General features: G+C 51.5%; 53 protein-coding genes and 1 riboswitch (1 of these 54 running past the window's edge). Of the genes, 19 read left to right on the plus strand and 34 right to left on the minus strand.

The window, feature by feature from the left end; translation table 11 throughout:
• The first annotated feature begins 491 nt into the window (after positions 1-491).
• Complete coding sequence (locus L4D19_RS24370; protein WP_160655855.1) at positions 492-947, plus strand: RNA recognition motif domain-containing protein; 456 nt, start codon at positions 492-494, stop codon at positions 945-947.
• Here L4D19_RS24370 and murI read toward each other — a convergent pair.
• Positions 916-1,710, minus strand: coding sequence for a glutamate racemase (gene murI / locus L4D19_RS24375; protein WP_428454673.1), 795 nt, complete (start codon positions 1,708-1,710; stop codon positions 916-918). The two genes, L4D19_RS24370 and murI, sit on opposite strands and share 32 nt — an antisense overlap.
• A 150-nt stretch (positions 1,711-1,860) precedes the next feature.
• Positions 1,861-3,798, minus strand: coding sequence for a TonB-dependent receptor (locus L4D19_RS24380; protein ID WP_428454610.1), 1,938 nt, complete (start codon positions 3,796-3,798; stop codon positions 1,861-1,863).
• Positions 3,799-3,838: 40 nt separating this feature from the next.
• Positions 3,839-4,062: riboswitch (cobalamin riboswitch) on the minus strand.
• A 148-nt stretch (positions 4,063-4,210) separates the two neighbouring features.
• On the opposite strand from L4D19_RS24380, the gene trmA reads away from it, so the two are divergent.
• Positions 4,211-5,317 (plus strand): tRNA (uridine(54)-C5)-methyltransferase TrmA, encoded by a 1,107-nt coding sequence (gene trmA / locus L4D19_RS24385; RefSeq protein WP_160655849.1) that lies wholly within the window; start codon positions 4,211-4,213, stop codon positions 5,315-5,317.
• 88 nt (positions 5,318-5,405) lie between these two features.
• On the opposite strand, the gene L4D19_RS24390 is transcribed toward trmA, so the two are convergent.
• Entirely contained in the window at positions 5,406-5,774 is a 369-nt protein-coding gene (locus L4D19_RS24390) for a YijD family membrane protein (protein ID WP_160655846.1), read from the minus strand.
• A 23-nt stretch (positions 5,775-5,797) separates the two neighbouring features.
• On the minus strand, positions 5,798-6,430 hold the full coding sequence (gene fabR / locus L4D19_RS24395) for an HTH-type transcriptional repressor FabR (protein WP_160655843.1): 633 nt from the start codon (positions 6,428-6,430) through the stop codon (positions 5,798-5,800).
• A 324-nt stretch (positions 6,431-6,754) separates the two neighbouring features.
• Here fabR and sthA point away from each other — a divergent pair, with 324 nt between their 5' ends.
• Positions 6,755-8,170 (plus strand): Si-specific NAD(P)(+) transhydrogenase, encoded by a 1,416-nt coding sequence (gene sthA, locus L4D19_RS24400; RefSeq protein ID WP_428454611.1) that lies wholly within the window; start codon positions 6,755-6,757, stop codon positions 8,168-8,170.
• Between the two features lie 53 nt (positions 8,171-8,223).
• Here sthA and cysQ read toward each other — a convergent pair whose 3' ends face one another.
• The 14 genes from cysQ to gspC form a co-directional block, all read right to left on the minus strand.
• Positions 8,224-9,057 (minus strand): 3'(2'),5'-bisphosphate nucleotidase CysQ, encoded by an 834-nt coding sequence (cysQ, locus tag L4D19_RS24405; RefSeq protein ID WP_428454612.1) that lies wholly within the window; start codon positions 9,055-9,057, stop codon positions 8,224-8,226.
• A gap of 9 nt (positions 9,058-9,066) precedes the next feature.
• Positions 9,067-9,618 (minus strand): ADP compounds hydrolase NudE, encoded by a 552-nt coding sequence (nudE, locus tag L4D19_RS24410; protein WP_160655873.1) that lies wholly within the window; start codon positions 9,616-9,618, stop codon positions 9,067-9,069.
• Positions 9,619-9,774: 156 nt separating this feature from the next.
• Positions 9,775-10,533: a type II secretion system protein N gene (locus L4D19_RS24415; RefSeq protein WP_428454613.1), complete on the minus strand. Its 759-nt coding sequence runs from the start codon at positions 10,531-10,533 to the stop codon at positions 9,775-9,777.
• A gap of 2 nt (positions 10,534-10,535) precedes the next feature.
• Positions 10,536-11,012 carry a type II secretion system protein M gene (locus tag L4D19_RS24420; protein WP_075762196.1) on the minus strand — a complete coding sequence of 159 codons (477 nt, stop codon included), beginning with the start codon at positions 11,010-11,012 and terminating at the stop codon, positions 10,536-10,538.
• A complete protein-coding gene (gene gspL, locus L4D19_RS24425; protein ID WP_428454614.1) occupies positions 11,009-12,292 on the minus strand; it encodes a type II secretion system protein GspL in 1,284 nt (427 codons plus the stop codon). The genes L4D19_RS24420 and gspL overlap by 4 nt, the downstream gene beginning before the upstream one ends.
• Entirely contained in the window at positions 12,261-13,268 is a 1,008-nt protein-coding gene (gene gspK, locus L4D19_RS24430) for a type II secretion system minor pseudopilin GspK (protein ID WP_428454615.1), read from the minus strand. The genes gspL and gspK overlap by 32 nt, the downstream gene beginning before the upstream one ends.
• The gene (gspJ, locus tag L4D19_RS24435; protein ID WP_428454616.1) at positions 13,268-13,939 is read right to left on the minus strand and encodes a type II secretion system minor pseudopilin GspJ; all 672 of its coding nucleotides are present in this window, start codon (positions 13,937-13,939) and stop codon (positions 13,268-13,270) included. Before gspJ ends, gspK begins: the two co-directional genes overlap by 1 nt.
• Positions 13,926-14,288, minus strand: a complete 363-nt coding sequence (gspI, locus tag L4D19_RS24440; protein WP_428454617.1) for a type II secretion system minor pseudopilin GspI — start codon at positions 14,286-14,288, stop codon at positions 13,926-13,928. The genes gspJ and gspI overlap by 14 nt, the downstream gene beginning before the upstream one ends.
• On the minus strand, positions 14,285-14,875 hold the full coding sequence (gene gspH / locus L4D19_RS24445; RefSeq protein WP_428454618.1) for a type II secretion system minor pseudopilin GspH: 591 nt from the start codon (positions 14,873-14,875) through the stop codon (positions 14,285-14,287). The genes gspI and gspH overlap by 4 nt, the downstream gene beginning before the upstream one ends.
• Before the next feature lie 27 nt (positions 14,876-14,902).
• A complete protein-coding gene (gene gspG, locus L4D19_RS24450; RefSeq protein ID WP_075762190.1) occupies positions 14,903-15,337 on the minus strand; it encodes a type II secretion system major pseudopilin GspG in 435 nt (144 codons plus the stop codon).
• A 24-nt stretch (positions 15,338-15,361) separates the two neighbouring features.
• Complete coding sequence (gspF, locus tag L4D19_RS24455) at positions 15,362-16,582, minus strand: type II secretion system inner membrane protein GspF (RefSeq protein ID WP_428454619.1); 1,221 nt, start codon at positions 16,580-16,582, stop codon at positions 15,362-15,364.
• A 3-nt stretch (positions 16,583-16,585) separates the two neighbouring features.
• Positions 16,586-18,088: a type II secretion system ATPase GspE gene (gspE, locus tag L4D19_RS24460; RefSeq protein ID WP_428454620.1), complete on the minus strand. Its 1,503-nt coding sequence runs from the start codon at positions 18,086-18,088 to the stop codon at positions 16,586-16,588.
• Positions 18,088-20,097 (minus strand): type II secretion system secretin GspD, encoded by a 2,010-nt coding sequence (gene gspD / locus L4D19_RS24465; protein WP_428454621.1) that lies wholly within the window; start codon positions 20,095-20,097, stop codon positions 18,088-18,090. Before gspD ends, gspE begins: the two co-directional genes overlap by 1 nt.
• Before the next feature lie 41 nt (positions 20,098-20,138).
• On the minus strand, positions 20,139-21,023 hold the full coding sequence (gene gspC, locus L4D19_RS24470) for a type II secretion system protein GspC (RefSeq protein ID WP_428454622.1): 885 nt from the start codon (positions 21,021-21,023) through the stop codon (positions 20,139-20,141).
• Between the two features lie 285 nt (positions 21,024-21,308).
• Here gspC and hslR point away from each other — a divergent pair, with 285 nt between their 5' ends.
• The 4 genes from hslR to L4D19_RS24490 all read left to right on the plus strand — a co-directional run bounded on the left by hslR (position 21,309) and on the right by L4D19_RS24490 (position 26,692).
• Positions 21,309-21,716 (plus strand): ribosome-associated heat shock protein Hsp15, encoded by a 408-nt coding sequence (hslR, locus tag L4D19_RS24475; protein WP_428454623.1) that lies wholly within the window; start codon positions 21,309-21,311, stop codon positions 21,714-21,716.
• A gap of 26 nt (positions 21,717-21,742) precedes the next feature.
• Positions 21,743-22,621 carry an Hsp33 family molecular chaperone HslO gene (hslO, locus tag L4D19_RS24480; RefSeq protein WP_428454624.1) on the plus strand — a complete coding sequence of 293 codons (879 nt, stop codon included), beginning with the start codon at positions 21,743-21,745 and terminating at the stop codon, positions 22,619-22,621.
• 319 nt (positions 22,622-22,940) lie between these two features.
• The gene (pckA, locus tag L4D19_RS24485) at positions 22,941-24,572 is read left to right on the plus strand and encodes a phosphoenolpyruvate carboxykinase (ATP) (RefSeq protein ID WP_428454625.1); all 1,632 of its coding nucleotides are present in this window, start codon (positions 22,941-22,943) and stop codon (positions 24,570-24,572) included.
• Positions 24,573-24,721: 149 nt separating this feature from the next.
• Positions 24,722-26,692, plus strand: a complete 1,971-nt coding sequence (locus L4D19_RS24490) for an AsmA family protein (RefSeq protein ID WP_428454626.1) — start codon at positions 24,722-24,724, stop codon at positions 26,690-26,692.
• Here L4D19_RS24490 and L4D19_RS24495 read toward each other — a convergent pair.
• From L4D19_RS24495 to L4D19_RS24505, 3 genes are read right to left on the minus strand one after another with little or no spacing between them, the layout of a single operon-like run.
• Positions 26,647-27,567: a bifunctional GNAT family N-acetyltransferase/hotdog fold thioesterase gene (locus L4D19_RS24495; RefSeq protein ID WP_075762182.1), complete on the minus strand. Its 921-nt coding sequence runs from the start codon at positions 27,565-27,567 to the stop codon at positions 26,647-26,649. The genes L4D19_RS24490 and L4D19_RS24495 overlap by 46 nt on opposite strands.
• Before the next feature lie 48 nt (positions 27,568-27,615).
• A complete protein-coding gene (gene dtd, locus L4D19_RS24500) occupies positions 27,616-28,053 on the minus strand; it encodes a D-aminoacyl-tRNA deacylase (RefSeq protein WP_239409774.1) in 438 nt (145 codons plus the stop codon).
• A complete protein-coding gene (locus L4D19_RS24505; protein WP_428454627.1) occupies positions 28,050-28,991 on the minus strand; it encodes a virulence factor BrkB family protein in 942 nt (313 codons plus the stop codon). The genes dtd and L4D19_RS24505 overlap by 4 nt, the downstream gene beginning before the upstream one ends.
• Positions 28,992-29,091: 100 nt before the next feature.
• Here L4D19_RS24505 and L4D19_RS24510 point away from each other — a divergent pair, with 100 nt between their 5' ends.
• Positions 29,092-29,733 carry a DUF2959 domain-containing protein gene (locus tag L4D19_RS24510; RefSeq protein ID WP_428454628.1) on the plus strand — a complete coding sequence of 214 codons (642 nt, stop codon included), beginning with the start codon at positions 29,092-29,094 and terminating at the stop codon, positions 29,731-29,733.
• On the opposite strand, the gene L4D19_RS24515 is transcribed toward L4D19_RS24510, so the two are convergent.
• Together L4D19_RS24515 and typA are read right to left on the minus strand one after the other, a co-directional pair.
• Positions 29,730-30,260, minus strand: coding sequence for an AAA family ATPase (locus L4D19_RS24515; RefSeq protein WP_428454629.1), 531 nt, complete (start codon positions 30,258-30,260; stop codon positions 29,730-29,732). The two genes, L4D19_RS24510 and L4D19_RS24515, sit on opposite strands and share 4 nt — an antisense overlap.
• Positions 30,261-30,352: 92 nt before the next feature.
• Positions 30,353-32,182, minus strand: coding sequence for a translational GTPase TypA (gene typA, locus L4D19_RS24520; RefSeq protein WP_428454630.1), 1,830 nt, complete (start codon positions 32,180-32,182; stop codon positions 30,353-30,355).
• Positions 32,183-32,721: 539 nt separating this feature from the next.
• On the opposite strand from typA, the gene glnA reads away from it, so the two are divergent.
• The 6 genes from glnA to L4D19_RS24550 all read left to right on the plus strand — a co-directional run bounded on the left by glnA (position 32,722) and on the right by L4D19_RS24550 (position 40,651).
• Positions 32,722-34,131, plus strand: a complete 1,410-nt coding sequence (gene glnA / locus L4D19_RS24525; RefSeq protein ID WP_428454631.1) for a glutamate--ammonia ligase — start codon at positions 32,722-32,724, stop codon at positions 34,129-34,131.
• Between the two features lie 132 nt (positions 34,132-34,263).
• Positions 34,264-34,821: a DUF4124 domain-containing protein gene (locus L4D19_RS24530; RefSeq protein ID WP_428454632.1), complete on the plus strand. Its 558-nt coding sequence runs from the start codon at positions 34,264-34,266 to the stop codon at positions 34,819-34,821.
• 113 nt (positions 34,822-34,934) lie between these two features.
• Entirely contained in the window at positions 34,935-35,993 is a 1,059-nt protein-coding gene (glnL, locus tag L4D19_RS24535; RefSeq protein ID WP_160655775.1) for a nitrogen regulation protein NR(II), read from the plus strand.
• Between the two features lie 48 nt (positions 35,994-36,041).
• On the plus strand, positions 36,042-37,457 hold the full coding sequence (glnG, locus tag L4D19_RS24540; RefSeq protein ID WP_428454633.1) for a nitrogen regulation protein NR(I): 1,416 nt from the start codon (positions 36,042-36,044) through the stop codon (positions 37,455-37,457).
• Between the two features lie 181 nt (positions 37,458-37,638).
• On the plus strand, positions 37,639-40,197 hold the full coding sequence (locus L4D19_RS24545) for a bifunctional diguanylate cyclase/phosphodiesterase (protein ID WP_428454634.1): 2,559 nt from the start codon (positions 37,639-37,641) through the stop codon (positions 40,195-40,197).
• A 325-nt stretch (positions 40,198-40,522) separates the two neighbouring features.
• The gene (locus tag L4D19_RS24550) at positions 40,523-40,651 is read left to right on the plus strand and encodes a hypothetical protein (protein ID WP_255724937.1); all 129 of its coding nucleotides are present in this window, start codon (positions 40,523-40,525) and stop codon (positions 40,649-40,651) included.
• Between the two features lie 104 nt (positions 40,652-40,755).
• Here the strand turns inward: L4D19_RS24550 and hemN are convergent, their stop codons facing one another.
• The 5 genes from hemN to L4D19_RS24575 all read right to left on the minus strand — a co-directional run bounded on the left by hemN (position 40,756) and on the right by L4D19_RS24575 (position 45,588).
• Positions 40,756-42,129 (minus strand): oxygen-independent coproporphyrinogen III oxidase, encoded by a 1,374-nt coding sequence (gene hemN, locus L4D19_RS24555; RefSeq protein WP_428454635.1) that lies wholly within the window; start codon positions 42,127-42,129, stop codon positions 40,756-40,758.
• Between the two features lie 204 nt (positions 42,130-42,333).
• The gene (locus L4D19_RS24560) at positions 42,334-42,804 is read right to left on the minus strand and encodes a DUF2489 domain-containing protein (protein ID WP_428454674.1); all 471 of its coding nucleotides are present in this window, start codon (positions 42,802-42,804) and stop codon (positions 42,334-42,336) included.
• Positions 42,805-42,856: 52 nt separating this feature from the next.
• Positions 42,857-43,423: a Der GTPase-activating protein YihI gene (gene yihI / locus L4D19_RS24565; protein WP_428454636.1), complete on the minus strand. Its 567-nt coding sequence runs from the start codon at positions 43,421-43,423 to the stop codon at positions 42,857-42,859.
• Positions 43,423-44,064, minus strand: a complete 642-nt coding sequence (locus L4D19_RS24570; protein WP_428454637.1) for a class I SAM-dependent methyltransferase — start codon at positions 44,062-44,064, stop codon at positions 43,423-43,425. The genes yihI and L4D19_RS24570 overlap by 1 nt, the downstream gene beginning before the upstream one ends.
• Positions 44,065-44,970: 906 nt before the next feature.
• Positions 44,971-45,588: a c-type cytochrome gene (locus tag L4D19_RS24575; RefSeq protein WP_075762168.1), complete on the minus strand. Its 618-nt coding sequence runs from the start codon at positions 45,586-45,588 to the stop codon at positions 44,971-44,973.
• Between the two features lie 158 nt (positions 45,589-45,746).
• Between L4D19_RS24575 and yihA the strand changes: the two genes are divergently transcribed.
• The gene (gene yihA, locus L4D19_RS24580; RefSeq protein ID WP_428454638.1) at positions 45,747-46,412 is read left to right on the plus strand and encodes a ribosome biogenesis GTP-binding protein YihA/YsxC; all 666 of its coding nucleotides are present in this window, start codon (positions 45,747-45,749) and stop codon (positions 46,410-46,412) included.
• 704 nt (positions 46,413-47,116) lie between these two features.
• On the opposite strand, the gene spfP is transcribed toward yihA, so the two are convergent.
• Together spfP and polA are read right to left on the minus strand one after the other, a co-directional pair.
• Entirely contained in the window at positions 47,117-47,164 is a 48-nt protein-coding gene (gene spfP, locus L4D19_RS30450) for a small protein SpfP (protein ID WP_438616993.1), read from the minus strand.
• Between the two features lie 195 nt (positions 47,165-47,359).
• Positions 47,360-50,131, minus strand: coding sequence for a DNA polymerase I (polA, locus tag L4D19_RS24585; protein WP_428454639.1), 2,772 nt, complete (start codon positions 50,129-50,131; stop codon positions 47,360-47,362).
• Between the two features lie 324 nt (positions 50,132-50,455).
• Here polA and elbB point away from each other — a divergent pair, with 324 nt between their 5' ends.
• The gene (elbB, locus tag L4D19_RS24590) at positions 50,456-51,106 is read left to right on the plus strand and encodes an isoprenoid biosynthesis glyoxalase ElbB (RefSeq protein WP_428454640.1); all 651 of its coding nucleotides are present in this window, start codon (positions 50,456-50,458) and stop codon (positions 51,104-51,106) included.
• 244 nt (positions 51,107-51,350) lie between these two features.
• Here elbB and L4D19_RS24595 read toward each other — a convergent pair whose 3' ends face one another.
• The 4 genes from L4D19_RS24595 to recQ form a co-directional block, all read right to left on the minus strand.
• A complete protein-coding gene (locus tag L4D19_RS24595; protein ID WP_428454675.1) occupies positions 51,351-51,788 on the minus strand; it encodes a GNAT family N-acetyltransferase in 438 nt (145 codons plus the stop codon).
• A gap of 74 nt (positions 51,789-51,862) precedes the next feature.
• Complete coding sequence (locus L4D19_RS24600; protein WP_160655746.1) at positions 51,863-52,540, minus strand: 7-cyano-7-deazaguanine/7-aminomethyl-7-deazaguanine transporter; 678 nt, start codon at positions 52,538-52,540, stop codon at positions 51,863-51,865.
• Positions 52,541-52,713: 173 nt separating this feature from the next.
• Positions 52,714-53,019 carry a DUF3630 family protein gene (locus L4D19_RS24605; RefSeq protein ID WP_428454641.1) on the minus strand — a complete coding sequence of 102 codons (306 nt, stop codon included), beginning with the start codon at positions 53,017-53,019 and terminating at the stop codon, positions 52,714-52,716.
• Between the two features lie 305 nt (positions 53,020-53,324).
• Positions 53,325-55,169: an ATP-dependent DNA helicase RecQ gene (recQ, locus tag L4D19_RS24610; RefSeq protein ID WP_428454642.1), complete on the minus strand. Its 1,845-nt coding sequence runs from the start codon at positions 55,167-55,169 to the stop codon at positions 53,325-53,327.
• Positions 55,170-55,462: 293 nt separating this feature from the next.
• Here recQ and rarD point away from each other — a divergent pair, with 293 nt between their 5' ends.
• The 3 genes from rarD to L4D19_RS24625 form a co-directional block, all read left to right on the plus strand.
• Positions 55,463-56,374, plus strand: coding sequence for an EamA family transporter RarD (gene rarD, locus L4D19_RS24615; RefSeq protein WP_428454643.1), 912 nt, complete (start codon positions 55,463-55,465; stop codon positions 56,372-56,374).
• A gap of 137 nt (positions 56,375-56,511) precedes the next feature.
• Entirely contained in the window at positions 56,512-57,300 is a 789-nt protein-coding gene (locus L4D19_RS24620) for a helix-turn-helix domain-containing protein (protein ID WP_428454644.1), read from the plus strand.
• 83 nt (positions 57,301-57,383) lie between these two features.
• Positions 57,384-57,671, plus strand: the beginning of a protein-coding gene (locus tag L4D19_RS24625) for a LysE family translocator (protein WP_428454645.1). It continues 369 nt past the right edge of the window; 288 of the gene's 657 nt are visible here — the first part of the coding sequence; it begins with the start codon at positions 57,384-57,386; its stop codon lies beyond the right edge, outside the window.

A 57,671-nucleotide genomic window follows, 5' to 3' on the forward strand; every position in this document is an offset into this window, starting at 1 on the left:
ATGATCAAACTCTTCAATTAAAGTTTTGTTGTTACCGAAGTAACGGCTCAATGAATACTGATTGTTCTAACTAAGTTAGAACGAATTGACTGTGCCAAATAATAAGTAAACTTAGTATTTGTATTGGTCACCCAGTTCATTGATATAATCTTTTTTGACTATTCATTTCACGAGTGCCCACACAGATTGCATGGTCAAATTGTTAAAGAACAAATCCGATACGTTGCTGGCTTAAGTCGCCGTGCTCCGTGTCGGTGAGGCGGCATTATAGAGACTTCGATCGCTCTGACAAGTGTTTTTTGCAAAAAAATCACCGCCTGACGAATATTTCAACTAATGTGATGTAAAAGCCTCTAATTTCAACATTAGAGGATCGTCACATTCACTAACTAGCAATTCCAAGTCAATGAAAGTAATATCGATGTGACTCTGTTGTTAAAATAACCAATAACGCCTTCTCTTATAATATTTATGACGATGTAGCTTTGAATATGAAATTTTCCAAACAAACCATGATAGCAATAGGCGCTATCGCCATTATCGGGGCTTTAGTTTTTAGCTTTCTTCCTTTTTCTCCCGGTATCTCCTTTGCTTTAGGTGTCATTACGGCTGTTGTAGCCATTAATCATCTAGAAAACACTCAACCATCAATCAGTAATTCAGATGCTTCTCAAAGCAGTAAAACCCTCTATGTCGGCAACCTGCCCTATCGTGCCAATGAGAATGAAGTGAAAAAACTATTTGCCGAACATGGTGAAGTATTTGCTGTACGCCTTATGAAAGATAAGCGTACAGGTAAACGTCGCGGATTTGGTTTTGTTGTGATGAACAGTAATGATGCCGATACCGCCATTGATCAACTCAACAACAAAGAGTATGGACAGCGTACTCTGAAAGTACGAGAAGCCAACGAACCTAAATCTTCGGATAGCACAGAGACTGAATAGCCTCCAACTGCATTTCTTGTAAACTACGATTCAGTGCCGCGACATGATTGTTCGCGGCACTGTTGTATGTAAGATTCGAAACTAAAGCCGATGAGGCCTTCACCTGCTCACCTAGCAATGCCTTCACTCGATTTGCAATCGCAAGGCCGGAATCAATGATATGCACTGGCGAACCAAAAGCGACGGCAATTTCTTGCTTGATTAGCGGAAAATGAGTGCAACCAAGTACGATGCTGTCTACTTTATTCTGCCAAGGGTAAAGGATCTCTGCCAACTCCGAGATTGATACAGCCTTACCTCGCAACTTCTCTTCCGCCATTTCGACAAGCCTGGTTGACCCAATACGAAAAACCTCGCAATCACTGGCAAACTGTTCCACCAGCTTATTGGTATAGTCGCGCTTTATGGTAGCTGGTGTTGCGAGCAGACCAATTGCTTTCTGCTTACTGATAAGCGCAGCGGGTTTAATAGCAGGAACAACCCCGACAACCGGAATCGTTAAGTTCTTGCGGAGTGATGGCAGTACAACTGTACTGGCGGTATTGCAGGCAATGACGACTAAATCAATCGAATGACGCTCAACCAAAAGGGACACTATATGCTGAGTGCGCTCGATTAATACATTCTCAAGTAGCTCACCATATGGAAACGCGGCGTCATCGAAAGCATAAATATACTGAAAGCCGGGTAGCTGGGCATAAATCTCCTGGTAAACCGACAATCCACCCACACCAGAATCAAAAATAAGCACCCGTTTCACTATTCACCGCTTTCGATATATCAACCAGAGGCTAATCATACTGCCAACTTGCAAAAATCGAAATACTAATGCCTTGTAATGATACAAACAGTACTCATAACTAAAACGCTAGGCATATAGCCTAGCGTTTATTTTCCGTTATAACTCTTCAAGTTAAAAACTATAACTCGCAGTCAGGCGCACCGCTCGTCCTGTTCCGGAGTAATAACCATTCCCGAAATCACTGTAGAACCCTGAGCTAACATACTGTTCATCAAACAAGTTATCGACACGTAAACTTGCCAACCAAGCATCACGGGTATAATTCAAAGCCAAGTTACCTAATGTGTAATCGTCTAACTTTGGATCTGCGTTTGCATTATCCCCTTCAAGGAATCGCTCACCAGTATAAACCGCCTCTGTAAACAGCTGCCAATTATGGGTTATGTCCACACTTAGATAACTGCGTCCTGAGTGTTCAGCAACCCAAGATAGTGATTTCCCGCTATTTGTACCCTCAGTAAACTCAGCATCGACATAGCTGTATTCCACTCCAAACTGGAACATATCGTTTAAAATCCAGTCCCAAACTAAATTAGCCCCATATCGACGTGATGCATCGGCATTAACATTCGCGCCATTAAATGCACCACCTACCGGCTTTTCAGCACTTGGATCAAACACAATTTCATCTTCAAGGTCTAAACGATATAAACTCAAACGCACAGTATGAGAATCTGGATTCCAATCCCAGCCGGCTTCATAGGAACGTCCAGTTTGCGGCTTCAAGCCTACAACACCCGGAGAGGTATAAGCTTGCTCGTCGACTTTCGCAAAACGGAAGTTATCGTCAGCACGAAGATAGATTCTATGCTCGAGCGATGGACGGTAATTTAGGCCAAGTTCAAGTGCATGTGCATCCTGATCTAACTTAACACCATTTGGATACACAGATTTATCGGTAAGGTCATCTTTCGCGCTGGCATAACGGCCACCAATCACATAACTCAATTGGTGATTTTGAGGGATATTTGCCTGCACATAGACACTGCTAACATTCTGTTCGTTACTACGGCCTGAACTAAACTCTGATTCACCACGGCTCAAGTCAACGCCAGTAACAATATCCAGATCGCCCTGTTCAGTCGTGATATTAGCAACAGCCTTTGGAGTAAACTCCAGTAAAGAACGCTCATTCTTACCCGGTGATCCCCATGAGAACGTCTCAACATCAGTATCTGAATAGTTAAGATCTGCTCCCAAAGACCAGTCTTCGGTCAGTTGGTGCTGATAACCGACGCGGGCTGCTGTAGTCTTCTCGTGGTTGAAATCTTTAATGTTTGATGGATTAGCCTGACGTGGGTCTTCGTTAATTTGCTCCAAAGTCAACGAACCAGCAAGCTCTCGACGGTTATCGTAGTAACTCGTTTCAACAAAGAACAGATCCTTCTCTGTCTGGTACTGAATTCGCCCTAAAATAGACCCAGTTTCATTTGCATTATGGTCTCGATAATTATCACCTTGGTTATAACTACCGACCAAATAGTAACGCCAGTCATCAGCTAGAGAGCCAGAAATATCACCTTGACCTTCATAAGTATTGAAGCTGCCTCCGGATACTCTAATGTTACCACCAGCACTATCCGGTGCCTTAGTAACAATATTAATCACACCACCGACAGCTTGATCGCCATAAAGCACGCCAGCACTTCCAGAAAGAACCTCTATACGCTCAATTTGATTTAATGGAATAGCGCTAATGCTCGGAGCTGCAATATCAATGTTATTAAGACGGCGTCCATCAACTAAAATCAGGGTATTGTTTGCTGCTTGGCTGCCACTAAACCCACGCATAGCAAACACAGAACCGGAATTACTGTCTGAGACCTGAATACCACTGCGCCCACGCAACAGTTCAGTCAAATTAGTTGCCCCACTTTTTTCAATATCATAGCTATCAATGACATTGACGTTTGCAGCAATATGTAACGGCTCTTTGACACTTCGACTAATCACTACAATCTCATCTTCCTGATAAGTTGTATCAGAAGCAAAAGCCTGACTTTGAAGACACAGCGGGGCCAACGCCACTGCTAAAAGCGTTTTTTTCATTTTTATGGATACCTTAAGTCGCGTTTATTACGAAGCAGATAGTCTGCTTGGTACACTGGTTGGTCTTCGGACTTAAGAGCTTGGTTGGACAACCACCTAGGGCAACAACTTCCCACTTCATTAACTGTATTGCACAGCATGCAGAAGCAGTGTTCGGAACTTACGTCCATGTGCTTTCGTTCTCTATCACCGCTGCGCGTCAGTCACGGATTCCCACCGTGTTCCCGGCCTGTGTTCAGGCTAACCAGCGCAAAACGAATGCTAGTTATCATTTTGAAGAATGTCTAGTTTTGTTTGTTATGGCATATGACGAATCGTTTCCCACGACACTTTTATCAGCAACAACACTGGACATCGGTCAGCAATGCAATAAAATCTGCGCTCTTAATTTGAGCAGTTTGAGGCACACAAGATGGCATCCACCGCAATCAATCCAGCTGAGTATCAACCTCAGCTAGATGAAAAAGCAGAGCGTATTCAAAATATCTTTGCAGATTTTGAAACCCCTGAGCTTGAGGTGTTCGCCTCTCCTGCAGAACATTACCGCATGCGTGCCGAGTTCCGTGTTTGGCACGAAGGCGAAGACCTGTTCTACATCATGTTCAATCAGGAAACTCGTGAAAAATACCGCGTCGATCAGTTTCCTGCTGCCAGCCGCCTGATCAATGATTTAATGCCATTGCTAGTTGATGCCCTTAAGCCAGTCAAGGCGCTGCGCCATAAACTATTCCAGGTTGACTTCCTCTCTACCCTTAGCGGCGAAGTACTGGTTTCTATGCTATATCACCGTCAGCTAGACGATCAGTGGGAAACCGAAGCCAAGGCATTAAAGCAGCGCCTGAATGACGAAGGCTTCAACCTCAACTTCATTGGCCGGGCCCGCAAGCAAAAAATCGTACTGGATCAGGACTTCGTGATTGAAAAGCTGAAGGTTAACGAGCGTACTCTGACCTACAAGCAAGTCGAAAACAGCTTTACCCAGCCGAACGGTGAAGTGGCGCAAAAGATGCTGGAATGGGCCGTTGACTGTACCCAGGACAGTGAGGGTGATCTGTTGGAGCTGTATTGCGGAAACGGTAACTTCTCGCTAGCACTGGCGCAGAACTTCGAGCGCGTGTTGGCCACGGAGCTCGCCAAGCCATCGGTAGACTCTGCCCAATACAATATTGCGGTTAACAACATCGATAACGTACAGATCATCCGCATGTCTGCCGAAGACTTTACCGATGCAATGGAAGGCAAGCGAGAGTTTCGCCGCCTGAAAGATCAGGACATCGATTTGCAGAGCTATAACTGCAACACAATCTTTGTTGATCCACCGCGCTCGGGAATGGATGAAGGCACCTGTCGCATGGTACAAGGCTATGACCGCATCATGTACATTTCCTGCAACCCGGATACGCTGAAAGACAACTTAAACATCCTGTCAGAAACGCACCGAATTACCCGGTTTGCCCTGTTCGACCAATTCCCATATACCCACCATATGGAAGCAGGTGTCTTGCTTGAGCGCAAATAACCTCCCAGCGTCACTTGCTCTATAGGACGGGTTACAGGTATTAAAAAAGGCGCCTTAGCGCCTTTTTTCGTAAGCAAAACCCTTAGGCTTATGCCGCTTTCGGTCTTGGTGACATCACACCCAGCTTGTAAACCACCCAGAACAACAGACCTAGAGTGATAATCAGCGGTAGGTAGCTAGAACCCATATCTGGTACGAATGAACGTAGGAAACCAGAATAACCAAAAGCACCCGCCAGGAAGCAGGCAAAGGCAACCGACGGTGTACCTTCAGACATCGGCTTGCTCAGGTATTCCTGATACAGGCAGTACACTGCCAGACCGAATGCAATAACAGGGAAAACTGAAAACGACACCGCGCCTGACGTAAGTACTGCTAACGTAGCATTACCACACAGGCCTGCTAACAAAGATAGAAGCAATGTTTTACGTTCAGCTTTTACTTGTTCCTTGTTCATATCCTTTCACCAACAAAATAAAGTTAGAGTTTCTGCCTGAGCTCACGACGCTCACGCTCTTTACGATACCAATAGGCACCCTTTGCAATCATTCTTAACTGCATGATCAGTCTTTCAGCATGCTCAGCTCGAGCATGGTTATCCAGATCCAACGCTTCCGCACCGGAGCTGAATACCAGTGTTACTGATGCCTCAGCCTGAGTAAAAGCCTCGTCATGAGTCACACCGGTTTTGGCCTCGAGATACTCGGTCAACTCAGCCACGAAGTGCTGTATCTCCCGAGCAACAGCCGCACGAAACGCGGGGGAAGTTCCTGAACGCTCGCGTAAAAGTAACCTAAATACGTTCGGGCTACTTTCAATAAATTCCATGAAAGTTTCTACAGAGGTCCGGATTACACTGCCTTCTTCGGCAATGCGCTGACGAGCCTGACGCATCAACTGACGAAGGATCAAACCTCCCTCGTCAACCATTGTCAAACCAAGCTCATCCATATCTTTAAAATGGCGATAAAAAGAAGTGGGGGCTATACCTGCCTCTCGCGCCACTTCGCGCAAGCTAAGATTCGAAAAGCTTCGTTCTGCACTTAGCTGATTAAATGCAGCATCAATAAGTGAACGCCGGGTTTTTTCTTTTTGCTGAGCTCTGATACCCATGAACCTGTTGTTTCTCTTTAAGCTTTTTGTGCAACTATACGCTTTTTTGATAGCTACTTCAGCGAGAATCGCTTTTTCGCAGCAATCAGAACATAGTAATTCCTGATAAGAGCTGAATCAAAGCAGTAATTGTTACTTTTCACTACTAGCTCACAAAGTCGCAGGCTTACTTCACCGACCGGCTACGTCTCGTTTTCACCGCGTTTATGCCCCTACAACGTGATCATTACCTATCTATCACCACCCGTTTATTCTACCTACTTCCGGAAAAAGTTAAACTATGGCGACAGCAATGTTGCACGGATGATAAGAAAGGCCTGAACAATGACCCAATCAAAAAAAAAGAATGCCCAGCACTTTGACGCCATTATCATTGGCAGTGGCCCCGGCGGTGAAGGGGCAGCCATGGGGCTCACCAAGGCAGGCTTCAATGTGGCTATCATTGAACGGGAAGATAGCGTTGGTGGCGGCTGTACGCACTGGGGAACCATACCTTCAAAAGCCTTACGTCACGCCGTCAGCCGGATCATCGAATATAATCAGAACCCGCTCTACTGCAAAAACAACTCCACCCTGCACAGCACCTTCAGCCAAATCCTCGGCCATGCCCAAGATGTCGTCAACAAGCAGACCCGAATGCGTCAGGGGTTTTATGACCGTAACCAATGTTCCATTATTTTTGGCGAGGCAAGCTTTACAGATACCCACACAGTAAAAGTCAAAACGGCGGACGGCAGCCATGATTTTTACAGTGCCGACAAATTCGTGATTGCAACAGGCTCTCGCCCCTATCAACCCACAGATGTCGACTTCAGCCATTCCCGGGTATACGACAGCGACTCCATTTTGCAGCTCAAACACGACCCCCGCCATATCATCATCTATGGTGCCGGTGTCATCGGCAGCGAGTATGCCTCAATTTTCAGGGGACTCGGCGTCAAAGTCGACTTGATCAATACCCGTGACCGGTTGCTGGAGTTTCTCGACAATGAAATCTCCGACTCGCTGTCCTATCACTTATGGAACAGCGGGGCGATGATCCGCAACGGCGAAACCTATGAGCGCATCGAGGGCACCGAAGACGGGGTGATCCTTCATCTGCAATCCGGCAAGAAAATGCGGGCTGATTGCCTATTGTATGCCAACGGCCGGACCGGCAATACCGACCGCCTCGCCTTGAGCAAAGTCGGACTCACGCCGGATTCTCGCGGCCAGCTCAAGGTAAACCAGAACTACCGAACCGACGTTGAGCACGTCTATGCCGTCGGTGATGTGATTGGCTACCCGAGTCTGGCTAGTGCGGCCTATGATCAGGGACGCTTCGTCGCACAGGCAATTTCCAACGGAGAAGCGCAAGGTCAGTTGATCGATCATATTCCTACGGGAATTTACACCATCCCTGAAATCAGTTCTGTCGGTAAAACCGAACAAGAGCTAACAGCTGAAAAGGTACCTTATGAAGTCGGGCGCTCGCAGTTCAAGCATCTGGCCCGGGCGCAAATAGCCGGTACCGAGGTTGGCAGCCTGAAGATTCTGTTTCACCGCGAAACCAAAGAGATCCTGGGGATCCACTGCTTCGGTGAGCGTGCGGCAGAGATCATTCATATCGGACAGGCCATCATGGAACAAAAAGGTGAAGGCAACACCATCGACTATTTCGTCAACACGACCTTCAACTATCCGACCATGGCAGAAGCCTACCGTGTGGCGGCTCTCAACGGACTAAACCGGTTATTTTAATCCCTAAACACAAAAACGGAGCCGAGGCTCCGTTTTTTCATCTCAACAAAATATTACTGACTGTCCATCAGCCGATTGTCTGGCGTCAGGATAGTCGACCACGGCAATGTCTCATCACCCAAAGTGATAAAATTCGGGTTCTCCAGCGTATCTCGCTCGTTGTAGGACAGCGCCGTCAAATGGGTATTCAAGATACGCCCACCCGCTTCTTCGACAATACATTGCGTTGCGGCGGTATCCCACTCCCCGGTCGGACCCAGGCGTAAGTAACAATCGACCGCGCCTTCAGCCACCAGGCATGACTTAAGCGCCGCTGAGCCCAATGGGACCAAGTCATAGTTCAGGGAGGGATCGAGACGGTTGGTGATGGCACTGATATCCTGGCGACGGCTGATTGCCACGGCGATAGACTGAGCAGGCCGCTCATGCTTATGGGTAGAAATACGGACAGTTTCACCTTCAGCCGTCACCTTCCATGCTCCCTTGCCGTGATAGGCATAATAGGCCACACCGGATACCGGCGCATAGACAACCCCCATCACCGGGGTGTTATTTTCGACCAGGGCAATGATTGTCGCAAAATCACCACTGCCCGCAATGAACTCCTGGGTACCGTCCAGCGGATCCACCAGCCAATAACGCTGCCATTGGCTTCGCTCGACCAGCGGGATTTCCGCATCTTCCTCAGAAAGGACAGGAATATCCGGCGTCAACTCCGCCAGCTTTTCGACCACCAGCTTATGCGCCGCCAGATCTGCACTGGTTACCGGCGTATTGTCCGTTTTAATCTGCTTTTCAAACTGGCCACGCTGATAAATATCAAGGATCACCAGCCCGGAAGCTCGGGCAATCTCGATCACTGAAGGTAATAGGTTCGATAAATCCATAACTCGTTCCTACTGGGATAAATGGTTTAATGCGAGAAAAAGCGCAGTAATACTGCGGGCTTCCGCAAAATCGAGATGATGCAGCAGCTCTTCAGCCTGGCTTACAGGCCAGCGAACAATTTCCAGCGGCTCCGGCTCGTCACCTTCTAACTGCTCAGGGTAAAGGTCCTGAGCCAGAAACAGCGTCATTCGGCTGGAAAAATAGGACGGAGCCAGTACCACCTCTTTCAGCGGAACCAACTGGCGGGCCCCGAAGCCGATTTCTTCTTTCAGCTCGCGGTTCGCTGCCTCTGCCGCCTCTTCACCCGGGTCAATGAGCCCTTTGGGGAAGCCTAGCTCATATTGCTCTGTCCCTGCTGAATACTCCCTGATCAACAGTAAATCACCTTCGGCGGTCACAGGAACGACCAGGACGGCATGCCGCCCGCTGGGCTTCATTCGCTCATAGGTACGCTCGACGCCATTAGAAAAACGCAAATCAAGCGACTCAACTTTGAAGAGTCGGGATTGGGCAACCACTTTCGTTGCCAGTATTTCAGGTTTGTTCTTGTCCGCAGCCATGCCGTTGTCCTGTATCATCATCTTAGCCCCACCGACTGATACCAAGCTTGAACAAGCGGATCGTCTGCCACAGGGTATTAGCTATTTAAGGGCAATAGCCAGGCGAAATAAAGTAAATTTTGGGGAAAGCGTTAAGTTGAGTGAATTACTCAACTATTAAAGGCGTCCATTATAGCTAATTTTGTAGCGGCCCTTAGGATCCGGGTTACCCAACCATTTAAGCTGCTTACCCAACTGGGCCGGAAATTCTGCCCCGGGCTTAAACCAGCCATTCAACGTATAACGCTGATCGGTTGCCAGCACAGCCTGCCATTCACTTGACACATCGGCCGATGACTGCGCTGCCTCAGCTGCAATCTTGCCTTGCTCGCAATTCAGGTCGGCAATCACCGGGCCGGGATTCACCCCTCCCATCGGTGAGCTGACATTACCCGCCGTCCACGCCAGTGAGCCTTTCAAAACAGAACAGTAAGGTGCCTGATACTGATAATCCCGCAATGTCAGCTCCAGATTGCCTGCAACGGTAACAGGAAGCGATACCCGAGCAAACTTCATGACCTGCTGGGCGGGCATTGAGACCAGCAAGTTCTCAGCAAATGGTCCGTTGGCACTGTAACCGACAATGCCACGGCCATTAATATTCATGTCACTTCCCTGACCAAAGCGAACATTAAATACGGCTTTGCCAGAGAGCAGGGAGAGCGGGGCCATATCCCACTGCAGACGGCCATAATTTTTTCCCTGCCACTGAACCTGTGTTGCCATTCCCTGCCATGGTGTTCCGCTAAGACCTGAAATATTCAGGCCTCTGACTGGCGGAACCTGCTGCCAGACCCAACTGGCAGGTACATGAGCAACCAGGCTCGTCATTAACACGGCGCCAAAGGTGACACCTAACCCTAACTTATACTTCACTACTATCCTCGGCCCAGCTGTAAACGACCCACTTCTACCATACCGGCGCTATCTGCTTTTGATACGTCCAGGAACTGGGCATCAATCCCATGTTCTTCCTTGAGAAAAGCCAGCCAGTTAACCAATGTATTAAACGGCAACGGCTTAACCCACACCTGAACAGCTTCGCTTCGGGGCTGCATGCGAATAAGTTCGACTCGAAATCGACGGGTGGTTTCATTAACCACCTGGTTAAGCCCTTTATTGCTGATCGCCCCCGTAGAGCCCGACTGGCCACGAAGGGTTGTGATTTCATCGGCTTTCGTCGACACCCAGCTCAGTAGCTGACGTTCGGTCTGCAACCGTCGCTCAGCCATCTCGGCACGGTTGGCCAATGGCTGCCACAGGCCCCAGTAGAGCACTGCAATAATTAAGGCCCCACCACCACCGAGCACCAAGCGCTGTTCTCGGGCACTTAAGGCCTTCCACCATGCATTCATGATTTTCTCCTTAGTACCACCGAACCGGTCACCTGATTGCCTTCCTTGTTAAGCTGGCCTTGTTGCACCTCGAACTGTTCAGCCAGTAGCGTACGCAGCTGCTCAAAATGCTGGAATTCAGCAGAGCTTGCCTGAAAGCGCAATTCGGCACGGTTCTGATCATATTTCAAATTTTGCACACTCAGCTGAGGGATTTTGCTGAGTGCCGGTTTGAGCTGAGCCAACCAACGCAGCAGTCCTTCTTCGCTGCCAGCTCCTCCCAGACGAGCCAGTTCACTGTTCATCTGCCGCTTGAGGTAACTCTGAGACGGTATACGTTTGTATTGCGGCAATACCTGGCGAAAGATACGCTCACTCTCGGCTTTGTAAACCGCGGCCTGGGCTTCCATCCGCTGGACCGAAACGATATGTTCACCAACAAGGGCCACCAAGACCAAGCCTGCAGCAATCGCGACTTTACGCCATGGCTTGAGATACTTTCGCCATGCCGGTTGCTGTTTGTATGCGCCTGAAAGCAAATTAACCTTGCTCGCTTCTGCGCCCAATGCCAACAACTGCATCACCAGCTCTGGCGTTTCTGCCTGCCACTTGCCCGACATTCCCGAAGGAGCCGGTGTATAGTGACGAATAAGCAGTGGTTGCTCTGTGTTAGTTTCCCGCTCGGAAACCGCTTCTTTAGCCGCTGAGGGCTCGCTAGCATCTTCTGATGACTCGGTCGACGCTATCGGCATTTTCTGAGCAAGCAGCCAAGCATCGAGCCACGAGGCCTCGGCACATACTCCCAAGGTTTCTGACTGGCGGATCAACCACTGGCCTTCCAGCTCGGCTGCACTGTAGCTGTCACTAAATAGCGGCAAGCACAGGCAATCCGGCAGCAGCTTTTTCACTTCTATGCCAGCGTCATCCAAGGCGCTTAGCCACGCCTGAACCTTACGGTGCTCAACTACCGCAACATGGGCCGTATCACCTTCGCGTTTCAGCAGGTGAACATGCAATGCGTCGACATCCTGGGCCAACTCTTCTTCCAGCAGGTATGGCAGTACAGAGGCTAGCTGCCGCCCACTTCCGGTAGGGATTGCCACTTCGGTCAACAGCACATCTCCAGCCGGGATTAGTGCAAAGACCTGGCGCTGGGCAGCATATTCAGTCAGTTCGTTTAACTGCCCGAGATCAGCCAGCTGACCGGATGCAATCACTTCTTTCTGCTGTGGCGACCAGACCAGCCATTGCACCGGCTGTTCAGGCCGGCTACTTAGCCTTATCGTCAGAAATTCGCTCACTGATTCCTCCATAACGGCGACGTATTACAGTCACCTTTTCTTGACCGTCACGTTTAAGCAAGGCCACTAATCTAACCCTGGATCTATCGACCAGAATTTCTGTATCCAATTGAAAGTAATCGCTACTCACAGCCAAATGCGTTTTGGCCTGTTTTTTCACCTCGCCACCCAGGCGGGCAATCGTGGCCTCGGCCATAAAATCATCGACGTTCTGCCAACCATCATACGGTCGGTCGGCGATCAGTTTCTGGGCATCCGACAAGGAGAGCTCCGGCGCAAACAGGCCAACCAGCAAGGCCGCCTGATGCTCGTAGAGCGTATTGACGTTAAGCAGCATATCAGTCGTCGGGATAGCACACAGCAGCGGCTTCACCTTACGGTATATCTGTGCGCTTACACCGTTAACAGCCCGGAACTCGCTGACGTCGGCCATGAAATCGCTAGGCGGCAAGTAAGGTGGCTGAAAGCCTTCATAGGTACTGTCACCAGCCCCAAACGCTGAGTTAATCGCCTCCGCCGGATCAACAAACTCCCAACTCGAATCTGCGATCACTTCGGCGTCATAGCTTTCAACACCCGCCTCTTCCAATACCGATTGCAGGTAACGAACCAGGAATGGCTTTTTGGTGCGATCCGCCTCCAGCGGCAGACCGGACAAGGCATTAAGATTAAAACAAGCCTGTCTGTCGACGATATCACCAATCGCCTCTCCGCCGTCTAGCGGGTAGCGCTGGCCCTGCGTGGCCCAGGCCTGACTGAGGTTCACCGTATCGCTGTCATCAATACCCTGCTGAATCGCCACCTTGCCAAGCTCTTCCATACCCAGCGCATACCAATAGGCCTGCTGGTTCTGTACCTGGTTTTCAACCCGGTAGAAATTAAGCTGCAACCGCTCACTCATCTGGGCTGCCAGCAGGGTCATCAGGGCCAGCAGCATCAGTACAACAATCAGAGCTACCCCTTTTTGCTGTTTCATCAACTGCTCTCCTTATCGTCGGCACTCAGTGCAGAGATCGGCAGCATATAGACCCGTTCAACCTCACCGAAGTCTTCCAGTGTCATCTGTACCATAATGCCTTCAGGCAGGGCTCCGCCCTCGCTCCATGCCTCCTGCCACTTTTTATTACTGTAGAAGCGAAAAGACAGCTTGGTCACGCCCGCCAGTACCTGACGAGTCAGCGGCTCGCTGCCGACCACGGTATCCGGATAGCGAAACCATACCCGCTCTAGAGTATCTTCGATAATGCGGTATCCAACCCGGACATTCTCTCCCCGGGGAAACATCTGCTGAGGGTTTTGCCAGCCCGTGCGGGTGAACATGATGCCGTGACTCGACGAGTCAAGCAGGTACTCGCCAGTAAGCAGCAGCTTGTCGCTGGCCTTTTCCCCCTGGTTTCGCGTTTTTCTGGCAACAACCTGACGAAAATCATTATCCATCATAACCATGGCACGCTGAATTTCCTGCAACCGGGCATTGTGTTCCCGGGACTGCTGATCACTGGTCTGAACCCCGCTCATGACCTGATAGGCCGATAAACTCAGCATCGCAAAGACGGCAATGGCGACCAGTACCTCCAGCAATGTGAAGCCTTGCTGCTGCACCTTTTTCGGTACCCCGGAGGTGTTCTGTCGGTTAATTTTCAACATAAGTTCTCAGTGTCACGACCGACTGTTTTCTTGCCTTATCGGTGGCAACCGTTACATCCAATGCCCGCAGAAAGCCATCGGCCGTCTTGGTACTTTTAATTGACCAATACCACTCGCGACCGGCCAGCTCGGATTTTCCCTTTTTTTCTGTACTCGGGATCTGGCCGGACAGACGCATTTTCGTCAGCTCGTTATCGGCAACCATGGCGGCAAAGGTTTTCTCTTCCAGGTAGCCCAATGTGTTGAGGTGCTGGCTGACGGCTTTCATCACGCTGAGTGCCGCTGTGGCAAACACGGCCAGTGCGACCAGTACTTCAAGCAAGGTCATGCCGCGACTTCCCTTTTTCATCGCGTCGTCCTTTCTGTCTGGCTTTCGACTGTTTCACCGGGTGCCAGCAAAAACAGCTGCCCCAGCTCGTCAGCCTGAACCCGCCAGAACTGATTTTCCCCGTCAACCTCGAACTCAAGGCTAAAAGGGGTGTATTCGCCGCTGGCCATCACAACCACTTGCGGCGGCTTAATTTTCTTCTTGTCAGTTTGCTCAGCAAACAAGTCTTCGTCGAACAGCGAACCCGGTTTAAACAAGCGATCCTTGTCCTGCCAGGAATAGCCGCCGATTTCGACTATCAGCTTTATGTCCTCGTCCATTTCAACCTCAGTGAAAAAACGAGACTCCTGTATCGGTTGCCAGTCCTGACTGGTTAGCTGAAGAAACTGATAACGATTTCGCTCGATCCGGACGCCATAGTCGATGCCGTTAAGCAGGGCGTCCTCGCCCAATAGCTGAACCAGATGATGAAAACGTGCAGCCTCTTCTTTTACCTTGTCTTCCTGACTCTCCGGCAATGTAACGATCACCGCCACCGCACTGGTTGCAAGCAATACCAGCACCAGTAGAATTTCAATTAAGGTAAAACCTGCTGCACGTTTATTCATTCAATTCGTCTCTGAGTCAATCAGCGCTTAGAAGTCCAGCATGTTCCAGTTACCGATATCGGTATTCACGCCTTCGCCACCGTCCTGACCGTCAGCCCCCAGGCTGAAGATATCCACAGCACCGTTTTCGCCCGGCATCACGTAGTTGTACTCATTGCCCCACGGATCTTTCGGCAGACGTTTGATATAACCACCGTCGCGGTAGTTACGAGGTTCCGGGCTTGACGACGGCTTGGTCACCAGCGCATCCAGACCCTGATCGGTATTCGGGTACACACTGTTGTCCAGCTTGTACATATCCAGCGCCTGCTCCAGCGCACTGATGTCAGTAACCACTTTCTGCTGATCGGCTTTCTCTTTGTTACCTAACAGATTCGGAACAACCAAGCTGGCCAGCACCCCCAAGATAACAATAACTACCATCACTTCCAGCAGCGTAAAGCCGCGTTGTTTGCGTTGCATTGAAAAGACCTCCAAAGGAAAAAACTACATACCAACCATGTTGTTCAAAGCAATAATCGGCATCAGGGTAGCAATCACGATAAACATCACGATGCCGGCCATGGCGACGATTAGTAAGGGTTCAAAAATCCCCAGCGCCATATTCACCAGAGACTCAAAGTCACGGTCCTGGTTGTCGGCAGCCCGGGTTAACATCTGTTCTAGCTCACCACTGCGCTCGCCACTGGCAATCATGTGCAGCATCATTGGCGGAAAGAGCTTGGTTTGTTCGAGGGAAACACGCAGGCTTGCACCTTCGCGGACCTTGTCGGCCGCTTCAAGCACCTGCTTGTTGACCCAGGTATTGGTCATCACATCCGAGGCGACCTTCATGCCGTCAAGCAGCGGGATCGCACTGGATGTACAAATAGACAGGGTACGGGCAAAGCGCGAGGTATTCAGGCCGCGGGCAACCTTGCCAATCACGGGCAGCCCCATTACCCAGCGATCCCAGCGCAAGCGAAAATCCGGTTTCCTCAGTGCCGTCTTGAGCAGCATAATCAGACTGACAATCGCGATCAGGACAACCAGCCCCCAGTTCTGGACGAAATTACTGGCCGCCAGCAATACCTCGGTGATCGTCGGCAGCTGCTGCCCCATCTGGACAAACTGATCCACGATCTTGGGCACCACGGTTGCCAGCAAAAAGGCAACGACGGATACGGCAACCAAGGTGAGCATGGTCGGGTAAATCATTGCCTGCTGCAGCTTGCTCCGCATCTGCTGGCGGTTTTCGGTATAGTCCGCCAGGCGGTTCAATACCGTATCAAGGTGGCCGGATTTCTCACCGGCAGCCACCATGGCGCGAAACAGCTGATCAAAGATATGCGGATATTCAGCCATGCTATCTGACAGGGTATAGCCCTCGACAACCCGCGAACGGACCGCCAGCAGCATGTTCTTCAGCCGCGGCTTTTCACTCTGTTCGGCAACCGCCTTGAGACACTCTTCCAGCGGCATCGAGGCCTGCACCAAGGTCGCCAACTGGCGGGTGATCAGTGACAGCTCAGTAGTACTGATCCCACGACGTAGCTGGAAGCCACCACTGGCTTTCTTTTTTTCCCGCTCATGGGCCTGGGCGACATCAATCGGGATCAGCCCCTGCTCCCGTAGTTGCTGGCGTATCTGCCGGGCTGTATCGCCCTCCAATACACCTTTTTTTTGCCGTCCCTTACTATCGAGCGCCTTATATTCAAACGCAGCCATCTGTTACCCCTCCCTGGTGACTCGCATCACTTCTTCAAGGGTGGTGACACCTGCCTTCACTTTTTCCAGACCGTCATCACGAATACTTGGCGTATGTGCCCGAATGGCTTTTTCAATCGCCAGCTCACCGACCTCGGCATGGATCAGCTCCTGCACATTGTCATCTATCATCAACAGTTCATGAATACCGGTTCGTCCCCGGTACCCCTTATTGTTACAGGCTTCACAGCCAACGGCACGGTATAGCGTCAGTGGTTCAAACTCGGACAGACCAAACAGCTTCTTCTGCTCGGCATCCGCTTCATAAGGCTCACGGCAGCTTTTACACAATGTTCGCACCAGACGTTGGGCCAATACACCCAACAGGGAAGACGACACCAGAAACGGTTCAATGCCCATGTCCCGCAAACGGGTGATGGCACCAACCGCGGTATTGGTGTGCAGGGTAGACAACACCATGTGACCGGTCAGCGAGGCCTGCACGGCAATCGAGGCCGTTTCCAGGTCTCGGATCTCCCCGACCATGACGACATCCGGATCCTGACGCAAAATCGCCCTCAGGCCACGGGCAAAGGTCATATCGACTTTGGCGTTAACCTGGGTCTGACCGATACCGTCAATATCAAATTCAATCGGGTCTTCGACAGTCAGGATATTACGCTCCTGACCGTTAAGCTCCTGCAAACCGGCATACAGGGTGGTCGACTTACCCGAACCTGTCGGGCCGGTAACCAAAATGATCCCGTGCGGACGTTGGATAATATGCTGGAAGTTTTTATGGTTGCCCGGGGTCATCCCCAAGCTATGCAGATCAAGTCGGGTCGCATTCTTGTCAAGCAGACGCAACACCACCCGCTCGCCGTGTGAAGACGGCATGGTCGAAACACGTACATCGACGGCCCGGCCACCGATTCGCAGTGAGATACGGCCATCCTGCGGGACCCGTTTCTCGGCAATATCAAGCCTAGCCATGACCTTAATCCGCGAAACCAACAACGGGGCCAACTTACGACTCGGCTGCAGCACTTCACGCAACACGCCATCAACCCGGAAGCGGATAGACAGCACTTTCTCAAAGGTCTCAATATGAATATCCGACGCCGCTTCTTTGATAGCCTCTGCCAGCATTGCATTGATCAACTTAATGATCGGGGCATCGTCTTCAGATTCCAGCAAGTCTTCGGTTTCCGGCAGCTCTTCAGCCAGCGAGAAGAAGTCATCACTGTCAGAGCCCAGATCCTCCATCAGCTGACGGGCTTCCGACGAGTCCCGCTGATAGACCTCGGTCAGCTTGAGCTCGAACTCTTTGTCACTAAGCACTTGCGGAATAAACGCCCCACCGGCAACACGACGGACTTCCGCCAGTACCGGTGCCGTCAGTTGGCCACTGTAGAACAGGATCCACCCCTGCTCAGCGGCCTCCAGCACCACCCGGTGGCGCTTGGCAAAGGAAAATGGCAACCGGAACAAAGGCTGGAATGCCGTTACCGGAGTATCAGCGTCCATTACTGCGCCTCCAACTGGGCAACAAAGGCACGCACTTCCGGCGGCAGTGAAATATCTTCACCGTACTTCGGCAGTACCGGCGTCTGGGTATCAGGCATCAAACGCAACCCTTTATCGGCACGATAGAGCTGCTCAGCACGAATATAGTTGTATTTGCGCTGGGTAATGCCGTCCGCGGTCACTCCATCGCGAATAATAGTCGGCTTAATAAATACCATCAGGTTGGTTTTAGACTTGGTGGTATTGGTCGACTTAAACAGGTGGCCGAGAATAGGGATGTCGCCCAAGATTGGAATTTTCTGTTCGCTTTCGTCCACCTGCTCCTGGATCAGGCCGCCCAGTGCAATCATCTGGCCATCCTGCACCAATACAGAGGTGGTTAGCTGACGTTTGGAGAAACGCACATCAACCGCGCCTTCGGCACCAAGAACGTTTGATACTTCCTGCTCGATTTTCAGCTGGACAGAATCACCTTCGTTAATCTGCGGCACCACATTCAGCTTAATACCCACTTCCTTACGCTCAACGGTCTGGAACGGGTTGTCGTTATTCGAGCTGGAGGTCGAGCCGGTCACGACCGGTACCTCCTCACCGACGATAAAGGATGCCTCGCCGTTATCCATTACCGTAATACTAGGCGATGACAAGATGTTTGAGTTACGATCGGAAGCAACAGCATTCACCAGCGCAGTCCAATCACCCATCACGATGCCCATTGCGGCACCATTTACGCCGCCCAGCACACTGCCCAAGGTACTATAGTCACCCTGAGTAGCTTCATTTACTGTTGTATTGCCATTCGAATCAATTACGGTTGAACCAGGAACATCCTTGGCTTCTTCCAAACCAATCGCAAACTGGGAAATTGGAATACCTGAGTTACCAAACTGAACCACACCGCCGTCCAATGAGCCCCACTGGACACCGAAATTCACCCCGTCACCTTCGGCCAGCTCAACGATCATGGCCTCAATCAGTACCTGGGCTCGACGAATATCCAGCTGAGCAATGATGTTTTCCAGTGCGCGCATGATATCTGGCGGCGCAGTCAGGATCAGAGAGTTGGTATCGACGTGGGCCGAGATCATCACTTCGGCGTTGCTACCAGAGGTTTTCTTGCTACCGCCTTGCTTCTCGGCCTGCAGGTTGTCCGATACCCCTTTCAGCACATCCACCATTTCTTCGGCATTGGCATACTTGAGGTACACAACCCGGTTATTGCCCGAGGTAGCCATTTCCTTGTCGAGCTGGCGGATCAAGCGTTTGAGGCGATTACGCACCTTAGGATCGCCCGATAGCAATACCGCATTGGTTCGCTCGTCGGCGACCAATTTCGGCTGCAGGAACTGCGGGGTTGATTTGGAATCAGCAGACTTATTGAGTGCATCAACAATACGCACCATTTCCGCGGCCGAGGCGTTGTTTAACTCAACCACATCAATCTCTTTGTCACCGGCACGGTCAACACGCTCGATGATTTCGGCCAGGCGATTTACTACTGCCGCACGGCCGGTGATCATAATGATATTGGCCGGGTCATAATGCACCACGTTACCCGCACCGGCATTGTCATTAAGCTGACGAAGCAGCGGAGACAGCTCCCGGACCGAGACATTGCGAACGGCAATGACACGAGTGACCACCTGATCGCCCTTGATCTGATCTTTGCTACCGACCACAGGAATGGCTGAAATCTTCGCATCCTTGTCACGAATGACCTTCAGCACCCCGTTATCCATTTCGACAACGGCAAAACCGTAGACTTCCAGTACATTGAGGAAAAACTGATAATACTGCTCGTCATTCAGCAAATCATAACTGCGAACATTTACCTGACCGCGAACAGCAGGGTCAACAATGATCGTTTTCTGCAGATTGCGCCCAACAATATTAATGAATTCCTGAATATCGGTTCCTTTGAAGCTGGCACTAAAGTCATTTGCCAGTGCGGAACTGCACAACAAACTCCCGGCCAGCAACAGGGCGCGTTTACCCATCCATTTTTTCACAAAAAACTCCTGCTTTATGTCGCGTTGTTGCCTGTCAGCCACTAGCGCAACTCAATATAAATATCGTGTAACTGGCCTTCACGTTCTACTGTCAAAGTAAAATCAGTTGCCTGTGATAGCTCCGTCCAAAGCTTCGCCATAACAGCGGGATCCGTCAGATCGTTACCGTTGAGGCTCACAGCCAGATCGTTGGCCTTCAGCCCTACCGCATCGAATAGCGCCCGCTCTTTACCCGGATTGACCCGGTAACCTGCCAGCTCCCCGTCCCGCTTGACTTGCGAAAGACGAATATAGCTAAACAGGGTCTGCGGTTTTTCGAGGATCTCCTGCTTGATTCTGCCCAGCTGAGAAGAAGGGGCCGAGGATTTGGGTGCCGGTTTCACCGAAACCTGGCGTGGCTGGCTTTTGCTAAATTTTATCCCGTCAAGCATCAGGGTTTCGTCCCGGCCACTGTTTCGAATGATCACCCGATCAGCGTAAACGGCCTGCAACGTCGCCCGAGTTCCCTCGATCGCTTCGTTCAGCCCGTACGTATTTTGTTTGCCACGATTGGTAATAACCGCCAGGCTGGTTTGCGGGTTAGAGCTTGCCACTACTCCAACCAGAGTCAGATTAAGACGTGTTTGCGGCGCATCCTGTTTTACCGGCTCTTTTTTGACTACCGGCGCATTTTGCTGATAACGGCCAAACAGATTCATTCCCAATACATCAGACACCTGAAACCCCGAGCGGTTCGCTGACGAGACAGAAACAGTTTGCGCCTGCCACTGGGAGGGAGCCGTTGCTGGCTGGATAACCGACCACACCAGACGTCCCAAAATCCATGCCAGCAGCACGACCAACAGCCAGGTTAAAATCCGGGTGAGTGTCGTGACTGACATCGGGCGCTTAGTCTGAAGCGTTCCCAACCAATTTGCTGCAACCATGTTGAAATCCATTATCCTTGGGATTAATAATGCCGATGAATTATCGGTCGGCTATCAATAGAATACCCGTTAGTGAAGAAAACGGCAGTAATTTGCTCTCAAAAAGGTTCAATATACCAAAACAAATCACGGAAAAAATACATCTAGTTTCAATAGACTAGCTATTATGAGCGATTTATTCTCCATTTGCTGTTGAAAATACGATCTCATATCACCATTTAGTAGAGCTGACGCTGTTATTGCATTGTGGTATTTTTAGCGCCCGTTGTGGGTAAGGAGCACGTTATGGGACAGCAATCACCAGATTCCGGCACCCTCCAGGTACGCCTCGATAAATGGCTGTGGGCCGCCCGGTTTTACAAAACCCGCTCAATCGCCCGTAACATGATTGACGGCGGCAAAGTGCACTATAACGGCCAGCGCTCCAAGCCAAGCAAATTAGTCGAGGTCGGGGCGGAAATTCGCCTGAGACAGGGCAGCGATGAAAAAACCATCATCATAACCAAACTGTCCGACAACCGCCGGGGCGCTCCCGAAGCACAAACGCTTTACCAGGAAACCGCTGAAAGTATCAAACAGCGTGAACAGCATGCCCAAATGCGCAAGCTCAATGCCTTCGGCAGCCCGAGCCCTGACAAGCGTCCTGATAAAAAGCAGCGACGCAATATAATTAAGTTTAAGAGCAGTAACTAAATTTTACCTGCTGGAGTATATAAAAGATGACAAACGATAGTCTGTACCGTTACCTGTTTGACGGTGTATCTGTACGTGGTGAACTTGTTCAGCTGAACGAGACATATCAGCAAATCATTTCCAGCAAGGAATACCCGGCTCCGGTCCAGACACTGCTGGGTGAACTGCTTGTCGCCACCAGCCTGCTAACCGCAACGCTGAAGTTCGAAGGCTCTATTACCGTCCAGCTTCAGGGCGACGGCCCGGTGAAGCTGGCTGTGATCAACGGTGATCACGATCAGAAACTGCGTGGCGTGGCGCGCTGGGATGGTGACGTTCCGGCAACCGGCAATATTCATGATCTTATGGGCAAGGGCCATCTGGTCATTACCATCACACCGAACAAGGGTGAACGCTACCAGGGCGTTGTCGGCCTGGAAGGTGACAGCCTGGCACACTGCCTGGAAGGCTACTTCGAAAGCTCGGAGCAATTGAAAACTCGCATCTGGCTGCGTACCGGTGAGGTTGAAGGCCAGCCAAAAGCGGCTGGCATGCTGTTGCAGGTTCTTCCTGACGGCCAGGGCAGCGACGAAGACTTCAAGCACCTGGAACAATTGACCGAAACCGTGAAGAACGAAGAGCTGTTCACACTTGAGGCCCAGGACGTCCTTTACCGCCTTTACCACCAGGAAACTGTCCAGTTGTTCGAGCCGCAAGAAGTGGCGTTCCACTGCGGCTGTTCTCGCGAGCGTAGCGCCTCGGCGATCTGCTCGATTGAGCGTAGCGAAGTCGATCGCATTGTTGCCGAGGAAGGCAAGGTATCACTGCACTGTGACTACTGCGGCACCAGCTATGACTTTGACAGCATTGACGTAGCAGCACTGTTCGATAACTCACCAGAAAGCAAAAGCAATCAGGTGCATTAATTATCATCTCGCATTAACTCTGAAAGTTAGTTACAAGAGCCGGATTTATTCCGGCTTTTTTTTTAACTGAAGCACACTTTTTCCCGCTCAACTGAAATTCAATAACACGCTAACTCCCGCTTTTTTCAAGAGAAATATTAATTTTGGGAGCTAGCGCAAACGTTTCACATCACTGTAAAATACACACCTACAATTTCCCTATAACTTTTACTTAGTCGTAACTTTTCAATGGTTAATTTTTGATAAACCTCCCTGAATTACCCCTTTAGGGTTGCTAGCATGGTCAACAGTTAAACAACATCTTACCCAAGGAGCACCTATGACTGTCATGAACGTCGAAAAAAAGGTTGCAAAAAATATGGATCTATCTAAATACGGTATCAAAAATGTTACAGAAATAGTTCGTAACCCGTCTTACGAAGTTCTGTTCGAAGAGGAGACCAAACCAGAGCTGGAAGGATATGAAAGAGGTATCGTAACAGAGCTGGGCGCCGTTTCTGTTGACACAGGTATTTTCACTGGCCGCTCGCCAAAAGATAAATTCATAGTCAAAGATGACACCACCAAAGATACCCTATGGTGGGCAGACCAAGGCAAGAACGATAATAAGAGCATTGGTCTGGAAGCGTGGAACGATCTGAAAGAACTTGTCACCGGTCAGCTTTCTGGCAAACGCCTGTTTGTGATTGACGGTTTCTGTGGTGCCAACCCTGATACCCGACTATGCATCCGTGTTATCACCGAAGTTGCCTGGCAGGCACACTTCGTGAAAAACATGTTTATCCGCCCAAGCGAGGAAGAGCTGGAAAGTTTCGAGCCTGACTTCGTTGTCATGAACGGAGCGAAGTGCACAAACCAGAAATGGGAAGAGCACGAAATGAATTCTGAAAACTTTACTGTTTTCAACCTGACCGAGAAAATGCAGCTGATTGGCGGTACCTGGTACGGCGGCGAAATGAAGAAAGGTATGTTCGCCATGATGAACTACTTCCTGCCGCTGAAAGACATCGCTTCTATGCACTGCTCTGCCAACATGGGTGAAAATGGCGATGTTGCTGTCTTCTTCGGCCTGTCTGGTACCGGTAAAACAACCCTGTCTACCGATCCTAAGCGCGCCCTGATCGGTGATGACGAGCACGGCTGGGATGACAACGGCGTATTCAACTTCGAAGGCGGCTGCTACGCGAAAACTATCAACCTGTCTAAAGAAGCTGAGCCAGACATCTACAATGCGATCCGCCGTGATGCCCTGCTAGAGAACGTTACCGTTCGTGCCGATGGTGCAATCGACTTCGATGACAACTCGAAGACGGAAAATACGCGCGTTTCTTACCCGATCTACCACATTGAAAATATCGTCAAGCCGGTGTCTAAAGGCGGCCATGCCAACAAGGTGATCTTCCTGTCTGCGGATGCATTCGGGGTACTGCCTCCGGTATCCAAGCTGACTCCGGAGCAAACCAAGTACCACTTCCTGTCTGGCTTTACAGCCAAGCTGGCTGGTACTGAGCGTGGTATCACCGAGCCGACGCCAACCTTCTCGGCCTGTTTCGGTAATGCCTTCCTGACGCTGCATCCAACCAAGTATGCCGAAGTACTGGTTAAGCGTATGGAAGCCGCTGGCGCCGAAGCATACCTGGTCAACACTGGCTGGAACGGTACTGGCAAGCGTATCTCGATTCAGGATACCCGCGGTATTATCGATGCTATCCTTGACGGTTCTATCGATACGGCCGAAACCAAGCATGTGCCAATCTTCAACCTGGAAGTACCGACTGCACTGCCAGGTGTTGATCCGGCAATCCTTGACCCTCGCGATACCTACACTGATCCACTTCAGTGGGAGAGCAAGGCGAAAGATCTGGCCGAGCGCTTTATCAATAACTTCGACAAGTACACTGATAATGACGAAGGCGCAGCATTGGTTGCCGCCGGCCCGCAGCTAGACTAATCCAGGGCTAGTGCCCGACACCTCAAGCCCCTCTTTCGAGGGGCTTGTTTTTTATCTGGACTAAAGTAACCACCTGAAAATTACTGATATCTCCGACTTGCAGTACGCACATTTTTCCGTCAATCTGAGCGTAACCATAGGAGGGTTCAATGCGTCTAGTCGGGAAACTTATTGCTACCTTTATCGTCTTGTTGCTGCTTGCCCTGACGATATTGCTCACCCTGCTGCACACCCAGTACACAACGGCGATTATCCGCTACGGCATCAACACCCTCAGCCCCTATGCGTTCGACGCGCGCCACATTCACTACACCATTACCGAGCCCTGGCGCCTTACGATAGAACAACCTAATTTAAGCTTGGGACAGGAGCCTTCTTTTCACGCCGAACAGGTGGATCTGTGGCTCACCCCCACCGAGCTGCTATCTCCCGGCTGGGCGTTTGATTCAATTTTGGTCGCAGGGCTTCGCCTGTCGCCGGAAACACCGCTACCCAACTTGCCGGCAATCCGAACCAACCGTCTGGCACTCACCGATGTCGATCTCGCTACCCCTGAACTGACCCTGAAAGAAGCCCAGCTACAACTGGATCACTGGCACAGCCAGCCTCAATCATGGGGAAGCTTCAGCGGAGACATCCAACTGTCAGCTACACAGGCTCGCTGGCAACAAGTAGTGTTGAAGAATGTGCTGCTTGACGGAACACGCAGCGATCAGAACTGGAAAATGCACGGATTTTCCTTTGACTGGCATCAGGCCAGCCTTAGCGGTCAGGCTGAATATCAGTCCAAGGCAGATACCAGCTCCCTGGTACTGCACCAACTAACCGTGTCCGGTTTGCAGCTCCAGGACGGCAAGCAGATTGCCACCCTTAAGTCACAGTTTGAACAGTTAATCTCACCATCTACCACCATTGATATTCGACGGCTCGATATTCTCGACAGCAGTATTGAGCTGGCAGACTACACCATCAACAGCGGCAACCTATCGCTGCATAACTGGCATTGGCCGACCAGCCAGTGGCAACAGCACGACGCTTATCTTTCTTTGGGTGCCAGCACTGTTCGCTGGAAAAATACCGTTCTCGACGACCCGCTGGCCGAACTGACCTTTTCTCCGCAGCAAATCAACATTGAAGGCATGTCAGCCAGGCTCCTCGACGGTTATGTCCAGACTGATGGGACTATCACCCCCGACACGCTAGCCCTTAACCAGCTAACCATCAACAGCATCAGGTGGTTTCTCCCCGAGCAATGGCTTACTGAGCTAACAGCACACAGCCGCTACTTCGACAATATTAGCCTGACAAGCCTTGATATCGGCTATGCCCAGCTTACCGCTCCCCACTCTCAGCTTCCCTTCCAGCTATCAGGGATCAATGCTAGCGGTCACGATCTGGTGCTCAAGCGAAGGGGAAAGGCGGGGCTATGGCAGGGCAAGCTGCATGCCAGTGCCGGCTTTGCCAGCATCAACAGCATAACTATGGTCGAACCCTTGATAGAAATGAACAGTCAGGCAGGCCAATGGCAGCTGACAAAACTGCTGATCCCATTTCGTAACGGATTGCTCGAAGCCAAGGCGACACTGGATCTTCACCGCGATGGCCAGCCGTGGCAACTTGCACTGACTGCCGACAGCATACCTGCCAGTATCTTGCCGAAATGGCTCCGACTTCCTCTTCCGGTCAGTGGAGCTATGGACATCGGCCTGACCGCCAGTGGCCTGGCCCAGCATGCTACCGGATTGGCCTATAGTCTTGACGGGGAACTCAACGGGGAGCTGCGCCAGCTACAGCTCGACAAACAGACAACCGCCCAGCTCTGGCAACAATGGAGCCAACGTAGCATCTCGGCATCAAGCCAGCATAAGACAGAAGAACACAGCCCGCTGACTGCCTCCTCCCTGTCGGTCACTGCCGACCGGGGGCGGATCACCGTCGAACCTGTGGTTGTAAAAGGCGAGGACTTCGCCGCCACCTTGCAGGGTCACTGGGATCTGGCCCAGCCGGACAAGCAATTGATCCAACTCCAGGCGACACAGGGCTGCAAGGTGCTCAGCCGGGACTGGCGCGGCGATCAGCAACAGCTGTCGCTGTCACCCTGCGACGGCAACAGCATATAGGTACCGGTAAAGGTTGAGGCTAGCTGCTCGCCACTGTACACGTTGACTTCGACCACCACCCGGCCTTTCCGGCCACTGGCCAACCGGTCCAGATCACCACGCAGGCTCTCGACCGAGGTCACTGCACGCGGGCGCTCCTTGACCGGGGCGACATAGCGGATATGGCTATCCGCCAGCACAATATCGGCAGCCAGCTTGCGCTCTTTCAGCAACATCCAGACAAAACCCCAGCCGGACAGCGTTGCCATGGTAAAGATACTGCCGGCAAACATGCTCTCGCTGGGGTTCAGGTTGGCGTTGATCAGGGCACTGACTTCAAACCGGTAGCCGGTATACTGACTGATTTTGACGCCCATCTTTTCACTGATAGGGATCTGGTACTGCCACAGTTCCTGAAGCTCCTGACACCAGTCAGGGTGACGCACCACCTCGTTCAAAGGCTTGAGGTGCTTTAGCATCTGCTGATGCCTCACCGGCCCTCGCTCTTCGCTCAGCTCACCCTGGCTGGCAAAGTCATTGCGCAGGTAAAACGGAATGGCATCCTCACGGGCATTACAGACCAACCGCTTGGCTCCTTCCTGGCGCGCCAGCGATTCCAACGCCATCAGTACCAATGCACCCATCCCCTTGTGCCGATATTTCGGGTGCACGGCCATAAAACGGATCTGGCCATCATTGTCCGGCGTCATATACAGGCGACCAATCGCAATTGCCTCGCCGCTATCGCTGACAATCATCCGGTGGCATCCTAGCTCGTCATAGGCATCTCGCTCCGAACCAACCGGCATGTGCCATGGCTCACGCAGCATTCGCCAGCGAAAATCATAGTACTTTGCCAGTTCGTCCTCTGTTTGCGGGGTGATCAGTCGAAACATGCAATCCTTCTCCAACATTCCTTGAGCGGTTATTCGTGTGATCTACATTTATACCTGAAGCCAGAACGTCACCGGGCCATCGTTCAGCAGCGCCACCTTCATGTCGGCAGCAAAAATACCGGTTTCGGTCTTGATCTCTTTGGCCTTACAGCTTTCGACAAAATAATCGTACAGACGTTCCGCATCGGCCGGTGTCGCCCCGGCAGAAAAACTCGGACGCATACCGCTCTTGGTATCGGCCGCCAGGGTAAACTGGGATACAACCAGCACACTGCCGCCTGCCTGCTGCACATTCAGGTTCATTTTGCCGGCATCATCTTCAAAAACACGGTAACCGAGCACCTTATCACGTAAACGTTGCGCTTTTGCTTCATCGTCTCCTTTCTCTACGCCCAGCAGCACCAGCAGGCCCTTGCCTATCGTACCGGTTACCTGTCCCTCGACAGTCACACTGGCTTCACTTACACGTTGAATAAGCGCAATCATTCTTTTGACTCCTTGAGTTCACTTTTTTCTTCATTCGACAGAGAGATCGCCGGGACTTGCGGTGGCGTATCTTTCTTTGCAGTCGGCTGCCAGTGTACACGTTCTCCCAGACTGGCGGTAATTTCCGCCCCCAGCAACACGATACACCAGCACAGGTAGACCCAAACAAACAAAATAGGGATCACTGCCAGTGCCCCATAAATCACCTGATAGGACGGGAAATTGGTAATATAGAGGGCAAAGCCCTTCTTGCTCAGTTCGAACAGCATACTGGCAATCAGGGCACCGATCAGCGCGTGGTTAAACCGCACTTTGGTGTTCGGCACCAGCAGGTACAGCCCCAGAAACGCGCAGCTGGACATAATCACCGGCAGTCCGCGCAGCGCCTGCTGAAAGACCCCGCTAACGGCTTCGCTGTCAAGCAAGTTGAGCGAGCCAAGATAAGAGCTCACCGCAATACTGGTACCGACCAGGATCGGCCCCAGAGTCAAGACCATCCAATAAATAGAAAATGAAATCACCGGCCGGCGTTTTTCATGCACCCGCCAGATATAGTTGAGCGACTTGTCGATGGACGAGATCAGCATCAAGGCCACCACAAACAGTGCCGCGACCCCGACCGCCGTCATCTTGCCGGCATTGGCAACGAACTCATTGAGGTATTGCTTGACCACTTCACCGGCTGCCGGCACAAAATTTTCAATCACAAAGTTTTGCAGAACCTCGCCCAGGCCAGCAAACACCGGAAAGCTCGACAGCGCAGACAGTACCACGGTCAGCAGCGGTACCAGCGACAGCAAGGTCACATAGGCCATCGACCCTGCCGCCACCGTCAGCCGATCATGGCCAATTCGCCGGTTAAGGTATTTCAGATAGGCGATACTGAGAAACAAAGGCCGTCGCCAATTCCACTTGCCAGTTATCTTTTTGTCAGCCATATTCTGTTTTATTTATCTGTTTTTAATAGTCAAAATAGTTGGTTCAGTTGGCGCTGGCAACTCTGTGACCGCTGGCCTTCCAACTGATTAGGAGCCTGTTATGCCTTACTTGCTTGTTGCAATGCTCAGCCTTACTCTGCTGTCCGGGTGCCAGAGCGCCTATTATTCTGCCATGGAAACCGTCGGCGTCCATAAGCGCGAGATCATGGTCGACAGAGTCGAGGAGGCAACGGAAGCACAGCAGGATGCCCAACAGCAGTTTACCAGTGCCCTTGACGCTCTCAAGACCCTGAACCAGTTCGATGGCGGCGAGCTGGAAGCAGCCTACAACACTATCAACGATCAATACGAGGCCAGCTCTGATGCAGCCGAGAAAGTCAGCAGCCGAATTGCCGCTATCGAAGATGTGGCCGATGCCCTGTTTGACGAATGGCAGGATGAGCTGTCGCTCTATACCAGCAGCAACCTCAAGCGCGAGAGTGAGAAAAAACTCAACAGCACCAAAGCATCATACCGACAGATGCTGGGTGCCATGCACCGCGCCGAACAAAAGATGTCCCCGGTACTCAACACCCTGCGTGACAATACCCTGTATCTGAAACATAACCTCAATGCCGCTGCCATCGGCTCCCTGCAGGGCGAGTTCGACTCGCTTCAGCGCGATATCCAGCGCGCCATTACCGATATGCAGGCAGCCATAGCCGAATCAGAGCGGTTTATCGCTCAGCTTAAAAAAGCCTAGCCCTGTTTTAACCGGGCCTGCACCCAGCAGGCTCGATCCTCGACACTGCCCCACGGCACTTCTTCGACCCGATAGCCCAAAGCCAGGTACGTTTCAATCAATTGTTGGTGAATGTGCTCCGCCTCGGCAAAGCTGTGCGGGCGCTCCTCGTCCTGCACATAGATGTCGCAATTCGGGGCACAGAAAAAAACCGTCGGATAATAACCTACCGCGGCTTCAAGATAGCGCTCGGCCACCGGCTCACCGCCAATGGCCAGATAGGCACAAATATCGCCGACAGCACGGTCAACCATCGCCGGTATCGTCCCCTTGCCCGCCTGGCAGCGTTGCTCTGTCATCATATCCAGGCATAGCTGTGCAAACGCCGGCAGATCCGTCCAGGGCAGCACGCCTTGCTCCAGTTGCAACTGCTGCTGAATAAGCGTGCGCGAGACTTCCGGAAATACCAGATAGCCTTTCTTTCCCATAGCGTTGAGCAAGGTTGTTTTCCCCGCTCCCGGTCCACCAGTAATAATAATAGGCTGCATATCGTTATTCTTTTGATTTTATAGGGCTCAGATACAACAATCCCCCCATGGTAGCACCGATGGGGGGATTGATTAACGGAAGCAGTTAGCGATTACTTCGCAATGCGGCTTGCACGTTTACGATCGTTTTCAGTAAGTAGCTTCTTACGGATACGAATGCTTTGTGGCGTTACTTCTACCAGCTCGTCGTCATCGATGAACTCTAGCGCTTGCTCTAGCGTGTACTTGATTGCAGGAGAAAGTACCTGCGCTTCATCAGTACCAGAAGCACGAACGTTAGTTAGCTGCTTTCCTTTCAGGCAGTTAACAGTCAGATCGTTAGAACGGTTGTGAATACCGATGATCTGGCCTTCGTAAACTTCATCAGCGTGCTCTGCGAACAGACGACCACGCTCTTGCAGGTTGAACAGTGCATATGTCAGTGCTTTACCTGTTGCGTTCGAGATCAGCACACCGTTGTTACGCTGACCGATTGTACCGCCTTTGTGCGGGCCGTAATGATCAAACGTATGGTAAAGCAGACCAGAACCTGACGTCAGCGTCATAAATTCAGTCTGGAAGCCAATTAGGCCGCGAGAAGGCATCATGAAGTCCATGCGAACACGGCCTTTACCGTCTGGTGCCATATCAGTCAGCTCACCTTTACGCAAACCGATGTTTTCCATGATACCGCCCTGGTGCTCTTCCACCACGTCGATAGTCACGACTTCAAACGGTTCCATCAGCTGACCATCTTCTTCTTTGATGATAACTTCCGGACGCGATACAGCCAGCTCGAAGCCTTCACGACGCATATTTTCGATCAGGATAGACAGGTGAAGTTCACCACGACCTGAAACACGGAATTTATCCGGGTCTTCTGTTTCTTCAACACGTAGCGCTACGTTGTGAACAAGCTCTTTTTGAAGGCGCTCAAGGATGTTACGTGAAGTAACGAACTTACCTTCTTTACCCGCGAACGGAGACGTGTTCACCTGGAAAGTCATGGTTACTGTTGGTTCATCAACAGAAAGCGCAGGAAGCGCTTCAACTTCGTTGACATCACAGATAGTATCAGAGATCTTCAGCTCGCCAAGACCTGTGATGGCAATGATATCGCCAGCCTTCGCTTCTTCAACTTCATGACGCTCAAGACCCAGATAACCAAGAACCGTACCGACCTTACCGTTGCGTTTCTTACCGTCAGCACCCACAATTGTCACCTGCTGGTTTGGCTTCACCGAACCGCGAGCAATGCGCGCAACACCGATAACACCGACGTAAGAGCTGTAATCTAGCTGAGAAACCTGCATCTGCAGTGCGCCTTCAACATCGACACTTGGTGGAGCAACGTTATCAACAACAGCCTGGAACAGTGGTTCCATGTCTTCGCCGGTAACATCTTCTTCAAGGGTTGCCCAGCCATTCAGTGCAGAAGCATAAACAACGGTAAAGTCCAGCTGCTCATCTGTTGCACCAAGATTATCAAACAGGTCAAACACCTGATCCATCACCCACTCAGGACGTGCACCTGGACGGTCAATCTTGTTGATAACAACGATTGGCTTCAGGCCGTATGCGAAGGCTTTTTGCGTCACGAAACGCGTCTGCGGCATTGGACCGTCAACGGCATCAACGATAAGAAGCACTGAGTCTACCATTGACATGATACGCTCAACTTCACCACCGAAATCGGCGTGTCCCGGGGTATCTACGATATTAATGCGGTAGTCATTCCAGTTAATCGCTGTGTTCTTAGCAAGAATGGTAATGCCACGCTCTTTCTCGATATCGTTAGAATCCATTACACGCTCTTCGCTTTCGCCGCGAGATTCTAGCGTGCCAGACTGCTGAAGCAGTTTGTCAACCAGGGTAGTTTTACCGTGGTCAACGTGCGCAATAATTGCGATATTTCTTAATTTATCGATCTGTTGATTAGACATGGATTTCACATTCACTCAGAACATGCAGCGACCATCGGTTGCTACTTGGTTAAAAAAACGGCTCATAATCTAACAGATTTTACGCTAAAACCCACGAAATATGTGATTTATATCACCAGCTTTTTTAATTAAGTCCGTCAGGCCTGATTCCACAAGGGAATTAATGGCCGATGGTCGATCATGGTGTGGTATTTCTTTTCCCCTTTATCGCCATATCGTTACCACTAAAAAGTAGAATTCCACCCAATTGATAAGCGTAATTATGCAGTCTTCAGATTGACAATATACCCACATCGGCTAATAGTAGAAGGCGCACCAAGATTGTGAAATGACGCACCATCGCACTAAAATAGTGCACGCATTCACCAAAACAGTGCAAAAAATGGAATTATGAAGCCTCAGATAACGCTAAATGGGCGATTTTGGGGCTTTTAAAAGTTGGCACAGTTCTCGCAAAGATAACTTCAGCTGAACAACAAAACTGTTCATCACTTATTTTTGCGGCCAGTTGCCCAATCTAACACCGGAGGTTACTCAAGATGTCAGTAGAAAACGTACTAGCGCTGATCCAGGAAAACGAAGTTAAGTTTGTTGACCTACGCTTTACCGACACCAAAGGTAAAGAGCAGCACATCTCTATCCCAGCTCACCAGATCGATGCTGATTTCTTTGAAGAAGGCAAAATGTTCGATGGTTCTTCGGTTGCTGGCTGGAAAGGTATCAACGAATCAGACATGGTTATGATGCCAGACGCAGCAAGTGCGGTATTGGACCCGTTTACTGAAGATGCAACCCTGAACGTTCGTTGTGACATCCTAGAACCTGCAACAATGCAAGGCTACGACCGTGACCCGCGCTCAATCGCCAAGCGTGCCGAAGAGTTCATGCGTGCAACTGGCGTAGCAGACACAGTTCTGGTTGGTCCTGAGCCTGAGTTCTTCCTATTCGATGACGTGAAGTTCAATACTGACATGTCAGGATCTTTCTTTAAGATTGACGATGTGGAAGCAGCATGGAATACCGGCTCTGAATTCGAAGGCGGTAACAAAGGTCACCGTCCAGGCGTTAAAGGCGGTTACTTCCCGGTTGCACCAGTTGATTCATCACAAGATATCCGTTCAGCCATGTGTCTGATCATGGAAGAGATGGGTCTGGTTGTTGAGGCGCACCACCACGAAGTAGCGACTGCTGGTCAGAATGAAATCGCAACCCGATTCAATACCCTGACAACTAAAGCTGATGAAATTCAAATCTACAAGTATGTTGTTCATAACGTTGCTCACGCATTTGGCAAAACAGCAACCTTCATGCCTAAACCACTAGTAGGCGATAACGGTTCTGGTATGCACGTTCACATGTCTCTGGGTAAAGACGGTCAGAACCTGTTTGCGGGTGACAAGTATGGCGGCCTGTCTGAAATGGCACTGTACTACATTGGCGGTATCATCAAGCACGCACGTGCAATCAACGCCTTTGCCAACCCGGCAACAAACTCGTACAAGCGTCTGGTACCAGGCTTCGAAGCACCTGTTATGCTGGCCTACTCGGCTCGTAACCGTTCTGCTTCTATCCGTATCCCTGTGGTACCAAGCCCGAAGGCACGCCGTATCGAAGTTCGCTTCGGTGATCCGGCTGCTAACCCATACCTGGCGTTTGCAGCGATGCTGATGGCTGGTCTTGACGGTATCCAGAACAAGATCCACCCAGGCGAAGCGATGGACAAGGATCTGTATGACCTGCCGGCAGAAGAAGCAGCAGAAATCCCAACCGTTGCTGAATCACTGCAGGGCGCACTACAGAACCTGAACGAAGACCGTGACTTCCTGACTGCGGGCGGCGTGTTCTCTGATGACTTCATCGATTCTTACATCGAGCTGAAATCTCAGGACGTAGAGAAGGTTAACATGACAACTCACCCACTTGAGTTTGACCTTTACTACTCTGTATAAGTAATTCATACATTACTTAGCGATTAAGATTTAGGCCTGCTTCACAAGCAGGCCTTTTTGATCTTGCCGTCTCGCCAGCAACTGAAACACTCATAGTCACCCGATGACTATCTGCCGCCTTCTCACAAACCGATGACATACATCTCCTCTCAGCAACTGGCTACCTGCCTGCTGCTCGGAGTCACCACTGCACCATGGCTACAAGCCAGCCCGATTTATACCTGGGAGGATGACCGGGGCGTCGTACACTTTTCCGACCAGCCCAATCCGAACGCCAATATTGTTGATCTAGACGTCCTGCCTGCCATTGAACTCCAGCCAATCCCGGCAAGCCCGCCGGACGCCGACAAGCAGGAAACCCAGTCCAGCGAGCTAATCACCGTCCGCATGCTGTCACCTCACGACCAGCAGACATTGCGCGACAATCAGGGGATCATCAAGGTGGCAGCCGCCACCAGCCAGACACTGAATAAGCACCACCGAGCCCAGTTGCTGCTCGACGGCAAACACTATGGCCCGCCGCAATCCCGGCTCAACTGGCACCTGAGCAATATCGACCGCGGCAGTCATACCCTACAGGCCCAAATATCAATTAACGGCAAGGTTATTGCATTATCAGAAGTAATCACTGTTTACCTACATCGGGCTTCACGGCTCCAGCTTCAACCGCCGGCGGTAACACCCAAGTAACACTGAGCTGGCGCGATTTTAGGTTCACGATGCAGCGTAGACAGGCTACACTTGATTGCACCAAGTTGGTGCACCTCCTGTGAGCTGCACCAAAGTGAACGGGCAATACAAGGATGATAATCGTGACAGCCTCTTTTACACCTCTGATCCTGGACAATTTGGTTACCGCGATACTGCTGCTCGACGAAGGGTTGACGATCCGCTATGTCAATCCGGCTGCGGAGCAATTGCTGTCGTTCAGCAAACGTCGTCTCAACAATGCCTGCTTTCCGGAACTGCTGCAGCATTCCTCGCTCGATCTCGGCCTGATCCAGGACACCCTGCAAAGCGGACAGGGACTGGCCGACAGTGATGTCACCTTTGTCATCGACGGCAGGCACTACACCCTGGAAGTCAATGCCAGCCCGCTATCATGGCAAAAGGAGCTGCTGATCCTGCTTGAGCTCAAGCCTATCGATCAGCAACGCCGGATCAGCCAGGAACTGAGCCAGCATGCCCAGCAACAGGCTGCCAAAGAGCTGGTGCGCGGGTTGGCGCACGAGATCAAGAATCCGCTCGGCGGGTTGCGCGGCGCTGCCCAGTTGTTGGAAAAAACCCTACCGGATCCCAGCTACACCGAATATACCCAGATGATCATCGAGCAGGCCGACCGGCTGCGAAACCTGGTTGACCGGCTGCTTGGTCCGCAGCGACCGGGCTCACGCCAAGTAGATAATATTCATGTGGTACTGGAAAAAGTTCGCCAGCTGGTCGCCATCGACAGCGGCAGCAATATCCGGCTTCACCGTGACTACGATCCGAGCCTGCCGGACTTCACCATGGATCCGGAGCAGCTGGAACAAGCCATACTCAATATAGTCAGCAATGCCGCCCAGGCCCTGCAGCAGCACGGCGGCGGGAACATTACCCTGAAAACCCGGACCGCCCACCAGACCCTGATCCATGGCAAGCGCTACCGTATCGCCGCCAAGGTCGACATCATTGATGACGGACCGGGGATCCCCGGCGACATTCAGGACACCCTGTTCTACCCCATGGTGACAGGCCGGGAAGGGGGAACCGGACTGGGGCTTTCTATCGCCCAGAACCTGATTGATCAGCACCAGGGAAAAATTGAAGTTGTCAGCTGGCCTGGCCATACCAAGTTCACCATTTATCTACCGATAAAATGATGGGTAGCAGACACATCACCGATGAACGATAACGAGAGAGGACGTGATATGAGCAAAGGATTAATTTGGGTTGTCGATGATGACAGCTCAATTCGCTGGGTGCTGGAACGTACCCTCAATGCGGCCGGATTAAAGTGTGAAACCTTTGCCAACGCTGACAGTGTCATCGAGTCACTGGAGCGCAGTATACCTGACGTACTGGTCTCCGATATCCGGATGCCGGGGATGGACGGGCTGACCTTGCTCAAGTCGCTGCAGCAGGACTACCCGGCTCTGCCCGTGATCATCATGACCGCTCATTCCGACCTCGATGCTGCAGTAAATGCCTACCAGGAAGGTGCTTTCGAATACCTGCCCAAACCCTTTGATATCGATGAAGCGGTCAATCTTGTCGAGCGTGCCGTCACCCACAGCCAGGAACAAAAGCGTCAGCAACAACCGGAGCCGGAAGAGAAAAATGCCCCTGAAATCATCGGTGAGGCGCCGGCAATGCAGGAAGTCTTCCGGGCCATCGGCCGCCTGTCACGCTCTTCCATCTCGGTGCTGATCAACGGTGAGTCCGGGACCGGTAAAGAACTGGTTGCCCATGCCCTGCACCGGCATAGCCCGCGGAGCCACAAGGAGTTTATTGCCCTCAATATGGCCGCGATACCTAAAGACTTGATTGAGTCCGAGTTGTTCGGGCACGAAAAAGGGGCGTTCACCGGCGCCAACAGCGTCCGCCAGGGGCGCTTCGAACAAGCCAACGGCGGTACCCTGTTTCTCGATGAAATCGGGGATATGCCGCTCGATATCCAGACCCGTCTGCTGAGGGTACTGGCAGACGGCCAGTTTTATCGGGTCGGCGGCCACTCGCCGGTTAACGTCGATGTGCGGATCATCGCCGCTACCCACCAGGACCTTGAACGGCTTGTGACCAACGGCGACTTCCGGGAAGACTTGTTTCACCGCCTCAATGTCATCAGGGTCCACCTTCCGGCGCTGAAAGACCGCCGCCAGGATATCCCGCAGCTGACCCGCCATTTTCTCCAGCGTGCCTCCGATGAGCTTGGCGTCGAGGTGAAGACCCTCCACCCGACCACGGAAACCACCCTGACCGACCTTAACTGGCCGGGTAACGTTCGTCAGCTGGAAAATACCTGTCGCTGGCTGACGGTGATGGCAAGCGGCAATGAAATTCTGCCAACCGATCTGCCGCCGGAGCTACTGACCAACGATACCCACACCGCCCCCCATAACGGCCAGGGACACTGGCACCATGCGCTCGAACAGTGGGCCAAAGATACTCTGCAGCAGGGTAACCAGAATCTATTGGGAGAGGCCCTGCCGGAGTTTGAGAAAATCTTGCTCGAGACGGCGCTGGAGCACACCCACGGCCACAAGCAGGAAGCGGCAAGACTGCTTGGCTGGGGACGGAACACCCTGACCAGAAAACTAAAAGAGCTCAATGTCGTGGCGGATTAAATGACGGTTCAGTAACAATTATGGGGGTGCGCAAGCCCTGGCAGGCCTGCCCTCATCGACTGATCTCTCAATTTAGCGGCATGGATATAACATTCCTGAAAAGATCATTTGCAAGTTCTGCCAATTTACCTGACTATCAGAAGATAAGAATTACAGTACGACGTATCTACTATCACAGAAAATGCTTAAGTCTCGCCTGCTAACACTGCGCTTAGCGGTCATGGTGCCGTTTACCTCATTATTGCTGTTAACTGTCGGAGTGATCGCCATCGCCCAGCAGAACAGCTACGAGCGTATGCTGTCCGAAGTCAGCGGCAAGCTTCTGGGCTCCTACACCCGAAGCATCAGCAACGACTTGCGGGTATTTCTTGGCGACCCTTTCAATACCAACCTGACCATCGCCGATAGTATCCAGCGTCACCAGCTATACCAGCCGCCACGGCTGACGGGGCTGGAAGCGTACCTGAAAGACGCCATCTCGACCCTGTATATCCACCAGCCCCAGATCACCACCATCGGCTTCGGCAGTGAAGACAAGTATTTCGTCGGCTTTCGCAAAAAAAACCAGCACCAGCTTTCATTAATCCTGAAGGACCGTCGTACCGACAACGAGCTCCATATCTATAACGGTTCGACACACTTCGGCACGACCACCCACAGGATCAGCAAGTACGACCCGACCCGGCGTCCCTGGTACGAGCCTTTTGCCCGCAGCCTCAGCCCTGGATGGGCCGGGGTATATACCAACCAGGACGAAACGCAATCGCTGACCATTTCCGCCGTCAGCCCGGTGATTGACGATAGCCACCATACCTTGCTCGGGGTGATGGTGACAGACATAAACCTCAACTACATCAATAAGTTCCTACAAAGAGAAAGCAAAGACTTTTCCGGAAGCACCTACATCATCAACGAAGAGGGCACCCTCATTGCCAGCTCGGTGCTGCCACCGGCAGAGCAGCCCGCCACCCAGCTGCCGCAGCCCGACTCTCTCATCGCCGCCAGCCAGGCTTTCATGGCGCAAACCCAGCTGCCCCTTGCCAGCCAGGGAACAGAGTTTGAGTTCGAACACGACAACACCCGCTATTTCAGCCGGATAACCCCTTACCAGGACGAATACAGCCTCAAATGGAAAATCGTCGTTATCATGCCCGAGAAAGAGCTGCTGGGACAGCTACCGCAGCATCAGAAATCAGGCCTGCTGGCGGCCATACTGCTGGCCGGTTTCGGGCTAATGGTCGGCCTGCTGGTACTAAACCGATTGACCCAGCCGATCACCGACATTGCCAAAGCCTCGCAGAAAATCACCGAGAACAATTGGAGTGTGGATATCAGGCAGGGATTCAGACTGCACGAGACAGACCAGCTCGCCCAGGCCTTCCAGGCAATGTCCTCCCGCCTTCAGCATTCGTTTAACTCGCTGCGCAAGCAGGTCCTCTATGACAATCTGACCGGGCTTTTGAGCCGGGAAGGCATTAGCGAGGCGACGTCAAGCCCGCATGCCAACCAGCAGGCCACCCTGATGATCATCGGCCTGAAAGCCTTTAGCCATATCAACGACAGTATCGGCCACCTCAATGGCGACCAGCTTCTGGTACTTATTGCCCGCCGCCTCGAGCGGGATTTGCCTCAGGGAGCCTTGCTGAGCCGAGTCGGCCGGGACGAGTTCGCGGTATTTATTCCCGGCCTCGATACCCATGACAAGGCAGAACTAATCGCCAACCAGCTACTGAGCCCTTTCTCTTTTCCATTCATCGTTAATGGTGTCGAGGTCATGGTGTCGGCGAGCATCGGCGCTGTCCAGGGAATACTGCCGCAAGCTGGCATGGCCGAGTGGCTACGTAATGCCAGTCTGGCACTCAACAAGGCCAAGATGCAGGAAGATACACCGGTCCACTATTTCGAGCCGAAAATGCTTGAAGCCTCGTTGGAAAAAACCCGGCTGGCCGCCGAGCTCAACCGGGCTCTCGAGCACAACGAGCTTGAAGTGCATTTCCAGCCTCTGATTGATTTGGCCAGTGAAAAAACCTGCGGGGCCGAGGCACTGGTTCGCTGGCGCAGCCCGACCCGGGGCCTGGTTCCCCCGAATCAGTTTATACCGCTGGCGGAAGAGAACGGGATGATCATCGAGATGGGCCAGCAAATCCTGCGCCTGGCGTGCCAGCAAACCAGCCAGATGATAGCCCGGCAGCTTTGGCCGCAATCCTTTATGCTCCACGTCAACTTATCGGTTCGCCAATTGCTGCAGGCCGACTTTGTCGAGCAGGTCGAAGCTATCCTGGCAGAATCGGGGTTACTGGCAGCCAACCTCACGCTGGAAATCACCGAGTCCAGACTGATCAGCCAGCCACAGCAGGCCACCGAAGCCCTGCAACAGCTACGCCAGCTCGGCATCCATATTGCCATCGATGACTTCGGGACCGGCTATTCCTCGCTGTCCTACTTGGCCCAGCTGCCGTTTGACAGCCTGAAAATCGACCGGTCTTTCGTCAATCAGATGACCGAGAGCAACAACTACACCCCGGTTATCGCCGCGATCATTACCCTGGCAGAGAACTTTAATGCCGATATCGTTGCCGAGGGTGTTGAAACCCAGGAGCAAGCCCAGCAGCTGAAAGCCCTCGGCTGTCGCTATGCCCAGGGCTTTTACTACGCCAAACCCCAACCGCTCAGCGAATGGTCAACCGCTAAGGTAAGTATCGACCCAGTTTCTGCCGACATCGATAATTATCAACACTAACGATACTGATTAGAATTTCCTCTCTACATTTACTGGCTTGCCTTCATGCAAGAGTCCTAATAAGAGACACTCAGAGCGCGATCAGCCTCCTGCCGATCAGAGGGTTAGAAAGAAATATTGGCCACATGGATATTTCCGCTTATTTTTTGAGCAAAAACAATTCCATTTTGGCCAATATTGCGTAGAATACGCCCACTTCAAAGCCAAACCGTGCCTGCCTAGTCCTCTCGGACTCTCGCCTCATGGCTTTTGAGCGGGATAAAACAGCACGCTGCTTTATACCATCCGCGATAACACCAACAATAACACTGTGGGACAAACCACTATGCTGGAAAGTATTCTCTCATTCAGTGTGGCTATACCTGCCGTCAGTGAACTTGCAGCCAATGGTTCGGGCCATTTTGCTGCGGGTATTCTGACCTTGTTAGCTGCCGTCAATATGTTTAACAGCTAAGCTGTTATATCGTCCCGTATCGGGGCGATATTGCGCAAAAGCCCCCGTACCCAGGCCAAGAGCCAAAGTACGGGGGCTTTTGTTATTAACAGCTCCGGTGAGGATTAAATCACGCGGGAGAACTGCTGCTGGCGCGCCCGATCACGAAGGTATTTGTCAAAACACATGCAAATATTGCGGATCAGCAAGCGGCCTTTCAACTCCACCTGGATATAGCGCTCGTCCACGGTCACCAGCTCATCGTTGATAAAGGTCTGCAGCAACTCCAGATCTTCGGCAAAGTAAGTATCAAAATCCAGATCGAAACGCTGCTCGATATCGCGTTTGTCCAGCTGGAAATTACATATCAGCGCCTTGATTACCTCACGGCGCAGCAAGTCGTCGGCATCCAGCGAGACACCTTTCCACAGCGCCTCACGCTTGTCGTTCACGCTGGCATAGTATTTTTTTAGTTCTTTCTGGTTCTGGGCATAGCAGTCGCCAATCATCGAGATGGCCGACACACCCAGCCCAAGCAAATCGCAGTCGCCCTGGGTGGTATAGCCCTGGAAGTTACGATGCAGAATGCCGCTGCGCTGCGCCACGGCCAGCTCGTCATCCGGCAGGGCAAAGTGGTCCATACCGATAAACTGGTAACCCACGCCAGTTAGGGTCGCGATGGTATCTTGCAAAATAGCCAGCTTCTCTTTCGCGGCCGGCAAATCGGCCTCGTTAATCTTGCGCTGGGCGGCAAACAGTGTCGGCATATGGGCATAGTTGAAAATCGACAACCGTCCCGGCTTCATAGCCAGCACCTGCTCCAATGTTTTGGCAAACAGTTCGCGGTTCTGTTTCGGCAGACCATATATCAGGTCCAGGTTGGTCGAACGGAATCCCAGCTCTTTGGCCCTTTCTACCATGGCAAAAATGAATTCTTCATCCTGCTCGCGGTTGACCAGCTTCTGCACTTCCTTGTTGAAGTCCTGGACACCGATGCTCAGTCGGTTGAACCCTTCTGCTCGCAGGTGATCCAACATATCAAGGTCGATTTCGCGCGGGTCCACCTCGATACTGATTTCGGCATCCGGCGCAAAGTTAAACAGCTCACGCAGCAAGTCCATCAGGCGGCTTACCTGAGGCTTGGTCAGAAACGTCGGGGTACCCCCGCCCCAATGCAGCTGGCTGACATTACGCTCACCCAGCAACGCCGCCCGCTGGCGGATTTCCTGCTCCAGGGCATCCAGGTACTGGTCAGCCTTGTGCTGATGGCGGGTAATAATCTTATTACAGCCGCAGTAATAGCAAAGCTTGTGACAAAACGGGATATGGACATAAAGTGAAAGGTTGCGTTCCGGATACTGCGCACACGCCATATCAAATTCCGCCGGCGTAAAGGCCTCATGAAATTCGAGGGCGGTCGGGTATGAGGTATAACGGGGGCCTGAATAATTATATTTTTCTATCAGTGCCTGATCCCAAATAATCTGCTCATGTGACATGACTTACTTCCACTCAAGGTCTTGGGGTAAATTGCGAATGCCAAGTGTGCCATAACTTGGTAAAGATGTAGACGTTTTACTTTTTTCAGCTAACTGAAATGATGACTAGCTCAGATTCTTCCCTGGCACCGAGCAAAAAACCTCATCCATCTGTTAGCTTCAGTATAGATGAGGTCTTTCAATCCTATGAAAGGCAGGGGTAATCTAAGCCTTCAGGGTCAAAATAACATCCAGCTCGCGCTTGATGTCATCACCCAGTCGGGCTTCGGCCTTCATTCGCTGAAGGTCCTGCTTCATACGTTCTTTCTTTTGCAACGCCTTGCGGGCATCACCACGGTGCATATCTTTAACCACCAGATAAAGCTCGTTCATCGCCGGATACTGGCTGGCAAAATCAACCTGCTGCTCGCCTTGCAGCACTTCCATCAGCTTATACAGACGAATGGAAATTTCCGACATATCGCACTGATCCTGCTTGCCAGCCTCAGCGATAATGAACACGCTATCCATAATATTGATATTGCGCTCTTTGATCTTTTCAGCCTGGTGAAGCTCAGCCCGCGCCATAAAAGCCTTGTGGCGTGTCGTTTGCCGATAAAGTTTATACAACAAATACCCAGCATATGCCGCCAGTACGGCGATCACACTGCCGGCCAGTCCTAGCCAAAGCGTCATATCCTGCAAGGGTTACTCCTTATCGAACGGGTTTCTAGAAAGAGTGTCTGTCTTACTTCTCGTCCGAGTTCTCAGCCGAGTCCTCGAACAGACCGAAGTCTGCGTTTTCAAACTGCTCAAGCAGATCGTCGTCAGAAGACACTTTGGCAGCCGGTGCAAAATCATCAGCCGTTTGCGGTTCGTCATCTTCCAGCAAACCTAGCTGGTTCATTAGCTGCTCAATACGATCCAGTTTCTGATCAACTTGCTTCTGCAGGCCCGCACCCAGGCTTTCACCCGCTTCAATGCGATCCAGCAATACCATTAGCTGAGCATCATTTTCCAGCATCGCCAGCTCTTGCTCGGCACTCAGGCGGCGCTCTTTCTTGGTTGCTGGCTTCTTGGCTTCTACAATCAGCGGAACCGGCTTCTTGCTGCCATGACGTGGGTCTTTACGTTTCGCCAGCGTTCTGGCATCCGCCGTCTGCGCTTCAGAGTGGCGGCTACCAGACTTCAGTCCCTTGCGCTTTTTGTCTTTCTGGCGTTTACGGGCTTCCAAATCAATCTGAGTTGTTGATTTTTTTGCAAATTCAGCAGGACCTTCCGATCCTGGCTTACGGCTTCTTTTCTTACGGGTCATTACTGGGTTTTCCTCAGCAAAATTACATCATTTCCAACAAACTCGACTTCCAGGCCATCGCGCTTTGCCAGGTAACGGAAAGTCTCGCGGCTAAAAAAGCTCACGTGGGTTGGGTCGTTCTTGTAATGCCAATGCGCAAAGGCATCAGCATCTGTTGCTAACTTAGTCATAAACCCCAGCCATCCGCCGGGTTTTACCATCGCCGTCAGCAGCCCCCATTCCTTTGCAGGCGTATAAAAGTGTTCGATTGCCTCTGTACAGGTAACAAAGTCATATTGCCGGTCCAGCACGACCGGATCATGGGCAAAATACGGATCATATATAGCCATATTATACCCCATCTCTGCGAGCATCACGGACAGAGTCGGCCCCGGGCCACTGCCAAAATCCAGCCCGGAACAGGATGACGTCCCCAGCCGTTCGACCAGCGGATCGGCAAGCCGGCCCAGAAAGCGACGGTAACCTGGATCATCTGGGTTGTTTTCATGCTTGTCATAGACCGCCTTCTCATCGTCCGGTGCCAGCAAGGCCTCCGGATCAGCGAATACCAGCGCACACTCCTGACAGCGAAAGTACACCCGGCGCTTGTCCTGGTGGAAAGTATCGGCCGAATGGCTTTGGCATAACGGGCAGGGCTGCATGAAAAACTGTCTCCTATTAGCCAAAATGCAACACACTACATATGGCAAGCTGGCTTAAAATGAAGCCGGGTATAATAGCAGATTCGATCGAGAAATGTGCACTTTCGCAGCAAACTGGCCGGGGAGGCCAAGGTGAGGCTGGCTGAAAAGAAAAAAGCGACAGGTAATCACCTGTCGCTCTATGGGCCGCCATTGCTGGCTTTATCCTGTCTAGTCTGTCCTTAACCAGTATGTAAACATCCCGGTCTGACAATAGTCCTTTTGTTATTGGTGCTTTCCCTGCCAACGTTGCTTGTTCTTCATCGTCCTGATGAATTCTTACCTTCCGTGCTACTGTTCCCTGTCACATCGATCATTCCATGACCGGCTTATCCGTAAAGCTTGTTGCCGTCCTGACAACACAATTCACCATCCCTGTGGGCATGCCTTCCATCGCACGCCTGATTCTTCATACGAAGACTTGTCCGTAAGCGTCTGCCCTGACGTTCCCTACGCATCATGCGAACTTTCCGGCCTCCTGGCCAGACGTCCTGTGAATCCTTCAGGCTACCTGCCTATACCGTCTATGGCGCTTCCCATCCCTTGCCGCACTCCCTGTCGACACCGCATACTTTACGCTGATTCAGCCCCGATACAAGATTGCCTCTGACGGTTATTTTTTTGGAACATTATTTCAACAATAGTAAGGTATTGATGAATAAGAACTTAGTTGCTATTCCTCTAAAAACTTTCATCATCATCGTCAGCAAGGAATGGCAGATCTCTTACAAGCTACTCAGCCATCCGCGTTTTTTCAGTGTTAGCTGTCATTTAGTTAGCCCCCGACAGCCTTAGCCACTGCTAAAAAATAAAAAAGGCAGCCGAGGCTGCCTTTGGATTACTCAATACTGGAATACTGCGGTTTGTTTAGTGTAAGCCACCTACGTACTGTGACAGGGCGGTAATTTCGTCATCAGACAGTTTTGCTGCTACTGAACGCATCATCGCATTCAAATCATTGCTACGCTGGCCTGCACGGAATTTCTCCAGCTGCAGTTTGACGTATTCACCATTCTGGCCAGAAATCTTAGGGAAGCCAGATAAGCTGGTACCGTTACCACGAGGACCGTGGCAGGCAGTACACGCGGCAATACCTCGCTCGGCATCACCAAAGCGATACAACTGCTGGCCAACTTCGATCGAGGATTCCGGTGTTGTATTGTCAGAGATAGGCAGGGTTGCGTAATATGCTGCCAGATCCGCCATATCCTGTTCGGTCAGCGGCATCGCCATACCGCCCATTACCGGATCGTTACGGCCTTGCTTGCCGCCCGTCGTCATCGCTAGCTTGAAATCCTTGAGCTGTTTTTCAAGATAACCAGGGTGCTGACCGGCAATTTTCGGGTATTGCGCCATTATGCTGTTACCGTCTGCACCATGGCAGGCAGCACAGGTCGCGGCTTTCGCTTTTCCAGCTTCTGCATCTCCTTGGGCCCAGGCTGAGCAACTGGCAAGAAGAGTCAATATCAGTGCTAATTTCTTCATGACATTCCGTTTATAATTATAGAGCTTCCAGTACCACAGGTAATGCTCAGTTACATGGTATACAATGCGACCACAAACCAAGCACGGTTTTCGTACATTTTACACAATTTCACATAAAAGTAATCAGTCGACTACATGAAGACTTGACGGAGTTAACAGTGAATCAACCTCTCAACTATAGAAATACAGGCTTCATCACAAGTGCACCGGACATTCGTCACTTGCCAAACGACACAGGCGTTGAGATCGCATTTGCTGGCCGCTCCAATGCAGGTAAGTCAAGTGCCCTTAACCGTATTACCGATCAGAAAAGTCTAGCACGCACCTCCAAAACACCGGGGCGTACCCAGCTCATTAACATGTTCGAGGTCGTGGACGGCTGTAACCTGATCGATCTGCCAGGCTACGGTTTTGCCCAGGTTCCACTGGAAATGAAGCTGAAATGGCAGAAATCCCTGGGTGAGTACCTGCAAAAGCGCGAGTGCCTGCAGGGCCTGGTGGTATTGATGGATATTCGTCATCCGATGAAAGACCTCGATCAGCAAATGATCAGCTGGGCTGTCGAAAGCCGGCTGCCGGTCCTGGTATTGCTGACCAAAGCAGACAAGCTGAAAAGCGGTGCCCGCAAGAAGCAACTCATGACAGTACGTAACACTGCGCTCAGCTTCGGTGGTGATGTGCAGGTTGAGGTATTCTCTTCCCTTAAGGGCATTGGTGTTGATCAGGTGCGCCGCAAGCTAGATAGCTGGTTTGCCCCTGAGCTGGCGCGTCAGCAAGCATTATTGGAACAGGAAGAAGCAGCTTCCGGCAACGATGCCGAGTAACTGACGTAAGCAAGAAAGTATGGCTCTATGGACAGGGCCATAAAAATTCCCCACCTTCCAGGTGGGGCAACGGGAGAGAAATAGGAGGTTTTTATTTTTGTCCTAAAAGGATCAATGAATTCCCTCACCAACGCAAGTTTTTTATCCCGATTTTGTCTGCTTTTTAATCACATCTATCAGCTTCCCACCCGCGTTTCCTCGCCCTAAACACCGTTTTTTAGCCGTTTGGCTACAAAAACAGATCTAGTTGTTTTTTGTCGCAAATTAACACTAACAAAAACACGAATGTGCATTAGTGCATATGGAAGTTAATTACATTTCTATGAATAAGAAGGCGAAAAAAAAGCCACCCCAAATCGGGGGTGGCATTTTCATGGATGTGTTGGCTAGCCGGTTCATCGACCCGCTACCAAAAACAAATATGAACAAGAAGCGTGCATGATTATACCGCTCTATTGATAAAAATTAAAGTAATTACTCTAAAATCAAAAAAACACTTAAAGCTTACTTTTTTCCGACAGCCATAGACCACTCTGCCAAAGTTGGTTGATATTAAGCACATAAGCAACAATACGCATACTTATTGAGCAATATAACGATATGAGTAGGCAAAGCAAGAAATCAAAGCAAGAAAAAACAACAGGCGGGAATTTTTGGGACGCTAAAATAAAAAACGCCCTGGTCAAAAGACCAGGGCGGCTGAATCAGCCAAATCCAATAACGTGAAACAAAAGGTCTGAAAGATAGAACATCTTACCTCTGTACCCTACGCCGATAACTGTATATCAATTGCACAGATTTGAAAAGTCATTTCTGTAATTTTTTTTCAGAAATTCGTAACTAACTTCACCTAATGGTAATTTTACCATTCTTTAATTTTCATAAAAAAATAGCTGGCATACCGCCAGCTATCCTTTTCTATACCACAAAGCCGATCAGGCTAATGTCTAGTGTGCCTGGTCCCAGTTATCGCCAGTACCGGCATCAGCAATCAATGGGACATCCAGTTCAGCCGCTGATTCCATCAGGCGACGGATTTCCGCACTCACGCTTTCCAGTTCCGATTCCTGTACTTCAAAGACAAGTTCGTCATGAACTTGCATCAGAAGTCGAACCCGACCAGTCTCTTGTTCTGCGACCCACTGATCGACCAGCACCATCGCGCGCTTGATAATATCGGCAGCCGTTCCCTGCATCGGGGCATTGATCGCAGCACGTTCAGCCGCCTTGCGACGCATACCGTTGCGGGACTTGATGTCCGGCAGATACAAACGACGGCCGAACAGGGTTTCTACATATCCCTGCTCGCTTGCTGTCGTACGGGTACTTTCCATATATTCCAACACGCCCGGGTAGCGCTCGAAATACAGGTTCATATAGTCCTGCGCTTCATTACGGCCCATATCGAGCTGTTTCGCCAGACCAAAGGCACTCATACCGTAGATCAGACCAAAGTTGATGGCCTTGGCACGGCGACGCTGTTCGCTGGTCACCGACTCAATTGGCAGGCCCAGAATTTCTGCCGCCGTCGCGGCGTGAATATCTTTGCCGTGTCTGAACGCATCAAGCAACGCCTGATCACCGGAGAGGTGCGCCATGATCCGAAGCTCGATTTGCGAGTAGTCGACAGCCAGCACTTTATACCCAGTCGGGGCGATAAATGCCTGGCGGATCCGACGACCTTCTTCGTTACGAACCGGAATGTTCTGCAAGTTCGGATCACTGGATGACAGACGCCCGGTCGCAGTCACAGCCTGATGATAAGAGGTATGCACACGCCCTGTCGCCGGGTTGACCATCTTAGGCAGCTTGTCCGTGTAGGTCGATTTCAGCTTGGCCAAGCCGCGATACTCCAGGATCAGTTTCGGCAGCGGATAGTCCAGTGCCAGCTCCTGCAGCACCTCTTCATTGGTGGAAGGCGCACCTGACGGTGTTTTCTTCAGTACCGGCAGCCCCATCTTCTCAAACAGGATAGCCTGCAGCTGCTTTGGCGAGCTGAGATTGAATTCCTGATCAGCAATCTCGAAGGCTTTCTTTTCCAACTCATCAAGGCGAACGGCAATTTCACTCGACTGTGCGCTAAGCAGCATGCTGTCAATCAAGACCCCGGTACGCTCCATGCGTGACAATACAGGTACCAGCGGCATCTCGATATCGTCAAACACCGATTTCAGTTTCTCGTCGGCGCTCACTTTCTCTATCAGTAAATTGTGCAGACGCAGCGTAATGTCGGCATCTTCTGCGGCATATGGCCCGGCCTGCTCCAAATCAATCTGGTTGAACGTCAGCTGCTTCTTGCCCTTGCCGGCAATCTCTTCAAAGCTAATGGTCTTGTGTTCTAGGTAGCGCAGGGACAGGCTGTCCATATCGTGACGGCCGACCACACTGTTGTAGACATAAGACTCCAGCATAGTGTCGTAGCGAATACCCTGCATCTCGATACCATAGCGAGCCAGAATGCTGGCATCAAACTTAAGGTTCTGCCCGACCTTGGCCTGCTGCGGATCTTCCAGCAACGGCTTGAGCTGCTCCAGTACCCAGTCGCGATCCAGCTGAGCCGGTGCATCAAGGTAATCATGGGCAACAGGCACATAGGCCGCCTTGCCTTCCTCAATCGCAAATGACAACCCGACCAAATTGGCTGTCATATAATCCAGACCGTCGGTCTCGGTATCGAATGCCACCACCTCAGCGCTCTTAAGCTGCTCCAGCCAGCCAGCAAACACCGCTTCATCGAGTACGGTTTCATAACCACTGCGATCAATGGTCGGTGCCACTGTTTTCTTCTCGGCTGCCGGCTGGGCAGGCTGCTCCTCGGCCACAATCTTACCGTCACCGCCATCGAGCATTTCTGCCAGCCAGCGGCGGAACTGCAGCTTGCCGAACAGCTTTATCAGCTCGTCGGTATCAGGCTCGCCTTTACGCAGCTGATCCGGGGTCACATCCAGCTCGACATCCAGCTTGATCGTTGCCAGCTCGTAGGACAGGTAAGCTGCCTCTTTATGTTCTTCCAGTTTCTTCGGCATCGTCTTCGAGCCACGGAAACCCAATGGCGGGATCGCATCCAGGTTGTCATACAATGCATCCAGACCACCGATCCCGGTAAGCAGCGCCTTGGCCGTCTTTTCACCGACCCCGGGTACACCCGGAATGTTATCCACTTTATCGCCCATCAAGGCCAGGTAATCGATGATCAATTCAGGGCCGATCCCGAACTTATCAACAACACCGGCCGGATCCATCACGACATCGGTCATGGTATTGATCAGGGTAACGTTCTGATCCACCAGCTGGGCCATGTCTTTATCACCGGTGCTGATCAATACCGGCATGTTCTCTTTCGATGCCTGAGTGGCCAGGGTGCCGATCACATCGTCCGCCTCAACCCCAGAAATCGAGATCAACGGCAGTCCCATTGCCTTGATCACGGCATGCAGCGGCTCAATCTGCCCCCGAAGATCATCCGGCATCGGAGGGCGGTTGGCCTTATATTCCGGATACATATCATCACGGAAGGTTTTACCCTTGGCATCAAAGATCACCGCAATATGCTCGGTTGAAAACTGGCGCAGAAGACTACGCAACATATTTACGACACCAAATACTGCTCCCGTCGGCTCACCGTCCGAGTTCGTGAAGTTTGGTGCTGCGTGATAGGCGCGATAGAGATAAGAGGATCCATCAATCAGGATAAGTGGATTTTCAGGGATAGTTGCCATAACGATATTCTTATATCCGGGGGATGAAAGAGTTAGGGCACTAGAATGCCATGACAGCCAGCAAGTGTTAACTGATGTTTTCCACCAAGCCACTATTATCTGTGGATAACTTTGTTAGTATTTAAAATCAAACAGTTGATCAAAAAACATGAAAATTATGCGATTTTCATTCAACCCAATATAAATCAACAACTTAAGATCTTAAGCAAAAATGGATCCTCGATCCTAAAATGATCATTAATTGTGGAAAAAGTTAACAGATCGATCTGAAATAAGAATATCTGAATGCAATAACAGACATATCTGACCATAAAGGAAGCCAAAATGAAGAGAATCGCAGTTATTTTAAGCGGCTCAGGAGTATTTGACGGAGCTGAAATCCACGAGGCCGTATTGGCGCTGCATGCCATCGAGCAAGAAGGCGCAACCTGGCACTGTTTCGCCCCCAATATTGCCCAGCACCATGTCATTAACCACATCACCGGCGCAGAAATGGATGAAACCCGCAACGTACTGGTCGAGGCTGCCCGTATTGCCCGCGGCAATATTGACGATATCGTCAACCTCAATGCCGCCGACTACGATGCCCTGTTACTGCCGGGCGGATTTGGCGCCGCCAAAAATCTCTCCGATTTCGCGTTCACCGGGGCCGGTTGCGAAGTAAATCCGGAAGTGAAAAGAGCCTGCCAGGCCTTTGCCAAAGAAGAAAAGCCTGCCGCCTATTTGTGTATTGCCCCAACCCTGATCCCAACAATCTACGGCCCGGGAGCCAAAGGGACCATTGGTAACGATCAGGATACCGCCAACGCCTTCAACAAGATGGGAGGCGAACACATCAATTGTCCGGTTAACGACTTCGTACTGGATCAAAAACGACGCATCCTGACGACCCCGGCCTATATGCTGGCAGGAAGTATCACGGAGGCAGCAAGCGGTATCAACAAGCTGGTAAAGGAGCTGGTGAAGCTGGCCTAGGCGCCAGAAAAGAAAAAGCGGCGTTACCTGAGGTTATGAGTACCCGGTAAGCGCCGCTCAGCAGAATTGGTGTTCGTTTTCAGCCCTACACTAAAAACACAGACCGTCGCTGAAGTACACTGGAAGCAATGTGAGCAATGTCGTGCCTTCAAACAAGGGAGCCTTTTGCTGTTCTCCCTCGCTGAGTGCAAGTTAATAATAACCATTCTCATTTGAGATGCAAGTATTTTATCGAGAATAATTGTCATTTAATTGCCAGGTTCTTCACAAAATGCAGCCTATAGTCTTCAAGCCCGTCTTTTTTCTCCATATGTTCAATCAGATAGCCATTTCTTAGCAGTAACCTCAACATCGCTGGGAAGCGGTTACGCGATTTGACCCGCAGTTCCTCAAAGCCCTGTTGTTTCACCCAGGTTTCCTGTGCCTCCAACAGCGCCTGCGCCACCCCGCTACACCGCCCCTCGGGTGCCACGCCCCCCAGCCAGCTATAAAAACACGTCTCGGACAAGCGGTAGCCGATTTTTACCCCGACCAACTGCTCACCCAGCTCAGCCACGAGGATCAGCGGTGCTCTGCCTTTCAATCGAACTTCAAGCGAATGTTCATCGGCAGGCTGGGCAAACTCACTGATCTGAGCCAGCACCTGTGCGGCTTCAGTCAAACTTGCCTGGCGTATCTTCATCACTCCCGCTCCTACTTCTTAGGGTACAAAAAAGCCGACATGGCGTCGGCTGTAAGTCTATACCCTTTATTGTATCAGATAAGCCCCTGCTGAGACTCCAGCTTGGGGGTAATCGTCGTCAGGCGCTTGATCAGGTAATTGAGCAGTACCCCGTACATAGGCACAAACAAACCAAGGCTGATGATCAACTTGAAGCTGTAATCCACCAAGGCAATCTCGACCCAGTTTTCCGCCATAAACGGATCCGGGCTGTTGTAAAACGCGATGGCAAAAAACGCTACCGTATCCAAGGCATTACCAAAAATGGTCGAGCAGCTTGGTGCCACCCACCACTGCTTGGTCTGGCGCAGGCGGTTAAACACCGAGACATCCATGATCTGCCCCAGCAGATAGGCCATGAAGCTGGCAATCGCGATACGGGCCACAAACAAGTTGAACTCACCTAAATGGGACCAGCCCTGATATTCACCCTGATAAAACAGCACCGACAGCACATAGGAAATCGCCAGTGACGGCAGCATCACCCGCAGGATGATCTGTCGGGCCATAGCCGCGCCAAAAATTCTTACTGTCAGATCAGTGGCCAGAAAGATGAACGGAAAGGTAAAGGCGCCCCAGGTGGTATGAAAACCAAAAATGGTAAACGGCAGTTGTACCAGATAATTGCTCGAGGCAATGATCAGCAGGTGGAATACAACAAGGAACGATAAGGCTTTGCGCTGCTGCGCGAGAGAAAATTGAGATACAGTCATTGTCAGACCTTTTTGTCATTGGGGGAGAGGGAACCCAAAACACTGCAGCCAGGCTCTCATACCTGCGCCCGCAGCAACCGAAGCGGCGATTATACATTAACCGCCCAGGTTGCCTAGTCCCAAAAACGGCTTTACATTTGTGCAATCGTTTGCCGATAAAAAAAGCAAAACGATTAGCCTGCAAGCAGGGTAGCCAGGAACGCCAGCGTCTCGCTATCATCGGGCGACAGCCACTCCAGCCACAGGGATCCAGCATAGTGCTCACCCTTGAGCATCAGCCGACAGCCTTCAAAGTCAATCAGCCACACATGTAGATCGGCATTAAGCTCACGTTCGACAACCGTCGCATCGATCTGCATCAGAAACTGCTCTGCTACCGCAGGAAAATTATCAAAATCGAACTCAGGGCCACCGATCAGCAGCAGCCCCTGCTCCAAATCAAGCTCCCGACAGACAAACGATGTAGAAGAGACGGTCATTACATATTCCTTTTCATCTATGACAAGCCCACCTCACATACGGCCTAGGCGGCTTTCCTGTAACCAAGTGTTTCTATGCGTATCAAGCAATAAAGGGGCTATAGCCAGCAATGATAATCCATGTTTTCATGAGGTCGTTGCCTAGTCACTGGAAACACATCCCGTCGGTTTCCGATTCCCTAGCAACAGGTGATATTAACATTCTCACCAAATACGCAAGCTGTTTTGTAGCGAACAGAACATACTCGTTATGTTTCTTAAACGCATTTATACCGGACTCGGAATGTCCGGTATTTTTTTATCTACTACTCACCAGTACCCGCCATCAGGTGATCTTCGATCACGTTCAAAAATACATTGCCGTACTTTTCCAGCTTACGGTGGCCGACACCGTTCACCGCCAGCATTTCACCCGCCGAGGTCGGCAGCATCTCCGCCATTTCCATCAGGCTGGCATCGTTAAACACCACATACGGCGGCAAGTCTTCCTCATCGGCAATGGCCTTGCGCAACTTGCGTAATTTGGCAAACAGCTTTTTGTCATAATGGCGGTTGGCCAGCTTGTCATTTTTCGCACTGCGGGTCGCAATATCCAACCGCGGTACCGCCAGCTCCAGCTCCACTTCGGCGCGCAGAACTGCTCTGGCCTTTTCAGTCAACTGAAGCGTCGAGCTACGGACAATATTCTGGGTAAGAAAACCCCGATGGACCAGCTGGCGCAAAATACTGACCCAAAACTCATGACTGTGCTCACGACCAATACCGTAGGTACTCAGCTTATCGTGGCCATGCTCGCGGATACGCTGGTTCTGCATCCCGCGCATCACGTCCACCACATGGTTGATACCGAAGCTCTGGTTGACCCGATAGACGCAGGACAGGGCCTTCTGGGCGGCTTCAACCGCCGCAAAGCGCTTGGGCGGATCGAGGCAAATATCGCAGTTGCCACACGACTCTTCCCGGAATTCACCAAAATAGTTGAGCAATACCTGACGGCGGCAGGTCTGCGCCTCGGCAAACGCCCCCATCGCATTTAGCTTGTGGCTTTCCACCAGTTTCTGTGGCCCTTCCTCTTTTTCATCAAGGCAACGGCGCAGCCAGGCCAAATCCGACGGATCATAGAACATCACCGCTTCTGCCGGCAGACCATCACGGCCGGCCCGCCCGGTTTCCTGATAATAGGACTCGATATTACGGGGGATATCGTAATGCACCACAAAACGGACATTAGGCTTGTTGATGCCCATTCCGAACGCCACGGTGGCGACGACGATGTGAATATCATCCCGCTGAAAGTCCTCCTGCACCCTTACTCGCTCGGCATGCTCCAGACCGGCATGATACGCCGCCGCCCGGATCCCGTTATCACACAGCTTTTCGGTGATTTGCTCCACCCGCTTGCGGCTGTTGCAATATACAATCCCGCACTGGCCACGAACGCCGCCCAGGTAGCGGGTCAACTGCGACATCGGCTTGTACTTCTCCTGCAGGGTATAGCGGATATTCGGGCGGTCAAAGCTGCCCAGGTAGACATGCGGGTCGACCAGGCCGAGCCGGGAGACAATATCATTGCGGGTCGTTTCATCCGCCGTTGCGGTCAGGGCCATAATTGGCAGCTGGTCAAAGTGCTGTTTCAGCGTGCCCAGAGACGCATATTCAGGGCGGAAGTCATGCCCCCACTGAGAAATACAGTGCGCTTCGTCAACGGCAACAAGACTTAGCGGCATGTCATAAAGACGCTCGAGAAAGTCACGGGTCAGTACCCGCTCCGGCGAAACATACACCAGCTTAACCTCGCCGCTCTGCATCGCGCGGTAGGTATCCTGCATAGCCTCGCGGGACATGGTCGAGTTGAGGTAGTCGGCCGCCACTCCGTTAGCCTTGAGCTGGTCAACCTGATCCTTCATCAGCGAGATCAGCGGAGAGATCACCAGTGTCAGCCCGTCACGCATCAGGGCCGGAATTTGATAACAGAGCGATTTACCGCCACCGGTTGGCATGATCACCAGGCTGTCGCGGCCTTCCGCTATCGCCTCAATCACCTCTTGCTGGCCAACACGAAAGGCCTGATAGCCGAACACATCCTGTAAGATCTGTTCGCTGGTCGCGAGAGAAGCTGGCTGACAAACGGCGGCGCTGCAAGATGACATAAATCGACTCTGTAGTTGACGAGCTGGCTATTCTATACCAATCAGATCGCCGATGTGAACGACACTTACAACAGCTTCCCCCCGCCAAGCCGGCAAAATGTTGTTTCCTGGAAAACTTCTCGCAAATCCCCACCTGCCTTCGGGCAGGATTTTCTTATCATGTCCGGTGCTAACAAAATCATCAAAAGTTCTGGATGACATCCAACCTGAACACGATTTATACTGCTCCCGCATACCTTTTTAGAAAATATCATTATTTTCTCAGAATTTTATAAAACACACCTAGGGATAAGATGGACCAGCAAGCCAAAGATACCCAGCGAGGGGTCATGCTCGCCCTTGGCGCCTACACCATGTGGGGCATTGCACCGATTTACTTTAAGTCTCTCCAGCATGTCAGTCCGCTGGAGATTCTCAGCCACCGGGTGATCTGGTCATTCTTTTTTCTGGCAGCGCTGATCTTCATCGGCAAGCGCTGGGGCAAGGTCAGGGCTGTGCTTCGCCAGCCCAAAACACTACTGGTATTGACGGCCACTGCCCTGCTGGTTGGCGGCAACTGGCTGATTTTCATCTGGGCCGTGAACAACAACTATATGCTTGATGCCAGCCTGGGCTATTACATCAACCCGTTGCTCAATGTCCTTCTGGGAATGTTCTTTCTGGGAGAGCGGCTACGCCCGCTGCAATGGCTCGCCGTCGCGCTGGCGGCCTGCGGGGTTGCCGTACAGCTGATCCAGTTCGGCTCCCTGCCGGTGATTGCCCTGGCCCTGGCGTGCAGCTTCGGTCTCTACGGGCTGCTGCGGAAGAAAGTCAACCTGGATGCCCAAACCGGCCTGTTCATGGAAACCTGTATTCTGCTGCCGCTGGCTGCAATCTACGTACTGCTGATCGCCGACAGCCCAACGGCTGACTGGGCGGCTAATCCGGCCACGACCAACTTGCTGCTGATGGCCGCCGGGATTGTTACCACGCTTCCGCTGCTGTGCTTTACCGGAGCTGCCACCAAACTGAAACTCTCTACTCTGGGATTTTTCCAGTATATCGGCCCGAGCCTGATGTTCCTGCTGGCAATCACGGTCTACGGCGAAAGCTTTACCGCCGACAAGGGCTATACCTTCGCCTTCATCTGGGGAGCACTGGTATTGTTTAGCTTCGATGGCATCAAGGGCCATCGCCGGGCCAAAAAACGGATTCAGGCAAGCTAGTCACTACCTGCCACAAAGGGTAACTGGCGGCTTGTCAGTTTTTTACAAGCCGCCATCTGTCATTTATGTTCTACTGATAGCCATATTTTTTGACGGCAATGTGCACCCTCAGCCTGCCGGCGGTTAGAAGGATCAGGATGAACAAAGTCAACCACCGAAAATCCGGCATCGATGACATCAACCTGATTGATGCGCATTACCAAAGCTTTGCCTTCAAGCGCCATTACCATCTTGATTACCATCTGGGATTGATCACCGACGGGCAGCAACAATACTATTTCAACGGTGCTCGCCATCAGGCCGGTGCCGGACAGCTGGTGATCATGCCGCCGGATGAAATTCATGATGGCCAACCCCAGCAGCAAGGCTACAAAGTCAAAGTGTTCAGCATTTCCCCGGAATGGCTCGACCACCAGGCCAGCGAACTGTCGGGCAACTGTCAGGTTCACTTTCCGCAGCACAACGTGACCGACAGCCAGCTCTTTGTTCAGCTTAGCCAACTACACGCCCAGCTGGGCAATCCACACTTTCCCCAGCTCGCCAAGGACTGCATGCCGATCGAGTACTTCTCGCAGCTGCTCGGCCAATACAGCCAGCTCCGTCCCCAACCAGTGGTGGCACTGGGGAGCAAAGATCTCCACCAGCTCAGGGACTACCTGATGGCTAACCTGGATCAGAAAATTAGCCTCGACGACCTGGCAAGGCTGTGTGATCTGAGCCCGTCCCAGCTGCTGCGCCAATTTAAGAAAGCCACCGGCATGACACCCTATGCCTGGCTGGCCCGCCTGCGGCTGGAACATGCCATGGCCTTGCTCAAGGCTGGCTACTGCAGTACCGATGTCGCCTATTATGTCGGTTTTTATGATCAGGCCCATTTCACCCGGGCGTTCAAACAAGCTTTTGGCGTCGCTCCCTCGGAAATCTAGCCAGCCCTGTTAATTTTTTACAAGCACTCCTGCGTTCACCTAGGCATGCTAGTCCGTGTTATACCACCACCGGATAAAATGAAATGTACGAACTTACCCCATTTGTCACCCTGCTTACCGTCCATGTTATTGCCCTGCTAAGCCCGGGGCCGGATTTTGCCCTCGTCGTCCAAAACGCAGGGCGCTACGGACGCCAGACCGGTATCACTATTGCACTCGGTCTATCACTGGGGATCCTGCTTCACTCCATCCTGAGCATTACCGGTGCCAGCCTGCTGATCCGTGAGCAGCCCGCCCTGTTTGCCATGCTACAGGCCGCAGGCGGCGGCTACCTGCTCTGGCTGGGCATTGGCGCTACCAAGAGCGCACTG

This window comes from Photobacterium kasasachensis, from assembly GCF_050336885.1.
In the GTDB taxonomy this organism is placed as follows: Bacteria; Pseudomonadota; Gammaproteobacteria; order Enterobacterales; family Vibrionaceae; genus Photobacterium; species Photobacterium kasasachensis.

Coding starts and splice junctions, on each gene's coding strand:
- L4D19_RS24390 (WP_160655846.1), bottom strand. CDS start 5,774: ATGAACAAGGAACAAGTAAAAGCTGAACGTAAAACATTGCTTCTATCT.
- L4D19_RS24420 (WP_075762196.1), bottom strand. CDS start 11,012: ATGAATGCATGGTGGAAGGCCTTAAGTGCCCGAGAACAGCGCTTGGTG.
- elbB (WP_428454640.1), top strand. CDS start 50,456: ATGAAGAGAATCGCAGTTATTTTAAGCGGCTCAGGAGTATTTGACGGA.
- L4D19_RS24545 (WP_428454634.1), top strand. CDS start 37,639: ATGCTTAAGTCTCGCCTGCTAACACTGCGCTTAGCGGTCATGGTGCCG.
- L4D19_RS24530 (WP_428454632.1), top strand. CDS start 34,264: ATGACATACATCTCCTCTCAGCAACTGGCTACCTGCCTGCTGCTCGGA.
- recQ (WP_428454642.1), bottom strand. CDS start 55,169: ATGTCATCTTGCAGCGCCGCCGTTTGTCAGCCAGCTTCTCTCGCGACC.
- gspI (WP_428454617.1), bottom strand. CDS start 14,288: ATGAAAAAGGGAAGTCGCGGCATGACCTTGCTTGAAGTACTGGTCGCA.
- pckA (WP_428454625.1), top strand. CDS start 22,941: ATGACTGTCATGAACGTCGAAAAAAAGGTTGCAAAAAATATGGATCTA.
- L4D19_RS24490 (WP_428454626.1), top strand. CDS start 24,722: ATGCGTCTAGTCGGGAAACTTATTGCTACCTTTATCGTCTTGTTGCTG.
- L4D19_RS24370 (WP_160655855.1), top strand. CDS start 492: ATGAAATTTTCCAAACAAACCATGATAGCAATAGGCGCTATCGCCATT.
- L4D19_RS24505 (WP_428454627.1), bottom strand. CDS start 28,991: ATGGCTGACAAAAAGATAACTGGCAAGTGGAATTGGCGACGGCCTTTG.
- gspG (WP_075762190.1), bottom strand. CDS start 15,337: ATGCAACGCAAACAACGCGGCTTTACGCTGCTGGAAGTGATGGTAGTT.
- L4D19_RS24380 (WP_428454610.1), bottom strand. CDS start 3,798: ATGAAAAAAACGCTTTTAGCAGTGGCGTTGGCCCCGCTGTGTCTTCAA.
- hslO (WP_428454624.1), top strand. CDS start 21,743: ATGACAAACGATAGTCTGTACCGTTACCTGTTTGACGGTGTATCTGTA.
- polA (WP_428454639.1), bottom strand. CDS start 50,131: ATGGCAACTATCCCTGAAAATCCACTTATCCTGATTGATGGATCCTCT.
- L4D19_RS24570 (WP_428454637.1), bottom strand. CDS start 44,064: ATGCAGCCCTGCCCGTTATGCCAAAGCCATTCGGCCGATACTTTCCAC.
- gspH (WP_428454618.1), bottom strand. CDS start 14,875: ATGAATAAACGTGCAGCAGGTTTTACCTTAATTGAAATTCTACTGGTG.
- gspE (WP_428454620.1), bottom strand. CDS start 18,088: ATGGACGCTGATACTCCGGTAACGGCATTCCAGCCTTTGTTCCGGTTG.
- gspK (WP_428454615.1), bottom strand. CDS start 13,268: ATGAAACAGCAAAAAGGGGTAGCTCTGATTGTTGTACTGATGCTGCTG.
- gspJ (WP_428454616.1), bottom strand. CDS start 13,939: ATGTTGAAAATTAACCGACAGAACACCTCCGGGGTACCGAAAAAGGTG.
- rarD (WP_428454643.1), top strand. CDS start 55,463: ATGGACCAGCAAGCCAAAGATACCCAGCGAGGGGTCATGCTCGCCCTT.
- L4D19_RS24495 (WP_075762182.1), bottom strand. CDS start 27,567: ATGTTTCGACTGATCACCCCGCAAACAGAGGACGAACTGGCAAAGTAC.
- nudE (WP_160655873.1), bottom strand. CDS start 9,618: ATGGCTGCGGACAAGAACAAACCTGAAATACTGGCAACGAAAGTGGTT.
- L4D19_RS24600 (WP_160655746.1), bottom strand. CDS start 52,540: ATGACTGTATCTCAATTTTCTCTCGCGCAGCAGCGCAAAGCCTTATCG.
- L4D19_RS24595 (WP_428454675.1), bottom strand. CDS start 51,788: ATGAAGATACGCCAGGCAAGTTTGACTGAAGCCGCACAGGTGCTGGCT.
- glnG (WP_428454633.1), top strand. CDS start 36,042: ATGAGCAAAGGATTAATTTGGGTTGTCGATGATGACAGCTCAATTCGC.
- L4D19_RS24575 (WP_075762168.1), bottom strand. CDS start 45,588: ATGAAGAAATTAGCACTGATATTGACTCTTCTTGCCAGTTGCTCAGCC.
- dtd (WP_239409774.1), bottom strand. CDS start 28,053: ATGATTGCGCTTATTCAACGTGTAAGTGAAGCCAGTGTGACTGTCGAG.
- cysQ (WP_428454612.1), bottom strand. CDS start 9,057: ATGGATTTATCGAACCTATTACCTTCAGTGATCGAGATTGCCCGAGCT.
- sthA (WP_428454611.1), top strand. CDS start 6,755: ATGACCCAATCAAAAAAAAAGAATGCCCAGCACTTTGACGCCATTATC.
- yihI (WP_428454636.1), bottom strand. CDS start 43,423: ATGACCCGTAAGAAAAGAAGCCGTAAGCCAGGATCGGAAGGTCCTGCT.
- hemN (WP_428454635.1), bottom strand. CDS start 42,129: ATGTCACATGAGCAGATTATTTGGGATCAGGCACTGATAGAAAAATAT.
- L4D19_RS24510 (WP_428454628.1), top strand. CDS start 29,092: ATGCCTTACTTGCTTGTTGCAATGCTCAGCCTTACTCTGCTGTCCGGG.
- typA (WP_428454630.1), bottom strand. CDS start 32,182: ATGTCTAATCAACAGATCGATAAATTAAGAAATATCGCAATTATTGCG.
- gspF (WP_428454619.1), bottom strand. CDS start 16,582: ATGGCTGCGTTTGAATATAAGGCGCTCGATAGTAAGGGACGGCAAAAA.
- trmA (WP_160655849.1), top strand. CDS start 4,211: ATGGCATCCACCGCAATCAATCCAGCTGAGTATCAACCTCAGCTAGAT.
- glnA (WP_428454631.1), top strand. CDS start 32,722: ATGTCAGTAGAAAACGTACTAGCGCTGATCCAGGAAAACGAAGTTAAG.
- L4D19_RS24560 (WP_428454674.1), bottom strand. CDS start 42,804: ATGACGCTTTGGCTAGGACTGGCCGGCAGTGTGATCGCCGTACTGGCG.
- L4D19_RS24550 (WP_255724937.1), top strand. CDS start 40,523: ATGCTGGAAAGTATTCTCTCATTCAGTGTGGCTATACCTGCCGTCAGT.
- fabR (WP_160655843.1), bottom strand. CDS start 6,430: ATGGGTATCAGAGCTCAGCAAAAAGAAAAAACCCGGCGTTCACTTATT.
- glnL (WP_160655775.1), top strand. CDS start 34,935: ATGATAATCGTGACAGCCTCTTTTACACCTCTGATCCTGGACAATTTG.
- hslR (WP_428454623.1), top strand. CDS start 21,309: ATGGGACAGCAATCACCAGATTCCGGCACCCTCCAGGTACGCCTCGAT.
- L4D19_RS24605 (WP_428454641.1), bottom strand. CDS start 53,019: ATGACCGTCTCTTCTACATCGTTTGTCTGTCGGGAGCTTGATTTGGAG.
- gspC (WP_428454622.1), bottom strand. CDS start 21,023: ATGGTTGCAGCAAATTGGTTGGGAACGCTTCAGACTAAGCGCCCGATG.
- L4D19_RS24515 (WP_428454629.1), bottom strand. CDS start 30,260: ATGCAGCCTATTATTATTACTGGTGGACCGGGAGCGGGGAAAACAACC.
- L4D19_RS24620 (WP_428454644.1), top strand. CDS start 56,512: ATGAACAAAGTCAACCACCGAAAATCCGGCATCGATGACATCAACCTG.